This window comes from Pseudomonas sp. GM50 (assembly GCF_000282375.1).
Classification (GTDB): Bacteria; Pseudomonadota; Gammaproteobacteria; order Pseudomonadales; family Pseudomonadaceae; genus Aquipseudomonas.
Map to the genome: position 1 here is coordinate 1 of NZ_AKJK01000141.1, position 41,152 is coordinate 41,152.

General features: G+C 59.8%; 43 protein-coding genes. 28 read left to right on the plus strand and 15 right to left on the minus strand.

Features of this window, described 5'->3' with window-relative positions:
• The 8 genes from PMI30_RS01320 to PMI30_RS01285 all read left to right on the plus strand — a co-directional run.
• Window positions 1-1,597 (plus strand): chemotaxis protein CheA (locus tag PMI30_RS01320; RefSeq protein ID WP_008014922.1); only part of this gene is annotated, 1,597 nt, incomplete at its 5' end.
• 49 nt (window positions 1,598-1,646) lie between these two features.
• The gene (locus PMI30_RS01315) at window positions 1,647-2,780 is read left to right on the plus strand and encodes a protein-glutamate methylesterase/protein-glutamine glutaminase (protein WP_008014923.1); all 1,134 of its coding nucleotides are present in this window, start codon (window positions 1,647-1,649) and stop codon (window positions 2,778-2,780) included.
• On the plus strand, window positions 2,780-3,520 hold the full coding sequence (locus tag PMI30_RS01310; RefSeq protein ID WP_008014925.1) for a flagellar motor protein: 741 nt from the start codon (window positions 2,780-2,782) through the stop codon (window positions 3,518-3,520). Before PMI30_RS01315 ends, PMI30_RS01310 begins: the two co-directional genes overlap by 1 nt.
• Before the next feature lie 12 nt (window positions 3,521-3,532).
• Window positions 3,533-4,426, plus strand: coding sequence for a flagellar motor protein MotD (gene motD, locus PMI30_RS01305; RefSeq protein WP_008014927.1), 894 nt, complete (start codon window positions 3,533-3,535; stop codon window positions 4,424-4,426).
• 43 nt (window positions 4,427-4,469) lie between these two features.
• A complete protein-coding gene (locus PMI30_RS01300; protein WP_008014930.1) occupies window positions 4,470-5,258 on the plus strand; it encodes a ParA family protein in 789 nt (262 codons plus the stop codon).
• Between the two features lie 118 nt (window positions 5,259-5,376).
• On the plus strand, window positions 5,377-6,243 hold the full coding sequence (locus tag PMI30_RS01295) for a CheW domain-containing protein (RefSeq protein WP_008014932.1): 867 nt from the start codon (window positions 5,377-5,379) through the stop codon (window positions 6,241-6,243).
• Window positions 6,244-6,331: 88 nt separating this feature from the next.
• The gene (locus PMI30_RS01290; RefSeq protein WP_007894224.1) at window positions 6,332-6,817 is read left to right on the plus strand and encodes a chemotaxis protein CheW; all 486 of its coding nucleotides are present in this window, start codon (window positions 6,332-6,334) and stop codon (window positions 6,815-6,817) included.
• Window positions 6,818-7,210 (plus strand): DUF2802 domain-containing protein, encoded by a 393-nt coding sequence (locus PMI30_RS01285; RefSeq protein ID WP_008014934.1) that lies wholly within the window; start codon window positions 6,818-6,820, stop codon window positions 7,208-7,210.
• Between the two features lie 133 nt (window positions 7,211-7,343).
• On the opposite strand, the gene PMI30_RS01280 is transcribed toward PMI30_RS01285, so the two are convergent.
• Together PMI30_RS01280 and fliK are read right to left on the minus strand one after the other, a co-directional pair.
• Window positions 7,344-7,673, minus strand: coding sequence for an EscU/YscU/HrcU family type III secretion system export apparatus switch protein (locus tag PMI30_RS01280; RefSeq protein ID WP_008014936.1), 330 nt, complete (start codon window positions 7,671-7,673; stop codon window positions 7,344-7,346).
• On the minus strand, window positions 7,670-9,244 hold the full coding sequence (gene fliK / locus PMI30_RS01275) for a flagellar hook-length control protein FliK (protein WP_008014939.1): 1,575 nt from the start codon (window positions 9,242-9,244) through the stop codon (window positions 7,670-7,672). Before fliK ends, PMI30_RS01280 begins: the two co-directional genes overlap by 4 nt.
• A gap of 197 nt (window positions 9,245-9,441) precedes the next feature.
• On the opposite strand from fliK, the gene ccmA reads away from it, so the two are divergent.
• The 12 genes from ccmA (at window position 9,442) to PMI30_RS01220 (ending at window position 17,783) form a co-directional block, all read left to right on the plus strand.
• Window positions 9,442-10,077, plus strand: a complete 636-nt coding sequence (ccmA, locus tag PMI30_RS01270) for a cytochrome c biogenesis heme-transporting ATPase CcmA (protein WP_008014940.1) — start codon at window positions 9,442-9,444, stop codon at window positions 10,075-10,077.
• Window positions 10,074-10,742 carry a heme exporter protein CcmB gene (gene ccmB, locus PMI30_RS01265; protein ID WP_008014942.1) on the plus strand — a complete coding sequence of 223 codons (669 nt, stop codon included), beginning with the start codon at window positions 10,074-10,076 and terminating at the stop codon, window positions 10,740-10,742. The genes ccmA and ccmB overlap by 4 nt, the downstream gene beginning before the upstream one ends.
• Window positions 10,743-10,822: 80 nt before the next feature.
• On the plus strand, window positions 10,823-11,578 hold the full coding sequence (locus tag PMI30_RS01260) for a heme ABC transporter permease (RefSeq protein WP_008014944.1): 756 nt from the start codon (window positions 10,823-10,825) through the stop codon (window positions 11,576-11,578).
• Window positions 11,575-11,751, plus strand: a complete 177-nt coding sequence (gene ccmD / locus PMI30_RS01255; RefSeq protein ID WP_007894243.1) for a heme exporter protein CcmD — start codon at window positions 11,575-11,577, stop codon at window positions 11,749-11,751. The genes PMI30_RS01260 and ccmD overlap by 4 nt, the downstream gene beginning before the upstream one ends.
• Window positions 11,748-12,203: a cytochrome c maturation protein CcmE gene (gene ccmE / locus PMI30_RS01250; RefSeq protein ID WP_008014947.1), complete on the plus strand. Its 456-nt coding sequence runs from the start codon at window positions 11,748-11,750 to the stop codon at window positions 12,201-12,203. Before ccmD ends, ccmE begins: the two co-directional genes overlap by 4 nt.
• Window positions 12,204-12,206: 3 nt before the next feature.
• Window positions 12,207-14,195 carry a heme lyase CcmF/NrfE family subunit gene (locus tag PMI30_RS01245; protein WP_008014949.1) on the plus strand — a complete coding sequence of 663 codons (1,989 nt, stop codon included), beginning with the start codon at window positions 12,207-12,209 and terminating at the stop codon, window positions 14,193-14,195.
• A complete protein-coding gene (locus tag PMI30_RS01240) occupies window positions 14,192-14,728 on the plus strand; it encodes a DsbE family thiol:disulfide interchange protein (RefSeq protein ID WP_008014951.1) in 537 nt (178 codons plus the stop codon). The genes PMI30_RS01245 and PMI30_RS01240 overlap by 4 nt, the downstream gene beginning before the upstream one ends.
• A complete protein-coding gene (locus PMI30_RS01235; protein ID WP_007894247.1) occupies window positions 14,725-15,198 on the plus strand; it encodes a cytochrome c-type biogenesis protein in 474 nt (157 codons plus the stop codon). The genes PMI30_RS01240 and PMI30_RS01235 overlap by 4 nt, the downstream gene beginning before the upstream one ends.
• Window positions 15,191-16,393 carry a c-type cytochrome biogenesis protein CcmI gene (ccmI, locus tag PMI30_RS01230; RefSeq protein WP_008014955.1) on the plus strand — a complete coding sequence of 401 codons (1,203 nt, stop codon included), beginning with the start codon at window positions 15,191-15,193 and terminating at the stop codon, window positions 16,391-16,393. The genes PMI30_RS01235 and ccmI overlap by 8 nt, the downstream gene beginning before the upstream one ends.
• A 14-nt stretch (window positions 16,394-16,407) precedes the next feature.
• Entirely contained in the window at window positions 16,408-16,809 is a 402-nt protein-coding gene (locus PMI30_RS01225) for a hypothetical protein (RefSeq protein ID WP_008014957.1), read from the plus strand.
• Between the two features lie 357 nt (window positions 16,810-17,166).
• Entirely contained in the window at window positions 17,167-17,379 is a 213-nt protein-coding gene (locus PMI30_RS0130040; RefSeq protein WP_032836301.1) for a type II toxin-antitoxin system HicA family toxin, read from the plus strand.
• The gene (locus PMI30_RS01220) at window positions 17,379-17,783 is read left to right on the plus strand and encodes a type II toxin-antitoxin system HicB family antitoxin (RefSeq protein ID WP_008014960.1); all 405 of its coding nucleotides are present in this window, start codon (window positions 17,379-17,381) and stop codon (window positions 17,781-17,783) included. Before PMI30_RS0130040 ends, PMI30_RS01220 begins: the two co-directional genes overlap by 1 nt.
• Window positions 17,784-17,881: 98 nt before the next feature.
• On the opposite strand, the gene PMI30_RS01215 is transcribed toward PMI30_RS01220, so the two are convergent.
• Window positions 17,882-19,087, minus strand: a complete 1,206-nt coding sequence (locus PMI30_RS01215) for an MFS transporter (RefSeq protein WP_008014962.1) — start codon at window positions 19,085-19,087, stop codon at window positions 17,882-17,884.
• Window positions 19,088-19,310: 223 nt separating this feature from the next.
• On the opposite strand from PMI30_RS01215, the gene PMI30_RS01210 reads away from it, so the two are divergent.
• The gene (locus PMI30_RS01210) at window positions 19,311-19,940 is read left to right on the plus strand and encodes a hypothetical protein (RefSeq protein WP_008014964.1); all 630 of its coding nucleotides are present in this window, start codon (window positions 19,311-19,313) and stop codon (window positions 19,938-19,940) included.
• A gap of 171 nt (window positions 19,941-20,111) precedes the next feature.
• On the opposite strand, the gene PMI30_RS01205 is transcribed toward PMI30_RS01210, so the two are convergent.
• The 8 genes from PMI30_RS01205 to gcl form a co-directional block, all read right to left on the minus strand.
• Entirely contained in the window at window positions 20,112-21,110 is a 999-nt protein-coding gene (locus PMI30_RS01205) for a sulfate ABC transporter substrate-binding protein (protein WP_008014966.1), read from the minus strand.
• A gap of 106 nt (window positions 21,111-21,216) precedes the next feature.
• A complete protein-coding gene (locus PMI30_RS01200; RefSeq protein ID WP_008014967.1) occupies window positions 21,217-22,041 on the minus strand; it encodes an ion transporter in 825 nt (274 codons plus the stop codon).
• Window positions 22,042-22,062: 21 nt separating this feature from the next.
• Window positions 22,063-22,977 carry an urea transporter gene (locus PMI30_RS01195; RefSeq protein ID WP_032836302.1) on the minus strand — a complete coding sequence of 305 codons (915 nt, stop codon included), beginning with the start codon at window positions 22,975-22,977 and terminating at the stop codon, window positions 22,063-22,065.
• A gap of 286 nt (window positions 22,978-23,263) precedes the next feature.
• Window positions 23,264-24,679 carry a pyruvate kinase gene (pyk, locus tag PMI30_RS01190; protein WP_008014973.1) on the minus strand — a complete coding sequence of 472 codons (1,416 nt, stop codon included), beginning with the start codon at window positions 24,677-24,679 and terminating at the stop codon, window positions 23,264-23,266.
• The gene (locus PMI30_RS01185) at window positions 24,669-25,949 is read right to left on the minus strand and encodes a glycerate kinase type-2 family protein (protein ID WP_008014974.1); all 1,281 of its coding nucleotides are present in this window, start codon (window positions 25,947-25,949) and stop codon (window positions 24,669-24,671) included. Before PMI30_RS01185 ends, pyk begins: the two co-directional genes overlap by 11 nt.
• A 201-nt stretch (window positions 25,950-26,150) precedes the next feature.
• Window positions 26,151-27,041 carry a 2-hydroxy-3-oxopropionate reductase gene (locus PMI30_RS01180; RefSeq protein WP_008014976.1) on the minus strand — a complete coding sequence of 297 codons (891 nt, stop codon included), beginning with the start codon at window positions 27,039-27,041 and terminating at the stop codon, window positions 26,151-26,153.
• 151 nt (window positions 27,042-27,192) lie between these two features.
• Window positions 27,193-27,975 (minus strand): hydroxypyruvate isomerase, encoded by a 783-nt coding sequence (gene hyi / locus PMI30_RS01175; RefSeq protein WP_008014978.1) that lies wholly within the window; start codon window positions 27,973-27,975, stop codon window positions 27,193-27,195.
• A 135-nt stretch (window positions 27,976-28,110) separates the two neighbouring features.
• The gene (gene gcl, locus PMI30_RS01170; protein WP_008014981.1) at window positions 28,111-29,886 is read right to left on the minus strand and encodes a glyoxylate carboligase; all 1,776 of its coding nucleotides are present in this window, start codon (window positions 29,884-29,886) and stop codon (window positions 28,111-28,113) included.
• Window positions 29,887-30,152: 266 nt separating this feature from the next.
• Between gcl and PMI30_RS01165 the strand changes: the two genes are divergently transcribed.
• Window positions 30,153-30,593, plus strand: a complete 441-nt coding sequence (locus PMI30_RS01165; protein WP_008014983.1) for a GlcG/HbpS family heme-binding protein — start codon at window positions 30,153-30,155, stop codon at window positions 30,591-30,593.
• 214 nt (window positions 30,594-30,807) lie between these two features.
• The gene (locus PMI30_RS01160; protein WP_008014985.1) at window positions 30,808-31,266 is read left to right on the plus strand and encodes an REP-associated tyrosine transposase; all 459 of its coding nucleotides are present in this window, start codon (window positions 30,808-30,810) and stop codon (window positions 31,264-31,266) included.
• 127 nt (window positions 31,267-31,393) lie between these two features.
• Here the strand turns inward: PMI30_RS01160 and PMI30_RS01155 are convergent, their stop codons facing one another.
• On the minus strand, window positions 31,394-32,002 hold the full coding sequence (locus PMI30_RS01155; protein WP_008014986.1) for a TetR/AcrR family transcriptional regulator: 609 nt from the start codon (window positions 32,000-32,002) through the stop codon (window positions 31,394-31,396).
• A gap of 134 nt (window positions 32,003-32,136) precedes the next feature.
• Between PMI30_RS01155 and PMI30_RS01150 the strand changes: the two genes are divergently transcribed.
• On the plus strand, window positions 32,137-33,051 hold the full coding sequence (locus tag PMI30_RS01150) for a DUF808 domain-containing protein (RefSeq protein WP_008014988.1): 915 nt from the start codon (window positions 32,137-32,139) through the stop codon (window positions 33,049-33,051).
• A 136-nt stretch (window positions 33,052-33,187) separates the two neighbouring features.
• Here PMI30_RS01150 and PMI30_RS01145 read toward each other — a convergent pair whose 3' ends face one another.
• Both PMI30_RS01145 and PMI30_RS01140 read right to left on the minus strand, forming a co-directional pair.
• A complete protein-coding gene (locus PMI30_RS01145; RefSeq protein ID WP_008014990.1) occupies window positions 33,188-33,976 on the minus strand; it encodes an MlaA family lipoprotein in 789 nt (262 codons plus the stop codon).
• Entirely contained in the window at window positions 33,969-35,267 is a 1,299-nt protein-coding gene (locus PMI30_RS01140; RefSeq protein ID WP_008014993.1) for a hypothetical protein, read from the minus strand. Before PMI30_RS01140 ends, PMI30_RS01145 begins: the two co-directional genes overlap by 8 nt.
• A gap of 223 nt (window positions 35,268-35,490) precedes the next feature.
• Here PMI30_RS01140 and PMI30_RS01135 point away from each other — a divergent pair, with 223 nt between their 5' ends.
• Complete coding sequence (locus tag PMI30_RS01135; protein ID WP_008014995.1) at window positions 35,491-35,859, plus strand: hypothetical protein; 369 nt, start codon at window positions 35,491-35,493, stop codon at window positions 35,857-35,859.
• 121 nt (window positions 35,860-35,980) lie between these two features.
• Here the strand turns inward: PMI30_RS01135 and PMI30_RS01130 are convergent, their stop codons facing one another.
• The gene (locus tag PMI30_RS01130; RefSeq protein WP_008014996.1) at window positions 35,981-37,576 is read right to left on the minus strand and encodes a glycoside hydrolase family 17 protein; all 1,596 of its coding nucleotides are present in this window, start codon (window positions 37,574-37,576) and stop codon (window positions 35,981-35,983) included.
• Between the two features lie 287 nt (window positions 37,577-37,863).
• Here PMI30_RS01130 and PMI30_RS01125 point away from each other — a divergent pair, with 287 nt between their 5' ends.
• The 3 genes from PMI30_RS01125 (at window position 37,864) to PMI30_RS01115 (ending at window position 40,888) form a co-directional block, all read left to right on the plus strand.
• Window positions 37,864-38,715, plus strand: coding sequence for a glycine betaine ABC transporter substrate-binding protein (locus tag PMI30_RS01125; RefSeq protein WP_008014997.1), 852 nt, complete (start codon window positions 37,864-37,866; stop codon window positions 38,713-38,715).
• Window positions 38,716-38,921: 206 nt separating this feature from the next.
• Window positions 38,922-39,233 (plus strand): DUF485 domain-containing protein, encoded by a 312-nt coding sequence (locus PMI30_RS01120; RefSeq protein WP_007894282.1) that lies wholly within the window; start codon window positions 38,922-38,924, stop codon window positions 39,231-39,233.
• Window positions 39,230-40,888 carry a cation acetate symporter gene (locus PMI30_RS01115; RefSeq protein ID WP_008014998.1) on the plus strand — a complete coding sequence of 553 codons (1,659 nt, stop codon included), beginning with the start codon at window positions 39,230-39,232 and terminating at the stop codon, window positions 40,886-40,888. Before PMI30_RS01120 ends, PMI30_RS01115 begins: the two co-directional genes overlap by 4 nt.
• The last annotated feature ends 264 nt before the right edge of the window (window positions 40,889-41,152 follow it).

A 41,152-nucleotide genomic window follows, 5' to 3' on the forward strand; every position in this document is an offset into this window, starting at 1 on the left:
GGCGGCCCCCGCCGCACCGACTGCCCCGAAAGCGGCAGGCGACAGCTCCGATATTACCGACGACGAGTTCGAAGCACTGCTCGACCAGTTGCACGGTAAAGGCAACTTTGCCGTCGATGCATTGGAGTCGGCAATTTCCGCCGTACCAGCCCCGGCTGCGCCAACCGCTAAAGCGGCCGGCGGCGATCTGATCTCGGATCATGAGTTCGAATCGCTGCTCGACGAATTGCACGGTAAAGGCAAATTCACCGAGGTCGGCACTGGCGCAGTGGTTTCTGCTCCTGTCGCCAAGGCGCCAGCACCGGCTGCGAAACCTGTGGCCAAAGCACCCGAGCCAAAAGCCGAAGCGCCGAAACCGGCCGCCGCTGCTGCACCGGCCCCGGCCCGTGCCCCGTCTGCGCCACCACCAGAAAAACCGGCCAGCGAAGCCGAGACCACCGTGCGGGTCGATACCGCGCGTCTCGACGAAATCATGAACATGGTCGGCGAGTTGGTACTGGTGCGTAACCGCCTGGTCCGTCTGGGCCTCAACAGCGGCGACGAAGCCATGTCCAAGGCCGTGTCGAACCTCGACGTGGTCACGGCCGACCTGCAGACCGCGGTCATGAAGACCCGTATGCAGCCGATCAAGAAAGTCTTCGGGCGCTTCCCGCGTCTGGTTCGCGACCTGGCTCGCCAGCTCAAGAAAGAGATCAACCTGGAGCTGGTCGGCGAAGAAACCGACCTCGACAAGAACCTCGTCGAGGCCCTGGCCGACCCGCTGGTCCACTTGGTGCGCAACTCGGTCGACCACGGTATTGAAGAACCGGCTGAGCGCGAAGCGATGGGCAAGCCTCGCAGCGGCAAGGTGATCCTGTCCGCGGAACAGGAAGGCGATCACATCCTGCTGTCCATCTCCGATGATGGCAAAGGTATGGACGCCGATGTTCTGCGCGGTATTGCCGTGAAGAAAGGCCTGATGGACAAGGATGCGGCGGACCGTCTCAGCGAGTCGGATTGCTTCAACCTGATCTTCGCGCCGGGCTTCTCGACCAAGACCGAAATTTCCGACGTCTCCGGGCGCGGCGTGGGCATGGACGTGGTGAAAACCAAGATCGCCCAGCTCAACGGCACCATCAATATCTACTCGACCAAGGGCAAGGGCTCGAAGATTGTCATCAAGGTCCCGTTGACCCTGGCGATCATGCCGACGCTGATGGTCATGCTCGGCAACCAGGCGTTCGCGTTCCCGCTGGTGAACGTCAACGAGATCTTCCACCTCGACCTGTCGCGCACCAACGTGGTGGACGGCCAGGAAGTGGTGATCGTGCGGGACAAGGCGTTGCCGCTGTTCTACCTCAAGCGCTGGCTGGTCAGCTCCGCTGCTCACGAAGAGCAGCGCGAAGGCCACGTGGTGATTCTTTCGGTGGGCACTCAGCGGATCGGCTTTGTCGTCGATCAACTGGTGGGCCAGGAAGAAGTGGTCATCAAGCCATTGGGCAAAATGCTCCAGGGAACCCCGGGCATGTCCGGCGCCACCATCACCGGTGACGGCCGCATTGCGCTGATTCTCGATGTTCCGAGCATGCTCAAGCGTTACGCCGCACGGCGTATTTGATTCTGGGGGAGCGGGGCGACTGAGCCTCGCCCCGTCTAACGGAGTGTTTATGGCAGTCAAAGTCCTGGTGGTGGACGATTCGGGGTTTTTCCGCCGCCGCGTCTCGGAAATTCTTTCAGCGGATTCGAATATCCAGGTCGTCGGTACGGCGACCAACGGCAAAGAGGCGATCGATCAGGCACTGGCTCTCAAGCCAGACGTGATCACCATGGACTACGAGATGCCGATGATGGATGGCATCACCGCAGTGCGGCACATCATGCAGCGCTGCCCGACCCCGGTGTTGATGTTCTCCTCGCTGACTCACGAAGGCGCGCGGGTCACCCTCGATGCGCTGGACGCCGGCGCGGTGGACTTCCTGCCGAAGAATTTCGAAGACATCTCGCGTAACCCGGAGAAGGTCAAGCAACTGCTGTGCGAGAAGATTCTCAGCATCTCGCGCAGTAACCGTCGTGTCGGCGCCTACAGTGCCCCGGCTCCAGTGGCCGCACCAGCCCCGACGCCTGCGCCTTCGAGCGTCAGCAGCTACGGCAGCAGCAGTGCGCCTGCGCGTCCGGCCCCGCCACCGATTCCGGCTCGCACCCATGCAGCGACTCCATCGTCGCCTGCGCCGAAACGCAAAGCCTACAAACTGGTCGCCATCGGTACCTCCACCGGTGGCCCGGTTGCCCTGCAACGGGTGCTGACGCAGTTGCCGGCCAACTTCCCGGCGCCGATCGTGCTGATCCAGCACATGCCAGCAGCCTTCACCAAGGCTTTCGCCGAGCGTCTGGACAAACTGTGCCGCATCAGCGTCAAGGAAGCCGAAGATGGCGACATCCTGCGTCCGGGCCTGGCGCTGCTGGCTCCGGGTGGCAAGCAAATGATGATCGACGGCCGTGGCGCGGTGAAAATCCTGCCAGGCGACGAGCGTCTGAACTACAAACCGTGCGTGGACATCACCTTTGGCTCCGCGGCCAAGTCCTACGGCGACAAAGTTCTGGCGGTGGTGCTGACCGGCATGGGCGCCGACGGTCGCGAAGGCGCGCGTCTGCTCAAGCAGGGCGGCAGTGCGATCTGGGCCCAGGATGAAGCCAGCTGCGTGATCTACGGCATGCCGATGGCCATCGTCAAAGCCGACCTGGCAGATGCGATCTACGGTCTGGAAGATATTGGCAAGCACCTGGTCGAGGCGTGTCTCTGATGGATGTACTCAGCCTTATCGGGATCATCATGGCGTTCGTCGCCATCATTGGCGGCAACTACCTTGAAGGCGGTCACCTCGGCGCGCTGGCCAACGGCCCGGCAGCGTTGATCGTACTCGGTGGGACTATCGGTGCGGCGCTGCTGCAATCACCGATGAGCGCCTTCAAGCGCGCGATGCAGATTCTCGCCTGGATCCTGTTTCCACCGCGCGTGGATCTGGCCGGCGGCATCGATCGCGTAGTGAACTGGAGCCTGACCGCCCGCAAGGAAGGTTTGCTCGGTCTGGAAGGGGTGGCCGACGCCGAACCCGATAGCTACTCGCGCAAAGGTCTGCAACTGCTGGTGGACGGCGCCGAGCCGGAAGCAATTCGCAGCATTCTGGAAGTGGATTTCTACACCCAGGAAAGCCGCGACATCGAAGCCGCCAAAGTCTTTGAAAGCATGGGCGGCTACGCGCCGACCATCGGCATCATCGGTGCGGTGATGGGCCTGATCCACGTCATGGGCAACCTGGCCGATCCGTCGCAACTGGGCAGCGGCATTGCCGTCGCCTTTGTCGCCACCATCTATGGCGTGGCCAGTGCCAACCTGATCTTGCTGCCGGTTGCCGCCAAGCTCAAGTCCATCGCGTTGCGGCAGTCGCGTTATCGCGAGATGTTGCTGGAAGGGATTCTGTCGATCGCCGAAGGTGAAAACCCTCGCTCTATTGAGTTGAAGCTTCAGGGCTTCATGGATTAAGGGAATAACCTCATGGCTCGTCGTCGGCAACCTGAAGAACACGTAAACCATGAACGCTGGCTCGTTTCATACGCCGACTTCATTACCTTGCTGTTCGCTTTCTTCGTGGTGATGTACTCGATCTCTTCGATCAACGAAGGCAAGTACAAGATCATTTCCGAGGCGTTGATCGGGGTATTTACCGACTCCGATCGCGCCCTCAAGCCGATTCCTATTGGTGAAGAGCGACCGAAGACCGTGACCCCGGCCAAGCCGCTGGTCAAGGACAGCGAACAGATCGACGCCGGTATCGCCCAGGCTGCCAACGATCCGCTCAAAAGCATTGCCGATGACATCAGCGCGGCGTTCGGCGACTTGATCAGCTCCAAACAGATGACCGTGCGCGGCAATGAGTTGTGGGTCGAGATCGAACTCAATTCCAGTCTGTTGTTCGGCAGTGGCGACGCCATGCCCAGCGACATCGCCTTCAACATTATCGACAAGGTCGCCGCGATCCTCAGGCCGTTCGACAACCCGATCCACGTCGAAGGCTTTACCGACGATCAACCGATTCGCACCGCGCAATACCCGACCAACTGGGAACTGTCCTCGGCCCGTTCGGCGAGCATCGTGCGCATGCTGGCGATACAGGGCGTTAACCCGGGGCGCTTGGCGTCGGTGGGTTACGGTGAGTTCCAGCCTGTGGCCAACAACGCCACCGCCGAAGGCCGGGCGCGTAACCGTCGGGTGGTGCTGGTGGTGTCACGAAATCTCGATGTACGACGCAGCCTCACCGGCACCGGAACGGCTCATGCACAACCGGATGCCGCGTTGAAGCGGGCTGGCACACAAACTGCACCGACCCCGGTCAAGTCGCCGGGACGAGAGAGTGCCGTCAATTCTCCGTCACCCGCATTAACACGTTGAGCTAATTCTCGGTCGACCTTTTCGACCGGGAGGAACAATTCGAATGAGAGTCTGGGCAGTCGCCAATCAAAAAGGTGGTGTCGGTAAAACCACTTCCTCCATCGCTTTAGCCGGTTTGCTGGCTGAGGCGGGCAAGCGCGTGGTTGTGGTCGATCTCGACCCCCATGGCTCCATGACCAGCTACTTCGGTTACGACCCCGACAGCCTGGAACACAGCAGCTACGACTTGTTTCTGCACAAGGGCAGCGTGCCGCAAGGCTTGCCCGGTCAGTTGTTGATGCCCACCAGTGATGAACGCATTTCCCTGTTGCCATCGAGCACCGCGCTGGCAACCCTTGAGCGCCAATCGCCGGGCCAGAGTGGTTTGGGCCTGGTGATCGCCAAGAGCCTGGCGCAGTTGTGGCAGGACTTCGATTACGCGGTGATCGACAGCCCGCCGTTGCTCGGCGTGCTGATGGTCAATGCCTTGGCGGCCAGCCAGCAGTTGGTGATTCCGGTGCAGACCGAACACTTGGCGGTCAAAGGCCTGGAACGCATGGTCAATACCCTGGCGATGATCAACCGCTCGCGCAAACAGGCGTTGCCGTTCAGCATCGTGCCGACCTTGTTCGACCGCCGCACCCAGGCGTCCCTCGGCACCCTTCGCGTGCTGCGCGACAAGTACCCGGAAGAAATCTGGCAAGGCTACATCCCGATCGATACTCGCTTGCGTGACGCGAGCCGGGCAGGGCTGACGCCTTCGCAATTCGACGGCAAAAGCCGTGGCGTTCTCGCTTATCGCGCACTGCTCAAGCATTTGCTGGCGCAGCAACTTGTTCCGGCGGTGGCCTGATGAACACAGTTCCTGTAGGAGCGAGGCTTGCCCGCGAAGAACGATTACGCGATTTAACTGTAGATACCGTGGTGCTGCCTTCGCGGGCAAGCCTCGCTCCTACAGGGGGGGGCTTTTCATGAATCGCCCGGTGAAGATCACCTCGCGTCCGCAACTGGCCCTTCAGTCTTATCTGGACGCCTTGCTGCAGGACGCGACCGAAGAGTTGCCGCCAGAAATCGAGGCGCTGCCCGAGGTTGTCGAAGTTGAAGCCGCGCTGGATGAGTTCCAGGCTGCCGTGCTTGAAGAGCAGGCCCGTGATGCGCAGAAACCGGCCGTGGCCGCTGCACCCATCGTTGCGCCAGTGGTGAAAGCACCGGTGGCCCTGATCGACGCGCCGGCACCGATTCTGGCGCCCGTGTCGACGATTGCCCCGCTGCTGCAAGCGTTGGTGCCGCCGGTGGTTGAAGTTCATCTGCCGCCAAGCAACACGCCGCCACCGGTGGAAACCGACGGTCGTCCGGCATGGGCTGCCGAGCCGTTCGAATGCCTGTTGTTCGACGTCGCCGGGTTGACCCTGGCGGTGCCGCTGGTGTGCCTGGGCTCTATTTATTCCCTGGCCGGTCACGAACTGACGCCGTTGTTCGGTCAGCCGGAATGGTTCCTCGGAATCCTGCCGAGCCAGGCCGGCAACCTGAAAGTTTTGGATACTGCGCGCTGGGTCATGCCGGACCGCTACCGCGATGATTTCCGCCAGGGCCTGCAATACGTTATTTCGGTTCAGGGCTACGAGTGGGGGCTGGCGGTGCATCAGGTCAGCCGCTCGTTGCGCCTGGACCCGAACGAAATCAAATGGCGCAGTCACCGTGGCCAGCGGCCATGGCTCGCCGGAACGGTGATTGAGCACATGTGTGCGCTGCTGGACGTTTCCGCCCTGGCCGAGTTGATCGCCAGCGGCGGGGCAAAGCACATGAGCGGCAGCAAGCCGCTACACAAACCGACATAGCTGCCGACATAACAAGTATGCGACGGCATTGTTGAATGCTGCCTACAGAACACACACCGCCAGAGGCGGTTTTTCGAGGGGTCAGGGTATGAGTAATCAAGCGACGAATGCAAAAGGTTCTGAAGATCCGATCCTGCAATGGGTAACCTTCAAACTGGACAATGAAACCTACGGCATCAACGTGATGCGCGTTCAGGAAGTCCTGCGTTACACCGAAATCGCCCCGGTCCCGGGTGCTCCGAGCTACGTGCTGGGCATCATCAACCTGCGCGGTAACGTGGTCACCGTGATCGACACCCGTCAGCGCTTCGGCCTGATGAATGCCGAGATCAGCGACAACACCCGCATCGTCATCATCGAAGCCGACAAGCAAGTGGTCGGGATCATGGTCGACAGCGTGGCTGAAGTGGTTTACCTGCGTCAGTCGGAAATCGAGACCGCGCCGAATGTCGGTAACGAAGAGTCCGCCAAGTTCATTCAAGGCGTGTGCAACAAGAACAACGAACTGCTGATCCTGGTCGAACTGGACAAGATGATGAGCGAAGAAGAATGGTCGGAACTGGAGAGTATCTGATTGATTCTTGAGGTAGCTGTCATTGTCCTGTTCCTCTTCTGGGCAGGCACGCTGGCGATGTTCCTGGCGTACATCCGCGCTCAGCGGCAGATCGCCGCGCAACAGGCCCAGGGCGATGCGCTGCGCGATCAGCGCATCAAGGACCTGGCCAAACGCGTCGACGACTACCAGAACGGCAACGTGCGCATGGGTGAAGACCTGCACGAACTGCGCGCCGTCGTCGGGCCGTTACCGGACAAACTGGCTCAGCTGGAACAGCGTGATCCGTCGAGTCTTTCATTCGCTCAGGCAGCACGCCTGGTAGGGATGGGGGCCAGTGTCGATGAACTGACTCAGTCTTGCGGGTTGACCCAGGCTGAGGCGGAGTTGATGAGCAAGTTGCACAGAAACTGATAACAACGATTCAGTTGAGATCGCTATCGCGAGCAGGCTCGCTCCCACAAGGGATTGGGGTGGACACAGAATGTGTGAACGCCGCCACTCCCCCTGTGGGAGCGAGCCTGCTCGCGATGGCGTCTTCGAAACCTCAGTAATCATCCCCGCGCTCGGTGACGTCCTTCTCGACCATCACCGCATGCGGATCATGCCCTGCCGGAAACTTGCCCTTCAAATTCCACGCAAACGCAATGATCTCGGCAATCGTGCGGTACAACTCTTCCGGAATACTCTCCCCCAATTCCATCCGCGCCAGCAGTTTCACCAGCTCGGCGTTTTCGTAGATCGGCACTTCGCAGTCGCGGGCAATCTGCAGAATGGCTTCGGCCAGTTCCTCATCACCTTTTGCCGTAAGGGTAGGGGCGTGGCTGCCGTCGTATTTGAGGGCGATGGCCTGGCGCGGTGTAGTGGACTTGTTCATGCGGTTTCGTCGACCCAGCGTTGTTCGAGGAGGGTTTGAGGGCCTTGAGGCGGTGTGCCGAGGTGGCAATCCAGATCGCCGACGTTCAGGCCTGACGCCAACAGGCGTTCGCGCAGCCCGGCCAGATTGCTTTCGATCAGGCTGGCGGTGTACGGCCGCTCGGCCCACAGCTGGCTGGAGAGGCTGCCTTTGATCAGCTGCGCCTGAATCTGCAACGGCCCTAAGGGCTCCATGTCGAACGCCAGCTCGACGCGCCACAACTGTTGCTTGGGTTCGCGTTCGTCGCGGCGCTCTTGCGGTTGTTCTTTCTCGGGTGCTTCTTCGCGCTGGAATTTGACCTGCAACGGCACGATGTCCTGCAGGTTGCGCATGGGGATTTCCAGTTGCCAGGTGTTGAGCAGGCGACCATCGTCGGTGACGCCAGTCTGTTCCAGGCTCGACAGTTGATGGCTTTGCAGGCGTGAAACGGCCGCGGCTGCCAAACGCAGCAAGTGCTCCAGATCGTTTTCACCGTCCTGACTTTGCAGCAGACGCTCCGGGAGCGGGAAACTGGTCGGCAACGGTTTGGCGCTGACTTGCCCAAGCATTCCCAGAGCGCTGCGCACGAAACTCGGCAGCGCTTGCGCCAGTGTATTGGCGGCGATGATCGCGTTGAGATTGGTGTTGGCCGGCAGGCTCGGCGTCAGTTGTGCGATCAACTTGAGCAGGTCGCCCTTCATGTCGGGTGTCAGCGTCGGGTTTTGACCGACGAGGAGTTTCGCTTCGAGGAACAGGCCGCTGTTGGCCAATGCCTGGGCCAGGCCTTTGGGCGTACTCAGTTGCTGAATGTCTGGCAGGCCGGCGAGCAGTTTGTCCACGGCGGCGCGCAGGTCGCTGGAGGTCTGATCCGACGGCGGCAGGTTCTGCAGGACTTTGATCAAGCCATCCAGAGAACCCTGGCGACTTTGCTGGCTGACCAGTTGCTGTGTCACCGCCAACTGTTCCTGGCGGCTGCTCAACGGGACGAATTTCAGGGTCTGGGTGTCTTGCACCAAGGCGCTCAGCAAGGTGCCGATGCGCAGTGGCGTCGGGCTGTCGATGCTCAGCGTGCTGCCACTCAGTGCAGTGTTGAGCAGGCTCACCATCGAGCGATATACCGTCGGCTGGCCCGGCACCTGTGGCATCACCTGAGCGGTCACTACTTTGCCTTGCAGCAACGTACCGACCGGCAGTTGTGCCGTGTCGATGCGGGTGAGGGTAGCGACGTTGGAGGCGATGGCCTGTTGCACCGTGATGGCCAGGTTGCTCGCTGACGGTTGGGTGATCGCCAGGCTAGTGCCTTGGGGCAGCGGCTGGGTGCTGGTGGCCTGAACGGTGGTCTGGCGGCCGCTGTCGAGGGTGACCTTGAGCAACAGTTGAAAAGTCTGATCCGTCTGCTTGAGCGAGAGCACTTCAGCCTTGGCGGTTTGCCCAACGGAGATCAGGCCCTCCATCGGCGTCAGCAGCTTGAGTAGCTCACCACTCACCACCAGCGGCCGCGAAGTCGCGGGCGTGGTCGGCGGCAGCGGGAGGATGTTCATTTCGCCTGTCATACGCGGTCACAACCTGAGGAAAATGCACTCTTTAGAGTAGGGCATGGCATGTATAATGCCGCCCGTCTTTCGGGGAGTGGCGAAAACATTGCATTTGTTTGACGCAGCTCTCTAGAACAAGCCGCCAATGCATCTATGCTGCATCTCTTTAGCGGCCGCTCCGCCGCCGACTTGAACCGCAAAAGGCCCGTGATCTCTTGACCAGTCCTGTCCTGCAAACCGTTGCCCTTGCCTGTGAGCGAGACCTTCGGCTGCTCTTCGAAAATCTCGAATTGAGACTGGCCAGTGGCGAAATGTTGCAAATCAGCGGCCCCAACGGCAGTGGCAAGACCAGTCTTTTACGTCTGTTATGCGGTTTGATGCACCCGACCGCCGGTCAAGTGTTGCTCAATGGCCAGCCGCTGAACGATCAGCGTCTTGAACTGGCGCGCAATCTGCTGTGGATCGGCCATGCGGCCGGGATCAAGGACCTGCTGACACCAGAAGAGAACCTGAGCTGGCTCTGTGCGCTGCATCAACCGGCGTCGCATGACGCCATTTGGCAGGCGCTGGGTGCTGTCGGGCTGCGCGGTTTCGAGGATGTTCCCTGCCACACGCTCTCCGCCGGGCAACAACGCCGCGTCGCGTTGGCGCGCTTGTATCTGGACGGCCCGTCGCTGTGGATCCTCGATGAGCCGTTCACCGCGCTCGACAAACAAGGCGTGGCGCAACTCGAAGAACACCTGGCTGCGCACTGCGAGCGGGGTGGCATGGTGGTTCTCACCACTCACCACACGCTGACCCGGATGCCGGCCGGCTATCGCGATATTGATCTGGGGAACTGGGCCGTATGAGTGTTTTCGGCCTGTTGGTCGCCCGCGAGGCACGTTTGCTGTTCCGCCGTCCTGCCGAATTGGCGAATCCGCTGGTGTTCTTCGCCATCGTTGTCTCTTTGTTCCCGTTGGCGGTCGGTCCTGAGACTCAATTGTTGCAAACCTTGTCCCCGGGGCTGGTCTGGGTGGCAGCACTTTTATCGGTTTTGCTCTCGCTGGACGGGCTTTTCCGCAGTGATTTCGAAGACGGATCGCTTGAACAGTGGGTCCTTTCGTCGCACCCCCTGCCTCTTCTGGTTTTGGCCAAGGTACTGGCACACTGGGCCTTTTCCGGCCTGGCACTGGTTTTGCTCGCACCCCTGCTGGCGTTGATGCTCGGTTTGCCAACCGCCTGTCTGCCGGTGTTGCTGCTTTCTTTATTGCTGGGTACACCGGTGCTGAGCCTGCTCGGTGCGGTGGGCGCAGCGCTGACGGTAGGATTGAAGCGCGGCGGCCTGTTGCTGGCGCTGCTGATTCTTCCGCTGTACATCCCGGTGTTGATTCTCGGCAGTGGCGCCTTACAGGCGGCATTGCAGGGCATGCCGGCGACCGGTTATCTCTTGTGGCTTGGTAGCCTGACCGCCCTGGCGATAACCCTGACACCTTTTGCAATAGCTGCTGGCCTGAAGATCAGCGTCGGCGAATAATGAGGTCTGGTTATTTTTTAACCAGTAAAGACCCTTTGGCTGCTTCGTGATGACGAGCAGCACCCGTGATGGAAACAGCAATGAACTGGACCTGGTTTCATAAGCTCGGCTCACCCAAATGGTTTTACGGCATCAGTGGCAAACTGCTGCCGTGGCTGAGCGTCGCGGCGTTGCTGCTGATTAGCGTCGGCGTGGTCTGGGGCCTGGCCTTCGCGCCGCCGGACTACCAGCAAGGCAACAGCTTTCGCATCATTTACATCCACGTTCCCGCCGCCATGCTGGCGCAGTCCATCTACGTGATGCTGGCCGTGTGCGGCATCGTCGGGCTGGTCTGGAAGATGAAGCTGGCCGACGTCGCCCTGCAATGTGCCGCGCCGATCGGTGCCTGGATGACCGCCGTGGCGCTGGTCACCGGTGCAATCTGGGGCAAACCGACCTGGGGGTCGTGGTGGGTCTGGGATGCGCGACTAACGTCCATGCTGATTCTGCTGTTTCTGTACTTCGGTCTTATTGCGCTGGGCAACGCCATCAGCAATCGTGACAGCGCCGCCAAGGCCTGCGCGGTATTGGCGATTGTCGGCGTGATCAACATCCCGATCATCAAGTACTCGGTGGAGTGGTGGAACACCCTGCACCAGGGCGCGACCTTCACCCTCACCGAAAAACCGGCGATGCCCGCCGAGATGTGGCTGCCACTGCTGCTGACGGCGCTGGGTTTCTACTGTTTCTTCGGCGCGGTGCTGTTGCTGCGCATGCGCCTTGAAGTGCTCAAGCGCGAAGCCCGGGCGAGCTGGGTGAAAGCCGAAGTGCAGAACAGCCTGGAGGTCGCTCGATGAGTTTCGCTTCATTCGGCGATTTTCTCGCCATGGGCCATCACGGCCTGTATGTCTGGTCAGCCTATGGCATTAGCCTGGCGGTGCTGGCCCTCAACGTGGCGGCGCCGATCCTGGCCCGCAAGCGGTATCTGCAACAAGAGGCGCGTCGTCTGCGCCGGGAGAACGGCAAGTGAATCCCCTGCGTAAAAAGCGTCTTATCATCATTTTCGCGATCCTGGTCGGTGTCGGCGCTGCCGTTGGCCTGGCCTTGAGCGCCTTGAAGCAGAACATCAATCTGTTTTACACCCCGACCCAGATCGCCAACGGCGAAGCGCCGCAAGACACACGAATCCGCGCGGGCGGCATGGTCGAGAAAGGTTCGCTGCAACGTTCCGGCGATTCCCTGGACGTGAAATTCATCGTCACCGACTTCAACAAATCCGTGACTATCAGCTATCGCGGCATCCTGCCGGATCTGTTCCGTGAAGGGCAGGGCATCGTCGCCCTGGGCAAGCTCAACGCTGACGGTGTGGTGGTGGCCGATGAAGTACTGGCCAAGCACGACGAGAAGTACATGCCACCAGAAGTGACCAAAGCGCTGAAAGACAGTGGTCAATCCGCCCCAACACCCGTGAAGGAGGGTTGATCCATGACTTCCGGCATCTTTATCCCCGAACTCGGCCACCTGGCCATGATCCTCGCGTTGTGTTTCGCGCTGGTTCAAGCCGTGGTGCCGTTGCTCGGTGCCTGGCGCGGCGATCGCTTGTGGATGAGCCTGGCCCAGCCGGCCGCGTGGGGCCAGTTCGCGTTTCTGTTGTTCGCGTTTGGTTGCCTGACCTACGCCTTCATGGCCGATGACTTCTCCGTCGCTTATGTAGCCAGCAACTCCAACAGCGCCTTGCCTTGGTACTACAAGTTCAGCGCAGTGTGGGGGGCTCACGAAGGTTCGTTGCTGCTGTGGGCGTTGATTCTCGGCGGCTGGACCTTCGCGGTGTCGGTGTTCTCCCGGCAGTTGCCGCAAGTGATGCTGGCTCGCGTATTGGCGGTGATGGGCATGATCAGCACCGGTTTCCTGCTGTTCCTGATCCTGACGTCTAACCCTTTCGCCCGAATCCTGCCGCAGATGCCGACGGATGGCCGCGACCTTAATCCACTGCTGCAAGACATCGGCCTGATCGTTCACCCGCCGATGCTGTACATGGGCTATGTCGGTTTCTCCGTGGCGTTTGCCTTCGCCATCGCCGCGCTGCTGGGCGGTCGCCTCGATGCGGCGTGGGCGCGCTGGTCGCGTCCGTGGACCATCGTCGCCTGGGCCTTCCTCGGTATCGGTATTACGTTGGGCTCCTGGTGGGCCTACTACGAACTCGGCTGGGGCGGCTGGTGGTTCTGGGACCCGGTAGAAAACGCATCCTTCATGCCTTGGCTGGTGGGCACGGCGCTGATTCACTCGTTGGCGGTCACGGAAAAACGTGGCGTGTTCAAGAGCTGGACGGTGTTGCTGGCGATCGCCGCGTTCTCGTTGAGTTTGCTCGGGACCTTCCTCGTGCGTTCCGGCGTGCTGACCTCGGTTCACGCCTTTGCGTCCGATCCTGAACGCGGTGTGTTCATCCTGATCTTCCTGCTGTTTGTGGTCGGTGGTTCGCTGACGTTGTTCGCCTTGCGCGCGCCGGTGGTCAAGAGCCATGTCGGCTTCAACCTCTGGTCTCGGGAAACCCTGCTGCTGGGCAATAACCTGGTGCTGGTGGTGGCCGCTTCGATGATCCTGCTCGGCACTTTGTATCCATTGATCCTCGATGCGATGACCGGCGCCAAATTGTCGGTCGGCCCGCCGTACTTCAACGCGCTGTTCATTCCATTGATGGCGATACTGATGGTGGTGATGGCGGTTGGCATGCTGGTGCGCTGGAAAGACACCCCGGTCAAGTGGCTGATGAGCATGTTGACCCCGGTGTTGCTCGGCAGCGCTGCGCTGGCTGTCGTGGCAGGCGTCGCTTACGGCGATTTCAACTGGGCGGTGCTGGCGACGTTCATGCTCGCCGCCTGGGTGTTGCTGGCCGGTGTGCGGGACATTTTCGACAAGACTCGCCACAAAGGCCTGATCAAAGGCCTGCCGACCCTGACCCGCAGCTATTGGGGCATGCAAGTCGCGCATTTGGGCATTGCCGTGTGCGCGCTGGGTGTCGTGTTGTCGAGCCAGAACAGTGCCGAGCGTGATCTGCGCCTGGCGCCGGGTGAATCCATGAGCCTGGCCGGTTATCAGTTTGTGTTCGAAGGTGCCAAGCACTTCGAAGGGCCGAACTTCACGTCCGACAAGGGCACCGTACGGGTGATCCGCGACGGCAAGGAAGTCAGCGTGCTGCACCCGGAAAAACGCCTCTACACCGTGCAGAACTCGGTGATGACCGAAGCCGGGATCGACGCCGGTTTCACCCGTGACCTTTACGTCGCATTGGGCGAGCCGCTGGGCGAGGGCGCCTGGGCGGTTCGTGTGCACGTCAAGCCGTTTGTGCGCTGGATCTGGTTCGGCGGTCTGCTTACAGGTTTCGGTGGTTTGCTGGCGGCGCTGGATCGCCGTTATCGGGTCAAGGTGAAAAGCCGCGTGCGTGAAGCGCTTGGCATGACGGGAGCCACTGCATGAGACGTTGGTTGATGCTGTTGCCACTGGCGATTTTTCTGGTGGTTGCTGTTTTTCTGTATCGGGGGCTGTACCTGAACCCGGCCGAGCTGCCTTCGGCGATGATCAACAAACCGTTCCCGGAGTTTTCGCTGCCCTCGGTGCAGGGTGACAAAACCCTGACCAAAGCGGACATTCTGGGTAAACCGGCACTGGTCAACGTCTGGGGCACCTGGTGCATTTCCTGCCGGGTCGAGCACCCGGTGCTGAACAAACTGGCCGGGCAAGGCGTGGTGATCTACGGCATCAATTACAAGGACGTCAACACCGATGCCTTGAAATGGCTGGCCGAATTCCACAACCCGTATCAACTGGACATCCGTGACGATGCCGGCACCCTGGGCCTGAACCTCGGCGTATACGGCGCGCCGGAAACCTTCTTCATCGACGCCAAGGGCATCATCCGCGACAAATTCGTCGGCGTGATCGACGAGCAAGTCTGGCGCGAAAAACTGGCGGCCAAGTATCAGGCGCTGGTTGATGAGGCCAAGCCATGAAGCGCTGGATTGCCGCCGCTGTTCTGGGCTTGAGCATGGCCGGTGTGGCCCACGCGGCCATCGACACCTACGAGTTCGCCAAAGAAGGCGACCGTGAGCGTTTTCGCGAGCTGACCAAAGAGCTGCGTTGCCCCAAGTGCCAGAATCAGGACATCGCCGATTCCAACGCACCGATCGCCGCCGACCTGCGCAAAGAGATTTTTCGCATGCTCGGCGAGGGCAAGGACAATCAACAGATCATCGATTTCATGGTCGACCGTTACGGTGATTTCGTCCGCTACAAACCTGCCCTCAACGCCAAAACCGCACTGCTCTGGTTCGGCCCCGCCGGCCTGTTGCTGGGCGGTTTTGTGATCATCGCCGTGATCGTCCGCCGTCGTCGCGTGCAACGCACTGATAGCCCGGACACGCTTTCTGCCGAGGAGCGCGAGCGCCTCGACCACCTGTTGGATAAAACCAAGAATGATTGATTTCTGGCTCACTGCAGGCCTGCTGCTCCTGGTTGCCCTGAGTTTTCTGCTGATCCCCGTTCTGCGTGGTCGTCGCGCCCAGCTTGAAGAGGACCGCACGGCACTGAACGTCGCGCTTTATCAGGAGCGCGTGGCTGAGTTGCAGGCTCAGCAGGAAGAGGGCGTGCTCAACGCCGAACAAATGGACACCGGCCGCGCCGAAGCCGCCCGTGAACTGCTCGCCGACACCGAAGGCGTCGAGGCGCCGCGCGTGTCGCGTCTGGGCAAACCGTTGCCATTGCTGGCGGCAATCCTGGTGCCGGTGCTGGGCCTTGGGCTGTACCTGCATTTCGGCGCCAGCGACAAAGTCGAGCTGACCCGCGAGTTCGCCCAGGCGCCGCAGTCGATGGAAGAGATGACCCGGCGCCTGGAGCGTGCGGTCGCGGCCCAACCGGATTCGGCCGAAGGCCTGTACTTCCTCGGCCGCACCTACATGGCTCAGGACCGTCCGGGCGATGCGGCGAAGATCTTCGAACGCACCGTGAACCTGGCTGGTCGTCAGCCAGAACTGCTCGGGCAGTGGGCCCAGGCGCAATACTTCGCCGACGGCAAGAAGTGGTCGGACAAGGTCCAGGCCCTGACCGACGAAGCGCTGAAAGCTGATCCGAAAGAAGTCACCAGCCTCGGTCTGCTGGGCATCGCGGCCTTTGAAAGTGAGCGTTACCAGGACGCCATCGACTACTGGAATCGCCTGCTGGCGCAACTGCCGCCGGATGATAAATCCCGCGTCGCGCTGCAAGGCGGCATTACTCGGGCTGCCGAGAAGCTTGAAGCCAGCGGTGGCAAGGTTGCCCAAGCGCCTGCAGCTAAAGCTGCAGCACTGCTCAAAGTGCAAGTCGAACTTTCGCCAGAGCTGAAAGCCAAGGTCCTGCCGGGTGACAGCGTGTTCATCTTCGCCCGCGCCATCTCCGGCCCGCCCGCGCCGCTGGCCGCCAAGCGTCTGACTGTCGCCGACTTGCCGGCAACCGTCGAACTGGGCGATGCCGACGCCATGATGCCGCAGTTGAAACTGTCGAACTTCCCTGAAGTCCAACTGGTTGCGCGCATCTCCCGCGCCGGCCAACCGACTGCCGGCGAATGGATCGGTCGCAGCCAACCCTTGGCCACCAGCACCACCGCGCAACAAAAACTGATCATCGACAGCCCGGATAAATAACAGGAAGCGCCACCATGACCGCCATCGCTCGTATCACTCTCCTCAGTATGGTTTTGGGGTTAAGCGCCTGTGCGGTCCAGCAGCCCGAGCCCACACGGCTGCCGTCAATCCCGCCTTCGCAGCCGAGCACCAAACCGGCTCCAACGACACCGAGCAAACCGAGTACCCCGGTCAAACCGTCCAAGCCGATTCCACGCACCTCCGCCAGCTTCGCCCCGCCACCGGGGGGCAATAACCATTGGGACGCGAAACTCGGCGTTTACGTTCTCGATGATCAGACCAACACCTTCTACCGCCAGCGCACCTACTACCGCTGGAACAACGGCTGGAGTCGCTCGATCAGCCCGAACGGGCCATGGGAAGAGACAGACATCCATGGCGTGCCGGGTGGGTTGGGCAGGCAATTCGGGCAGTGAATGGAAACGGCGATCTGAGGATCGCCGTTTTGCTTTTTGGGGGCTGAAAAGATCGCAGGCTTCGTCAGCTCCTACAGGATCGCGTACGACGATGAATGGCGTGTGTACGCAAAGGTAGGAGCTGGCGATCTTCGAATCAAACGAAAATCGCAATAAACGAAACCAGGGCTTGTTTAAGGTTCTTTGCCAGCAAGGTCTGGACGTAATCGACAAACGTCCGAGCCTTCGCACTGGCCAGCTCCGGTCCGATCAAATCAACACCCTGTAAAACAACCGAGCGTCGTGATCCGGATTTTTGTGCTTGAGTAAAAGTAACCCTAGGGTTATTTTTGTCGGGCCGGAGCAAGGAGGCTGGTGGTGCAGAGCAGGTTATTGATCAAGGAACTGATAGAGGCGGGCTGGACACTGGACCGGGTCACCGGCAGTCATCACATCTTCACTCACCGTTACAACCCTTACACGATACCCGTCCCTCATCCGAAGAAGGATTTGCCGATCGGGACGGTCAAAAGCATCAGGAGGCGAGCCGGGCTTTATTGCCCGGGAGCCAGTTTGGCAGGAGATCCATAATGCAATACCCAATCTGTATCGAGTGGGGCGACGAGAACACCGCCATCGGTATTCAGATCCCCGATATTCCTGGTGCCGTTACGGCCGGGGATACGTTTGAAGATGCTTACAACGCGGCGGTCGAAATTGCCCACATCATGCTGCAGGAGATCATGGCAGACGGGGAGTCAATTCCGATGCCGACCTCAGCGGCTGCGCACCGCGAGAATCCGGAATTTGCCGACATGGGTTGGGGAATGCTGGAACTCGACATCTCGCCGTATCTGGGCAAGACCGAGAAGGTCAACGTGACGCTGCCTGGCTACGTGATCCAGCGTATTGACCGCTATGTACGAGAGCACAATGTCAAAAGCCGCTCCTCCTTTCTCGCGGATGCGGCGATGGAGAAGCTGGTTCGGCATTGAGGGGTTTCAGTCGAATCGCCTTCGCGGGCAAGCCTCGCTCCTACAGAAATTACGCTACCCCTGTAGGAGCGAGGCTCGCCCGCGAAGCTTTTAGCGTCCTAAGCCGTCGCCAGTGCAGGTCTCCGCGAAACACTTAAAAACCGCAACAACGCCAACAGCGGAAACGCACTACCCACAATCACGATCCACAACCAGCCGCCATGCTCATACACCGCGCTGGCCACCGAAGAACCAAACGCGCCGCCGATGAAGATGCTGGTCATGTACAGCGCATTCAGACGGCCGCGGCTTTTAGCGTCGAGGGTGTAGACCGCGCGCTGGCCGAGGACCATGTTCATTTGCACGCAGAAATCCAGCAGCACCCCCGTCACCGCCAGGCCGATAACGCTGTAGGCCGGGTGGATGAAGGCGGGCAGGAAGCTCAAGCTGGCGAATAGCAGGGCCAGCAGCGAGGCGATGCGTGTATGGCCGGCATCGGCCAATCGACCGGCGATGGGGGCGGCAATAGCGCCGATGGCGCCGACCAGGGCGAAGATCGCGATCTGGGTTTGCGACAAGCCATGATTGCGCGACAGCTCCAGCGGTACTGCAGTCCAGAACAGGCTGAATGTGGCGAACATGCAGGCTTGGTAAAACGCGCGCTGACGCAATACTGGCTGCCGACGCAACAGCGTCCAGAGCGAACCCAACAACTGGCCATAAGAAGCGCTGTGATCAGGCTGGCGCTTGGGGATGGTCAGGGCCAGCACAATGCTGATTGCTGCCATCAACACCGCTGCGATGATGAACATCGCACGCCAGCCGAAGTGGTCGGCTACTACGCTGGACACTGGTCGAGCCAGCAGAATCCCCAGCAGCAAACCACCCATGATGCCGCCGACCACGCGGCCACGTGATTCTTCCGGCGCCAGGTGGGCGGCCAGTGGAATCAGGATTTGCACCGACACCGAGCTGAACCCCACCAGCAACGAGATCAGCAGAAACACGTTCGGCTGATCGGTGAACGCCGCGCCCAGCAGACTGGCAATCGCCACCACGGTGGTGATGATCATCAAGCGGCGGTTTTCCAGCAGATCTCCCAACGGCACCAGGAAGAACAGACCCAGCGCATAACCAATCTGCGTCAGCGAAACGATCAGGCTGGCCATGGTGTCGGTCAGGCCGATGTCCGGCGCGATCAGGCCGATGATCGGCTGGGCGTAGTAAATGTTGGCTACGATGGCGCCGCAGCAGAAGGCGAAGAGCAGCACCATGCCTCGGGTCATTGTGGCGGCACCGTGGGGTACCTGAGTCGCTGGGTTCATAACGGGGCTCGTTGAACAAGGAGGAATGCGGGGAGGCTAATCGGCTGGCTAGAGCGGCGGAAGAGGGAATAGGGTGATAGTAATCATGCCTCTGAAGAATGATTGAGAGAGGCCGTTCATTTGCACCTTTGAATCGTCGCGTCCGATGATACATTCACTAACATCTTCTTCGATAGCGTGCTTATGTTCTCTCTTAACGCTTCATAAAACGGAAGGCACTTCCATGAATGCGATGTTCCGTCACCTGATCCGCGGCGCTTCAGCAGTCACCTTGATCACTGTGTTCACGATAACTTTTGCTCAGGCCCAGGACGCGCCGGGTATGCGTATCGGTGTACGCGGCGAGATTACCGGTATCAGCGCCGACATCATGAAAGTTCACGTCAACAGCGGCGAAAACGTGGTGATCAACCTGACCAAGGACACCAAAGTCCGCGCCGTCACCGTGGCCAATATCGAAGACATCAAACCCGGCAGCTACATCGGCTCGGCTGCCGTGCCCCAGGAAGATGGCACTCTCAAGGCCCTGGAAGTCCACGTGTTCCCACCGGAACTGGCCGGCAGCGGCGACGGCCATCGGCCTTTTGATTTGGTCAAGGGCAGCAGCATGACCAACGGCAGCGTGGGCGATCTGGTGGTCAGCAACGGTCGGGTGCTGAGCGTCAACTACAAGGGTGGCCAGCAGAAGATTCTGGTGCCGGAGGATGTGCCGATTGTGAATCTGGTGCCGGGGGATCGGAGCTTGTTGAAGGTGGGCGTGAAGATCGTGACGTTCGTCACCCAAAGCGCCGACGGGACCCTGACCGCTCAATCCATCGCGGCCGGCAAGGACGGTATAACCCCGCCGATGTAGCGGCATGACGCAAACCTTGAAAAAAAAAATCAAAAGATCGCAGCCTTCGGCAGCTCCTACAAAGGGTTTTTCATACACCCGTAGGAGCTGCCGAAGGCTGCGATCCTTTGATCTTCAAGCTCCCACAAAAAAGGCGACCTTCATAGGTCGCCTTTTCATGGGCGTCAGGAATTACTGACCGCTGTAAATCTGATCGAAAACCCCACCATCATTGAAGTGGGTCTTCTGCACAGTGCGCCAGTCACCAAAGGTCTTCTCTACCGACAGGAAATCAACCTTCGGGAAGCGATCGGTGTACTTGGCCAATACCGCCGGATCCCGCGGACGCAGGTAGTTTGCCGCAGCAATTTCCTGACCTTCCGGCGACCACAGGTACTTCAAATATTCCTCAGCAGCGGCGCGGGTGCCTTTCTTCTCGACGACTTTATCAACCACCGATACCGGCGGCTCTGCCTCAGCAGAAACACTTGGGTAGATCACTTCGAACTGGTCGCGGCCAAACTCACGCGCAATCATTTCCGCTTCGTTTTCGAAGGTCACCAGCACGTCGCCGATCTGGTTGGTCATGAAGGTAGTCGTGGCCGCACGGCCGCCGGTATCCAGCACCGGTGCCTGTTTGAACAGCTTGCCAACGAAGTCCTTTGCCTTGCCCTCATCACCGCCGTTTTTCAGTACATAACCCCAGGCCGAAAGGTAGGTGTAGCGGCCGTTGCCCGAGGTTTTCGGGTTGGGGACGATCACTTGCACGCCGTCCTTGAGCAGGTCCGGCCAGTCTTTCAGGGCTTTCGGGTTGCCTTTGCGCACGATAAACACCGTGGCCGACGTGAACGGCGCGCTGTTGTTCGGCAGGCGCGTAACCCAGTTGTCCGGGACCAGCTTGCTGTTGTCCGCCAGGGCGTTGATGTCGGTGGCCATGTTCATGGTGATGACGTCTGCCGGCAGGCCATCGATTACCGAGCGCGCCTGTTTGCTGGAACCGCCGAAGGACATCTGCAGCGTGATGTTTTCATTGTGTTCGGCTTGCCAGTGTTTCTGGAAGGCAGCGTTGTAGTCCTTGTAGAAATCTCGCATCACATCGTAGGAAACGTTAAGCAGGGTCGGTGCAGCCTGAGCCACGCTGCCCAAGGCCAGGCCAGCGGCCAGAAGTGAGGCGCCAAAGAGTTTTTTCACTGCGCATTCCTTGTTTTATCAAATATGTTCTATGGAAAGTGTTGGCAATTTGCCAGCGACTATAGCCGGGCTCCCATAGTCCTTTAAAGATTAAAAAGCACTTTACTTATTCCAGTTTCTTGAACAGCGCATTGCCGCAACGGGAGCAGAATGCTGCGCTGTGTTCATGGCTGTTTTTCTTGCAGGTCGGGCAATCGTGTTGCAGTTGTTCACCGCGCATGGCATTGGCCAGTTCCGCGGTAAAAATCCCGGTCGGTACGGCGATGATCGAGTAACCGGTGATCATCACCAGCGACGAAATCACCTGACCCAACGGCGTTTTTGGCACGATATCGCCAAAGCCCACGGTAGTCAGCGTGACGATGGCCCAATAGATGCCTTTGGGGATGCTGGTGAAACCGTGCTCCGGGCCTTCGATCACGTACATCAGAGTGCCGAACACCGTCACCAGGGTACTGACGCTGAGCAGAAACACCACGATCTTCTGTTTACTGCCGCGCAACGCCGTCATCAAATAGTTGGCTTGTTTCAGGTACGGGCTGAGTTTGAGCACGCGGAAAATCCGCAGCATCCGAATGATCCGGATGATCAGCAGGTACTGCGCATCGCTGTAGTACAGCGCGAGGATGCCGGGCACGATCGCCAGCAAATCCACCAGCCCATAGAAGCTGAACGCGTAGCGCAGCGGCTTGGGCGAGCAGTACAGGCGCAGGCCGTATTCGACGGCGAAAACGATTGTGAAGCCCCATTCGATGTACGCCAGCATGTCGGCGTAGTTCTGATGAACGCTGTCGATACTGTCCAGAATCACGATCACCAGGCTGGCGAGGATGATCAACAACAGAATGCTGTCGAAGCGCCGACCGGCCGGGGTATCGGATTGGAAAATGATGACGTAAAGGTCATCACGCCAGTTTTTATTGCTGTCCATGGAAAACGCCTGAACCGAGAATCAGCGAAGCCTAGGGTGATTCTCCCCGGTAGCGCAAGGCGCGCTGTCTATGACGGCCTGGCGCAGCACCCGAATGCCTGCGCGAATCAGCCAGCAGGCGAGGATGAAAGGGGCGGTCAACGTGGCCAGGCCGAGTGCGGCGAAACCCGGTGCGAGCAACACCGCCAGCAGGATTCCCAACAATGGCAGCCAAGGCTGGCGACGATTTTGGCTGAAGGCGAGGGCGGCGAGCACCGCGTTGTAACCGCTCAAACCCTGCAGTGCGGCTGATGTTTCGTGATGCAGAAGGGCGAATCCGAGGGCGGCAACGGAGCCGAGCAGAGCCCACAGGAAGGCACGACGGTCAGCGATCAGCAAACCGACTGCAATCAGAGCACCGGCCAGTGGATGACCGAGAAACAGCACCTGACCGAGCCCTTTCAATGAGGCGGCGAGCAAGTTGAGTGTGGTCATTTCGATCAGCGGCGCGGGTTGCTGGGGTGCGGCAAACGACAGTAACAACCAGCTCATCCCGACGAAGGGCGCGGTGTAGACGGGAAGGCAATGAAGATCGCGCGAATGCTTGAGCCATTGCTGAGTGAGCATCGCGCTCAGGCCCCCAGCGGCAATGATCAGCGGTGGCAACAGCACCGACCATGGGAAATAAAGGCTCAGCAGCAGGCCGAGCAGAATACCGTTGTAACTGAAAAGCCCGGCCTGACGATCAACCTTGGCATACCCGCGACGTTGCGCGGTGAGTAACCCGGCGACCCCTCCCAGCAGCGCACCGCCGAGCAGGGCTGGGGCGGTGAGCAGGATGGCTAAAAGGCACAGCAGACCGCACAGCGGATGGCGCTGGAGGAATACCTGGCTGAAGCCATTGAGCAGGGCAGTGGCCCAGTCGGGGCAGTGGGTGTTGAAGTGGTTGGCAGGCATGATGGGTCTGTGTGTCAGAGGAACCGTGTAATCGTTCTTCGCGGGCAAGCCTCGCTCCTACAGATTTTGCATAGGTCGTGAGAACGACACCGGACCTGTAGGAGCGAGGCTTGCCCGCGAAGAGACTGGTACAGGCGCTAAATCATGTGGCGAGGGGGCTTGCCCCCGTTGGGCTGCGGAGCGGACCCAAATCGGCGAATGCGGTTTTCTATCGAAACCGTCATACCGAATCTACGACTGCTACGCAGCCGAACGGAGGCAAGCCTCCTCGCCACAAAAGCTGTTTTTAAATCAATGTCTCAATGCGCAGTGAGTTGGTCGACCCCGGCTGCCCGAACGGCACGCCCGCAGTAATCAACAACGTATCGCCGCGTTGAGCCATGCCCTGTGCCTGGGCAATTTCCAACGCCGTCGAGCACACTTCATCCACCTGGCGTAGCCGATCGTTGACCACCGAGTGCACGCCCCACGCCACCGTCAATCGGCGAGCGGTCTGCAAATTCGGCGTCAGGTTGAGGATCGGCACCGTCGGCCGTTCCCGCGCCGCCCGCAGGCTCGAAGTGCCGGACTCGCTGTAGTTCACCAGCACCGCCACCGGTAGCACGTTGCTGATGCGGCGGATCGCGCAACTGATCGCGTCCGACACCGTGGCTTCGGCTTTAGGCCGGCTCACGTCCAGTTGGGCCTGATAGTCCGGGCCGTTTTCCACCTGACGGATGATCTTGCTCATCATCTGTACGGCTTCCAGTGGGTACTCACCGGACGCGGTTTCCGCCGACAGCATCACCGCGTCCGCGCCTTCGGCCACCGCGTTGGCCACGTCAGTGACTTCGGCGCGGGTCGGTGCGGGAGAGAAACGCATCGACTCCAGCATCTGCGTTGCTACCACCACTGGTTTGCCGAGTTGGCGGCAAGTGCTGATGATGTTTTTCTGAATCTGCGGCACGCTCTCGGCCGGCACTTCCACGCCCAGGTCACCGCGAGCGACCATGATCGCATCGCTCAATTCGGCGATTTCCCGCAGTTGAGTCACGGCCGATGGCTTCTCGATTTTTGCCATCAAAAACGCCTTTTCACCGATCAGTGCGCGAGCTTCGCGGATGTCTTCCGGGCGTTGCACGAACGACAGCGCAACCCAATCCACACCCAGCTCCAGACCGAAGCTCAAGTCGCGACGATCCTTGGCGGTCAACGGGCTCAGGTCGAGCACCGCTTGCGGCACGTTGACGCCTTTGCGATCCGACAGCTCACCGCCATTGAGCACCGTGGTGTCGATCGCGTCGGCGTACTTGGTCACCACTCGCAGGCGCAGCTTGCCGTCGTCCAGCAGCAGGTCCATGCCTGGCTCCAGCGCGGCGATGATTTCCGGATGAGGCAGGTTGACCCGGCGCTCATCCCCCGGCGTCGCATCCAGATCCAGGCGCAAGGCCTGACCGCGATGCAGCTGCACTTTGCCTTGGGCGAATTTGCCGACCCGCAGTTTCGGGCCTTGCAGGTCCATCAGAATCCCCAGCGGGTAATTCAGCTGACGCTCGACCTCACGAATCCACTGATAGCGCTGTGCGTGGTCGGCGTGATCGCCGTGGCTGAAGTTCAGGCGAAAGATATTGACCCCGGCCTGCACCAGCTCACGGATGTCGTCGATTCCGTTGGTGGCCGGGCCAAGGGTGGCGAGGATTTTGACCTTCTTGTCAGGCGTCATGTTTAGTGCTCTCGAGAATCAGGATGGCGCGGAAGTCGTTGACGTTGGTGCGGGTCGGCTCGGTGACGATCAGCGCATCCAGCGCGGCGAAATAGCCGTAGCCATTGTTGTTGTCCAGTTCATCGCTGGCGCTCAGACCGAGGGCGGCAGCGCGGGCGTAACTGCCCGGGGTCATGATGGCGCCGGCGTTGTCTTCGGAGCCGTCGATGCCGTCGGTGTCGCCGGCCAGCGCGTAGACGCCGGGCAGGCCTTTGAGGCTGTCGGTCAGGCTCAGCAGGAATTCGGCGTTGCGCCCGCCACGGCCATTGCCGCGCACGGTGACGGTGGTTTCGCCGCCGGACAGAATCACACACGGCGCCGCCAACGGCTGGCCGTGCTGGACGATCTGCCGGGCAATGCCGGCATGGACTTTCGCCACGTCCCGGGATTCGCCTTCGAGGTCGCCGAGAATCAACGGACTGAAACCAGCCTGACGGGCTTTCACCGCCGCCGCTTCCAGCGATTGCTGTGGGCGGGCGATCAACTGGAAATGACTGCGGGCCAGGCTCGGATCGCCGGGTTTGACCGTTTCCGATTCCGGGCTTTGCAGCCAGGTGCGCACCGAGGCCGGAACTTCGATGTCGTAACGCTTGAGGATCGCCAACGCTTCGGCCGAGGTGCTTGGGTCGGCCACGGTGGGGCCGGACGCGATGACCGTGGCGAGATCGCCCGGTACATCGGAAATCGCATAGGTATAAACCGTGGCCGGCCAGCAGGCTTTGCCCAGACGACCGCCCTTGATTGCCGAGAGGTGCTTGCGCACGCAATTCATCTCGCCGATGGTCGCGCCGGATTTGAGCAGGGCTTTGTTGATCGACTGTTTGTCGGCGAGGGTGATGCCGGCGGCGGGCAAGGCGAGGAGGGCAGAGCCACCGCCCGAGAGCAGGAAGATCACACGGTCGTCTTCAGTCAAGTCGCTGACCAGTTCCAGTACCCGTTTCGCGACAGCCAAACCCGCCGCATCCGGCACCGGGTGCGCGGCTTCGACCACTTCGATTTTTTCGCACGGTGCGCCGTGGCCGTAACGGGTCACCACTAAACCTGCCACCTCACCCTGCCAGCAGCGCTCGACCACCTGGGCCATGGCGGCTGCGGCTTTACCGGCGCCGATGACGATCACCCGACCGCTGCGATCTTTGGGCAAATGAGCTTCGAGGACTTGCTGCGGATGGGCCGCGTCGATGGCTGTGGCAAACAGCTCGCGCAGCAATTGTTGCGGATCGACCGACATGGCGGGCTCCCGGAATTCTTGTTATTGGAGGGCGACTCGGTTCCCTGTAGGAGCGAATCTGTGGCGAGGGGGCTTGCCCCCGTTGGGTTGCGAAGCAGCCCCAAAATCTCTGATGCACCAAAGATCTTGTGAGTGCTGCGCACTCAAACGGGGGCAAGCCCCCTCGCCACAGCCTCGCTCCTACAGGGGCGGGTGATGGCTTTACTTATCGCGAATCGAGAAATTCGCCATGTGTTCCAGGCCTTTGATCAGCGCCGAGTGGTCCCAGTTGCTGCCACCGATGGCCGCGCAGGTGCTGAACACTTGCTGGGTATTGGCGGTGTTGGGCAGGTTGATGTTCAGCTCCTTGGCACCTTGCAGGGCCAGATTGAGGTCCTTCTGGTGCAGGCTGATGCGGAAGCCTGGGTCGAAGGTGCCCTTGATCATGCGTTCGCCGTGAACTTCAAGGATCTTCGACGACGCGAAACCGCCCATCAGCGCTTCACGCACCTTGGCTGGATCGGCACCGTTTTTCGAGGCGAACAGCAAGGCTTCGGCGACGGCCTGGATGTTCAGCGCAACGATGATCTGGTTCGCCACTTTCGCGGTTTGACCGTCGCCATTACCGCCCACCAAGGTGATGTTCTTGCCCATGGCCTGGAACAGCGGCAGGGCGCGTTCGAAGGCATCGGCATCGCCGCCGACCATGATGCTCAGGGTCGCAGCCTTGGCGCCGACTTCGCCGCCGGAAACCGGGGCGTCGAGGTACTGCGCGCCTTTCTCGTTGATTTTAGCTGCGAAGGCTTTAGTGGCAGTCGGCGAGATCGAGCTCATGTCGATCACGACTTTGCCCTTGCTCACGCCTGCCGCAACGCCATCGGCGCGGAACAGCACGTCATCGACCTGCGGGGTATCCGGGACCATGACGATGATGAACTCGGCTTCCTGGGCCACTTCTTTCGGGTTAGCCAGCGCGACGGCGCCAGCGGCGATCAGGTCGGCAGGTGCTGGGTCGTGGTGTGCCGACAGGAACAGGCTGTGACCGGCTTTCTGCAGGTTCAACGCCATTGGGTGGCCCATGATGCCGGTGCCGATAAATCCGATTTTAGCCATGAGAAAATCCTCTTGTTTTTATTGCTCTGTTCGCAAAATTCGTGGGATGGCAGCGAGGACGCCTTCGCGGGCAAGCCTCGCTCCTACAGACAACCCTGGCCCCCCCTTAGGAGCGAGGCTTGCCCGCGAAGAACGATGACGCGGTGTCAGATCAAATTGCGTTATGGGTTTTCAACCAGCCCAAGCCCGCCTCGGTGGTGGTCAGCGGCTTGTATTCACAGCCAACCCAACCCTGATAACCGATGCGGTCCAGGTGTTCGAACAGGAAGCGGTAGTTGATTTCACCGGTGCCCGGTTCGTTGCGCCCTGGGTTGTCGGCCAACTGGATGTGGTTGATCTCGCCCAGGTGCGCAGCCATGGTCCGGGCCAGGTCGCCCTCCATGATTTGCATGTGATAGATGTCGTATTGCAGGAACAGATTGGCGCTGCCGACTTGTTCGCGAATCGACAGGGCTTGCGCCGTGTTGTTCAGGTAGAAGCCTGGGATGTCACGGGTGTTGATCGCTTCCATCACCAGTTTGATGCCCACCGCTTGCAGCTTGTCGGCCGCGTACTTGAGGTTGGCGACAAAGGTCTTTTCCACGGTGGCATCGTCGACACCTTGTGGACGAATACCGGCCAGGCAATTGATCTGGGTATTGCCCAGCACTTTGGCGTAAGCGATAGCCAGATCGACACCGGCGCGGAATTCTTCGACCCGATCCGGCAAGCACGCAATACCGCGCTCGCCCTTGGCCCAGTCACCGGCCGGCAGGTTGAACAGCACCTGGGTCAAGCCGTTGGCATCGAGCTTGGCCTTGATTTCGGCGGAGCTGAAATCGTAGGGGAACAGGTATTCGACACCACTGAAGCCGGCCTTGGCGGCAGCATCGAAACGGGCAAGAAAATCCTGCTCGGTGAACAGCATGGACAGGTTGGCTGCGAAACGCGGCATGGTGGTCTCCTAAGTGTGTTAGGCCCCTTGTGGGAGCGAGCCTGCTCGCGATTGCGGTGTGCTAGACAACATAGATATTGAATGTGCCGGCCTCATCGCGAGCAGGCTCGCTCCCACAGTGGGAACGATCAGCAGTTAATCGAGCAGCGAAATCGCCGTTGGCGCATCGTTGCCGACCAGTGCCAGGTCTTCGAATTCGTTGACGGCGTTGATCTCGGTGCCCATGGAAATATTGGTCACGCGCTCCAGAATGATTTCGACGATCACCGGCACCTTGAACTCTTCGATCAGTTCCTGAGCCTTGCGCAGGGCAGGCTGGATCTGATCCGGTTCAAATACCCGCAGCGCCTTGCAACCCAGGCCTTCGGCGACAGCGACGTGGTCGACACCGTAACCGTTGAGTTCCGGAGCATTGAGGTTGTCGAAGGACAGCTGCACGCAGTAGTCCATGTCGAAACCGCGCTGGGCCTGACGGATCAGCCCCAGGTACGAGTTGTTCACGACAACGTGGATGTACGGCAGCTTGAACTGCGCGCCCACCGCCAGTTCTTCGATCATGAACTGGAAGTCGTAGTCGCCCGAGAGCGCCACCACCTTGCGGGTCGGATCAGCCTTGACCACGCCGAGTGCGGCCGGAATGGTCCAGCCCAACGGACCGGCTTGACCGCAGTTGATCCAGTGACGCGGTTTGTAGACGTGCAGGAACTGCGCGCCGGCAATCTGCGACAGACCGATGGTGCTGACGTAGCAGGTGTCCTTGCCGAAGACCTGGTTCATCTCTTCGTAAACACGTTGCGGCTTGACCGGTACGTTGTCGAAGTGAGTCTTGCGCTGCAGGCTGGCTTTGCGCTGTTGGCAGTCTTGCAGCCAGGCGCTGCGGTTTTTCAGCTTGCCGGCGGCTTGCCATTCGCGAGCGACTTCGATGAACACGGTCAACGCGGCAGCGGCGTCGGACACGATGCCCAGGTCCGGGGTGAACACGCGGCCGATCTGGGTCGGTTCGATGTCGACGTGAATGAACTTGCGGCCTTCGGTGTAAACGTCGACCGAACCGGTGTGACGGTTGGCCCAACGGTTACCGACGCCCAGTACCACGTCCGACTTCAGCATCGTGGCGTTGCCGTAGCGGTGCGAGGTTTGCAGACCGACCATGCCGACCATCAGCGGGTGATCGTCCGGGATGGTGCCCCAGCCCATCAGGGTCGGGATCACTGGAATGCCGGTCAGCTCGGCGAACTCCACCAGCAACTCGCTGGCGTCGGCATTGATGATGCCGCCACCGGCGACCAGCAATGGACGTTCAGCCTGATCGAGCATGGCCAGGGCCTTCTCGATTTGCACGCGGTTAGCGGTCGGCTTGGCCAGTGGCAGCGGCTCGTAGGCGTCGATGTCGAATTCGATTTCGGCCATCTGCACGTCGAACGGCAGGTCGATCAGCACTGGGCCTGGGCGGCCGGAGCGCATTTCATAGAAGGCTTTCTGGAACGCGTAAGGCACCTGGCCCGGCTCCATAACGGTGGTCGACCACTTGGTGACCGGCTTGACTATGCTGGTGATATCGACGGCCTGGAAGTCTTCCTTGTGCATCCGGGCCCGCGGTGCCTGGCCGGTGATGCACAGGATCGGGATCGAGTCGGCCGAGGCGCTGTAGAGCCCGGTGACCATGTCGGTGCCGGCCGGGCCGGACGTGCCGATGCACACGCCGATGTTGCCGGCCTTGGTGCGGGTGTAGCCCTCGGCCATGTGCGAGGCGCCTTCAACGTGGCGAGCGAGGACGTGATCGATGCCACCGACCTTCTGCAAGGCGGAGTACAGCGGGTTGATCGCGGCGCCCGGGATGCCAAAAGCGGTATCGACCCCTTCACGGCGCATCACCAGAACGGCGGCTTCGATTGCTCTCATTTTGCTCATGGTTTTGTGCCTCTTACGTTTTGTAATTGTATACAAGTGGCTTTGCGCAGAGTGTATTCACGGCGGACGGCGCAGGTCAATCCATTTTCTCAAGCAGCTGTTTCATTCGTCGGAAGCCCAAAGAACTGTGGCTTTTCGTCGCATGTGGCGCTTTTCGAGAATTATTGTATACAAAAAAATAATTCATTGTGTTCTATTTGTTGCATCGGATTGCGCAACAGAAAGCAATCCAACGGCTTTCCCAATAACAAAATGAGGACGGCACCATGAGCGCTTTAACCTTGAACATCGCAGTCAACCTGGCCAACCAGGCCATCTCCGCAGGCCGCGCAATCTCTGCCGCGCCCTTGACCGTTGCCGTGCTGGACGCCGGCGGGCACTTGATAACGCTGCAACGCGAAGACGGCGCCAGCCTGCTGCGCCCGCAGATCGCCATCGGTAAAGCCTGGGGCGCCATCGCCCTGGGCAAGGGCTCACGCCTGCTGGCCCAAGACGCCCAACAACGCCCGGCCTTCTTCGCCGCGCTGAATAGCCTGGGGCAGGGCAGCGTCGTCCCGGTACCGGGCGGCGTGTTGATTCGGGATCAGGATGGGAGTGTGTTGGGGGCGGTGGGGATCAGCGGTGATTTGTCTGATGTGGATGAGCAGTGCGCGATCAGGGCGATCGAGACGCAGGGGTTGAGGGCGGATGCGGGGGTGACGGCTTGATTATTGGGTAACTGATCTACCGCCTTCGCGAGCAAGCCCGCTCCCACACGGAATCGTCGGTGGACACAAATTGTGTGAACACCGCAGATCAACGGTGGGAGCGGGCTTGCTCGCGAAGGCGATGTTCCAGACACATCCGGCTAAAAGTCTACCCTGCTATCCGGTATTCGCTGATCTAGCCTTTTCATGATTTCATCCATGAAGGGGCAAAGGAATGCCTGAACTGTCAGCATCACATCGCCTGCGCATTGGTCGCTATGCAGAGCAAAACCGCATCTATCTACTGACGGCCAATACCCTTGGGCGGGAGCCTGTTTTCAAGGATTACACCTTGGGCAGGATGGTCGTACATCAATTCAAGCAAGCACAGAGCGAGGGTTTTGCCGATTCATTGGCCTGGGTTGTCATGCCCGATCATTTTCATTGGCTTGTTCAATTGCAAAAGGGATCGCTGGGGCAGTTGATGTGTCAGGCGAAATCCTTGAGCACTCGATCAATCAATTTGGCGACTGGACGGACAGGCAGTCTTTGGCAGCAGAGTTTTCATGATCATGCACTGCGGCAAGAGGAGAGTTTGGTGAGAGTGGCACGGTATGTCGTTGCCAACCCATTGCGGGCGGGACTGGTTGAGAAGTTGGGTGACTATCCGTTGTGGGATGCCATTTGGGTTTGATAGGGAACCGAGTTGCCCCATTCGCGAGCAAGCCCGCTCCCACAGTTGATCTCGGTTGTTCACAGATTTTGTGTACGCAGTAGATCCAATGTGGGAGCGGGCTTGCTCGCGAAGGCCGCGCCACGGTCTACCGATCCAGCTCACACCCCTTGAGCACCAACCGGATAATCGTCTGCGCCGCCGCCTCATAGTCGGCCTCATCCAGCTTGGCTTTACCGGTAACCGCAGAGATCTGCCAGTCAAAGTCGGCATAGGTCTGGGTCGCGGCCCAGATGCTGAACATCAAGTGGTTGGGGTCGATCGGGGCGATCTGGCCGCGGTCGATCCAGGTCTGGATGCAGTCGATGTTGTGCCTGGCCTGGCCGTTGAGCTGCTCGACCAGGTCAGGGCTCAGGTGCGGGGCGCCGTGCATGATTTCGCTGGCGAACACTTTGGAGGCGAAGGGCAGGTCACGGGAGATGCGGATTTTCGAGCGAATGTAGCCGCTCAGCACTTCGCCGGGCACGCCATCGGCGTTGAACGGCGTCGAGGCCTGCAGGATCGGCACGATGATACTTTCCAGGACCTCGCGGTAGAGGTTTTCCTTGGATTTGAAGTAGTAGTAGACGTTAGGCTTGGGCAGCCCGGCCTTGGCCGCGATGTCACTGGTTTTGGTCGCAGCGAAGCCCTTGTCGGCAAATTCTTCACTGGCGGCACGCAGGATCAGTTGTTTGTTGCGCTCGCGGATGGTGCTCATAAACCAAGGAGTTCCTTGCCTGTTCTGGCGGTTGCGCATGGTAGCACCGGCCTCGCGCGGCGCTCAAGAATGCCCCGTGTAGCCTCGGGTCGCGCTATGCTGCGCACCATTCATTCAAGAAGGAAACCTGATTCATGGCAGGAAGCAGTTTGCTGGTGCTGATCGACGACATCGCCACCGTACTGGACGATGTGGCGTTGATGACCAAAATGGCCGCGAAGAAGACCGCCGGTGTGCTTGGCGACGATCTGGCGCTCAACGCCCAGCAGGTTTCCGGCGTGCGTGCCGAGCGGGAAATCCCGGTGGTGTGGGCGGTGGCCAAGGGTTCGTTCCTCAACAAATTGATCCTGGTGCCATCGGCGTTGGCCATCAGTGCGTTCATTCCGTGGCTGGTCACGCCGTTGTTGATGGTCGGTGGCGCTTACCTGTGCTTCGAAGGTTTCGAGAAACTCGCCCACAAATTCCTGCACAGCAAAGCTGAAGATCAGGCCGAACACGCAGAACTGGTCGAGGCCGTGGCCAACCCGGCGGTCGATCTGGTGGCGTTCGAGAAGGACAAGATCAAAGGGGCGATCCGTACCGACTTCATCCTCTCGGCGGAAATCATCGCCATCACCTTGGGCACCGTGGCTGCCGCTTCGCTGACCCAGCAAGTGATCGTGCTCTCGGGCATCGCCATCGTCATGACCATCGGCGTCTACGGCCTGGTGGCCGGCATCGTCAAACTCGATGACCTCGGTCTATGGTTGACCCAGAAGCCCGGGCAAATGGCCAAAAGCATCGGCGGCGGGATTCTGCGTGCAGCGCCGTACATGATGAAAAGCCTGTCGGTGATCGGCACCGCAGCGATGTTTTTGGTCGGCGGCGGGATTCTGACCCACGGCGTGCCGGTGGTTCATCACTGGATCGAGAGTGTCAGCGCAGGTGCTGGTGGGGCCGGGTTTATCGTGCCGACGTTGCTGAATGCGGTGGCCGGGATTATTGCCGGTGCGGCGGTGTTGGTGGGAGTGATGGCGGTGAGCAAGACCTGGAAAGCAGTCAAAGGTTGAAGCCTGGCAATACGATCAAGTGTGGGAGCGGGCTTGCTCGCGAAGAGGTAATAACATTCAGCATCAATGTTGACTGTTATACCGCCTTCGCGAGCAAGCCCGCTCCCACATTTGTTTTGTGGTGTTGCCGATGCAATTACTCGGCGACCTGCAGCTTGCGCGACTCGGTGTACACGTAACGCACTTTTTCATACTCGAACGGCGTATTCAGCTGGCCGTAGCGGAAGCTGTTCTGATAGCGCTTGTCGATGATGCGAAGAGCCCAGACTTCCGGATGGTTGGAGCTGACTTCGGCCACGTTCAGGAAGTTGATCGCCGATTCGCCGGTGTAATCCACCACCAGGCCTGCAGTGTCACGCAGGTTTGACGGGCCGAGGATCGGCAGCACGAAGTAGGCGCCGCCCGGTACGCCGTAGAAGCCCAGTGTCTGACCGAAGTCTTCGCTCTGGCGCGGCAGCCCCATGGCGGTGGCCGGGTCCCACAGGCCGGCGACACCGATGGTGGTGTTGAGCAGCAGGCGCGCGGTGGTTTCCATCGAACGCTGCCCCTTGAATTGCAGCAGGCTGTTCACCAGGTTCGGTATATCGCCGACGTTGTTGAAGAAGTTACTGACGCCGGTGCGCAGGAAGCTTGGGGTGATGTAGCGATAGCCGTTGACCACGGGCAGGAACACCCATTGGTCGAAACGGTAGTTGAAGTGGTAGACGCGGCGGTTCCATTCTTCCAGCGGGTCGTAGACGTTCAGCGCGTTCAGCGTCGAACGTTCGAACTCGCGCTGATCCAGCCCCGGGTTGAATTTGAGTTTGCTCAGCGGTTCCTTGAAGCCGTCACTATCGACCACCACAGGTGCATTGGCCTTGCTGTTGTCGGCATTGGCGACGCCTGCACAGAGTAACGCTGCGATCAGCAGGGGGTATTTAGCCACGGAAAAACTCCAGCATGGCGTCGCTGTTGACGCGATAGTTGAGGTTGCCGCAATGGCCGCCCAATGGATAAACAGTCAAACGGTCGCCAAAGGTCCGGCGCAGAAACCCCAGGTCGCCAGGGCCGAGAATCACGTCGTCGGCGTTGTGCATGACGGCGATTTTCGGGCTGTCGTGCAGGTAGTCCTTGAGCGCATACAGACTGACCTGATCGATCAGTTGCAGCAGGCTGCCGCCGTCGGTGCGGGCGCGCCACATCGGAATGACCTGTTCGGTCAGGTAGCAGTCGAAGTCGCATTGCAGGGCGCGTTTGAGAAACGGCGTGAGGGTGGTGCCTTCGGTGATCGGGTATTTCGGTGGCGTGATCAGGCCGCGGCGGTTGATCAGGTCCGAAGTGAAGGCGATGTCCGCTGCCGAGAAACGGAACGAAGTGCCAATCAGCATGGCCATCTGTTCGTTGCTCAAGTGCTGCTTGGACTGCTGGAAGTCGTAGAGCAGGGCATCGTTGAGGTCGATGTAGCCTTTCTGCTGGAAGTAGCGGGTCAGTTTGTCCAGTACCAGTTCATAGAAGGTGGTGCTGTTGGTGATGCCCTTGACCTCTGTCTGTACCAGCTTGTCCAGGTTGGTGACCGAGGTGTAAAGGTTGACCGGCGGGTTTAGCAGCAAGACTTTCTTGAAATTGAAGCTGCGACGGGTTTCATCCAGGTGCGCGACAAATGCCGCATCCAGTGCGCCAAGGCTGTAACCGGTCAGGAAATAATCGGTGACCGGCAGCTTCGGGTTCTGTGCCCGCACGGCCTGCATCACCCGGTACATGTCTTCGGCATCTTCCTTGGTCACGCCGGGGGTGGCGAAACGCGAAGCGGCGGTCATGAAGTCGAAGCTGGTTGGCGACGACAGCTGCACCACGTGATAGCCGGCCTTGTAGTAGAGCTTTTTCAGGTACTCGTTGAGGGTGCTGTCATAGCGTGCACCCGTGCCGGAGATCAGGAAGATCAACGGTGCTGCTTGATCTTGCGTGGCGATGCGGTAGGTGAGTTTCTTTACCGGCCAGAAGTTGTCCGGCAGGCTGAACTCACGCTCGGGGCGCAACGTGACGCTGCGATCCTCCTGATTGATGTCGTCGTCCAGCGGCAAATCCGGGCGTAACTCCGGCGGTGTCGTGGCGATGGTCGCCTCGAACGGGTTGGTCAGGGGGTAGCCGTAACTGGCGGCATCAATGTCGGCCGCCAGTGCGGACGCACTTAAAATCAAGCCGCCAAGCAGGGCGGCGAAGCGCAAGGAACGGAGCATGACTAGATCCCTTAGAGGAAGGTGCCGAATGAAGTTCGCAGGCTATGACCATCGGATTTGCGCCAAAGTGCCATGATCGGCACCAAACAGCCCTGATTTCGGAGCAACGGTAGCGGGACGATACACTTTGCAGCTATTTCATGAACAGTTATCTGTTGATGTCACTTGCTTACCGCGGGCGGGAGATTAAGCTGGCCGCCGATTTCGTTTATTGGAGTGTTGCATGTCCCGCCGTCTGCCCGTGATCCTGTTGCTCGTTCTTCTGCCGTTATGGCTGGCCGTCAGTTATGGCGCGCGTTATGGCTTCATGGAGGATGCTCAATGGGTTGGCATTTGCGTGGATGAGGCCAGTCGCTGGGAATGCCAGATTCGGTCGAACCTGGGCTTTATGATTCATTTCAAGGTGTTGGGCTGGTCGGCAATGGCCGCCGCCGTGATCGGTTTTGTGCTGCCGGGGCGAGCGGGGTGGTGGCTGGCGGTGCTGGCGCTGGTGTTCGGGTTACCGGCGCTGGCGTTGTACAACACCACGTTGGCGGTGTTTGCGGTGGTGATTGCTGCTTTGCGTCTGGTCCGGGCTTCTCGTAGCGCCTGATAGTCAGCCTTCGCGAGCAAGCCTCGCTCCTACAGTTTAGAGTCGTTCGCAATTATCACGGTCGACATAAATCTGTAGGAGCGAGGCTTGCCCGCGAAGAGGCCGGCAGGCGCGCTGAAAATCAGCCCTTGCGAACCCGCAAGCTGCGCCACAACGCCGCCACCATCAACACACTCACCAGCGCCCAACCCCAGGCCTGCTGGTTCTGCAAACCTTCTTGATACAACTGCGGCGCAATGCCGGCGCCGATAATGAAGGTCAGCAGGGCGATTTCCCGACGCGGCACGCTGACCGGACGGCACAGGTACACTAGCGCCGGCAGGATGAACGCAACGCTCGGGAAGCTGCGATAACGCGGGTCGAACACCAGCTCCAGCATCATCACCGCCGCGGCAAAACCTGCCGCTGCCAGCCACCAGCCTGCCCGACGTTCCAGCATATTGAATGCTCGTTCACGCCAGCCAGTGCGAGCGCTCAGCGTCAGCGCGGCATGCGCCAGCACCAACAGGTTCAACCCCGTCAGCAAGGCGACCCATAGCCATTCACTGGTAAACCGGGTGGTGACACGGGCCAGATCGCCCCAGGCGCCAATCGAACAGGCCGCCAACGCGCCGAGCAGTGGCAGCACCAACGCCGCACGAGTACTGCGAACGCGACCGCCGAGAATCAGTGTGCCAATGAAGATCAAGCCACCCAGCGCCAGCCATTGCGACCAGTACGGCACGTTCGAGACCGGTCCGGCCAGCACGCCCTTGTCCTGACGATCGGCGTCGAACAGTCCCCAGTAACCCCCGACCGCACCTTCGCTGGCGCGTTTCCAGGGCTGGTCGAACGCCTCGATCAGGTTGTAATGCCAGCCTTGCTGTTCGGCCATGATCACAAAGCTGCGAATGAACTTGGCTTCATTGACCCGGCTCGGCAGGGCGGTTTCGCGCTGACGGCCTTCGCTCGGCCAGCCGGTTTCGCCAATCATCACGTCCTTGGGCGCAAATTTGTTGCCGAACACCTGACGCACTTCGGCCACATGCTGCAGCGCGGCGTCGATGTTCGACGGATCATCTTCCCAGTACGGCAGCAAATGAATGGTCAGGAAGTCCACCGCGGGGGCGATTTCTGGGTGCTTGAGCCAGAATTCCCAGACGTCGGCGTAGGTCACTGGTTGTTTGACCTGACTTTTGACCTTGTTAATCAGCGTTGCCAGCTGTGCGCCGGTCACTTCCTTGCGCAGCAGGGTTTCGTTACCTACGATCACCGAGGTCACTACATCGGCGTTGGCATTGGCCGAGGCGATCAGCAGATCGACTTCCTTGGCGGTGTCCACCGGGTTGCTGTTGACCCAGGCGCCGATCATCAGCTTCAAGCCGTGCTTGCGTGCCAGATCGGGCAGCGCCTCGAGGCCGGTCATGGAATAGGTGCGGATGCATTCGAAGCGGGTCGCCAGCAGCGCGAGGTCGGCGTCCATGCGCTCGGGGCGCAGCTTGAACGGCACATCGAACGGCGATTGGTCTTTGTCGAACGGGGTGTAGGAGGCGCATTGCAGCTTGTGCGTCGCGCTGGCCACGTCCGGCAGGATCACCGGTTTGCCGAGGCCGTACCAGAAGCCACCGAGGGCAAAAAGCCCCAGCAGGCAGGCAAATAAATAAGCAAAAAAAGGAAAGCGGGATGTCGCGGGCATGGTCAGGCCGTCTGGGAACAAAGCCGCGCATGTTACCTGCATTTGTCCCGCGCTTGGTGGCCTGCATAATTTTGTCATGCAAAGTTTGGGCGGGGTTGGCGCGCATGCTTTCACAGGGCACGATTAATGGCGTTCTGATGTCGTTTCTCGATGTCTTGAGGTCGCTGACAGAGCAGGTCGTCGTTGGCGTCAGGTTGATTATCGTGGCGTCAGTACTCCGCTGATGTTTGAACGAGTTTGCGGTGAGGCGTGATGGGGGCGCTGTGCACCATAACAATACGTTGAGCGGCTCGGCATCCGTCGAGCGCAGCACTTTCGGGGAAGTAACGATGAAGATGCGACGACTCTTGGGCGCAGGTGCCGCTTTGGTGCTGGCGATCAGTTCTACGATGGCCAGCGCTGAAGGCAAGGCAGTGACGATCGGTTATGTAGACGGCTGGTCGGACAGCGTCGCCACGACCAACGTGGCCGCGGAAGTGATCAGGCAGAAACTCGGTTATGACGTAAAGCTGCAAGCGGTTGCCACCGGGATCATGTGGCAAGGTGTGGCCACTGGCAAACTCGACGCCATGCTGTCGGCGTGGCTGCCCGTGACTCACGGTGAATACTGGACGAAGAACAAGGATCAGGTCGTCGATTACGGCCCGAACTTCAAGGATGCGAAAATCGGCCTGATCGTGCCGGAGTACGTCAAGGCCAAGTCTATTGCCGATCTGAAAACCGACGACAGCTTCAAAAATCGTATCGTCGGTATCGATGCCGGTTCAGGCGTGATGCTCAAGTCCGAGCAGGCGATCAAGGACTATGGCCTGGACGGCTACACCCTCAAGGCCAGTTCTGGCGCCGGGATGATTGCCGAGCTGACTCGTGCCGAGAAGAAAAACGAATCCATTGCCGTCACCGGTTGGGTGCCGCACTGGATGTTCGCCAAGTGGAAACTGCGCTTCCTGGAAGACCCGAAAGGCGTTTACGGCGCAGCTGAAACCGTGAACAGCATTGGCAGCAAAGAACTGGCAACCAAAGCGCCTGAAGTTGCGAAGTTCCTGAAGAACTTCCAGTGGGCGTCGAAAGACGAAATCGGCCAAGTCATGTTGGCGATTCAGGACGGTGCCAAGCCTGAAGCAGCAGCGAAAGACTGGGTGGCCAAACACCCGGATCGCGTTGCCGACTGGACCAAATGATTTGACCTGAAGCGTCTGGTCAGCACCTCTAAAGGCCCCTTGGCTTAAATGCCAAGGGGCTTTTTGCTTTTTCATGTGGGAGCGAGCCTGCTGGAAAATGGCGACTCTGTCATGTCGTTCTAATACTAAGGTCGTCTGGAACCTGTCCGGCAGCCGCATAGAGTGGATACCGTTCCAACTAAATCTGTGCTGCGAGGATAAAAACAATGAACGACAGCATTTACCTCTCGATTCAAAACAGCTCGCGCTTCAAGGAGCTGGTCAGCAAGAGAGAACGATTCGCCTGGATTCTTTCAGCGATCATGCTTGGGCTGTACTCCGGATTCATCCTTTTGATTGCTTACGGGCCGCATATCCTGGGCGCGAAAATCAGCCCCGAGTCTTCGATTACCTGGGGTATTCCGATCGGTGTCGGGCTGATTGTTTCGGCCTTTATCCTGACGGGCATCTACGTGCGACGCGCCAATGGCGAATTCGACGACTTGAACAATGCGATTCTCAAGGAGGCTCAGCAATGATCCGGCGTCTAATGGCTCTATTGAGCGTCGCAGCTTTTGCACCTGGCGCCTGGGCGGCTGACGCCTTGACCGGTGCAGTGACCAAGCAACCCCTGAACGTCGCGGCGATCCTGATGTTTGTGGCGTTCGTCGGTGCGACTTTATATATCACTTACTGGGCGTCCAAGAAAAACAACTCGGCCGCCGACTACTATGCGGCGGGCGGCAAGATCACCGGTTTCCAGAACGGTCTGGCGATTGCCGGTGACTACATGTCCGCGGCGTCCTTCCTGGGTATTTCCGCCCTGGTGTTCACCTCTGGCTACGACGGCCTGATCTACTCGATCGGTTTCCTGGTGGGCTGGCCGATCATTCTGTTCCTGATCGCTGAGCGCCTGCGCAACCTGGGCAAGTACACCTTTGCCGACGTGGCGTCCTACCGCCTGGGGCAAACCCAGATTCGCTCGCTGTCCGCTTGCGGTTCGCTGGTGGTGGTAGCGTTCTACCTGATCGCGCAAATGGTCGGTGCCGGCAAGCTGATTCAACTGTTGTTCGGTCTCGACTATCACGTTGCGGTGATCCTGGTCGGTATCCTGATGTGCCTGTACGTGCTGTTCGGCGGCATGCTGGCGACTACCTGGGTGCAGATCATCAAGGCGGTGCTGTTGCTGTCCGGTGCCTCGTTCATGGCACTGATGGTGATGAAGCACGTCAACTTCGACTTCAACGCGCTGTTCTCCGAGGCGATCAAGGTTCACCCTAAAGGTGAAGCGATCATGAGCCCGGGCGGCCTGGTGAAGGATCCGGTCTCGGCGTTCTCCCTCGGCCTGGCGCTGATGTTCGGTACCGCTGGCCTGCCGCACATCCTGATGCGCTTCTTCACCGTGAGTGACGCGAAAGAAGCCCGCAAGAGCGTGCTGTATGCCACCGGTTTCATTGGCTACTTCTACATCCTGACCTTCATCATCGGCTTCGGCGCGATCCTGCTGGTCAGCACCAACCCGGCCTTCAAAGATGCGGCTGGCGCGCTGTTGGGCGGCAACAACATGGCGGCGGTGCACCTGGCCAACGCGGTGGGTGGCAGTATCTTCCTGGGCTTCATCTCGGCGGTAGCGTTCGCGACCATCCTGGCGGTAGTGGCCGGTTTGACCCTGGCCGGTGCCTCGGCGGTGTCCCATGACCTGTATGCCAGCGTGATCAAGAAGGGCAAGGCCAACGAGAAGGACGAGATCCGTGTCTCGAAAATCACCACCATCGCTCTGGCGGTGCTGGCGATCGGCTTGGGTATTCTGTTCGAGAAGCAGAACATCGCGTTCATGGTGGGCCTGGCGTTCTCCATCGCGGCGAGCTGCAACTTCCCGGTGCTGCTGCTTTCCATGTACTGGAAGAAGCTGACGACTCGCGGTGCGATGATCGGCGGCTGGCTGGGTTTGGTCAGTGCTGTTGGCTTGATGGTGCTGGGGCCAACCATCTGGGTGCAGATCATGGGTCACGAGAAGGCGATCTTCCCGTACGAATACCCGGCGCTGTTCTCCATGGCCATTGCGTTTGTCGGGATCTGGTTCTTCTCGATCACCGATAAGTCGGCCGAGGGTGTGAACGAACGTGCGCTGTTCTTCCCGCAGTTTGTTCGTTCGCAGACTGGGTTAGGGGCGAGCGGGGCGGTTTCGCACTAAGGCTTTGAGTTTCTATATATAAGCTGAGCTGCACAAAATGCCCTGGTCGAGAGATTGGGGCATTTTTTATTGGGCGGTTATCGGAGTCTGTATGGTTTTTCCGCGGAGGTGGCCTGCTCTTTGATCGTGTACATATCCGTTTCTGCGGTAGCGACGGCTGGCGGTTATCGCCCGCACTTGTAGGAGCGAGGCTTGCCCGCGAAGGCGGCCTGATAGTCGACTGGGGTCTTTGATCGGGTACATATCCGTTTCTGCGGTCACGGC

What these genes read in the sequence shown, in the direction of transcription:
- PMI30_RS01180 (WP_008014976.1), bottom strand. Translation starts at nt 27,041, where the DNA reads ATGGCTAAAATCGGATTTATCGGCACCGGCATCATGGGCCACCCAATG.
- PMI30_RS01120 (WP_007894282.1), top strand. Translation starts at nt 38,922, where the DNA reads ATGAACGACAGCATTTACCTCTCGATTCAAAACAGCTCGCGCTTCAAG.
- PMI30_RS01210 (WP_008014964.1), top strand. Translation starts at nt 19,311, where the DNA reads ATGAATGCGATGTTCCGTCACCTGATCCGCGGCGCTTCAGCAGTCACC.
- PMI30_RS01225 (WP_008014957.1), top strand. Translation starts at nt 16,408, where the DNA reads ATGACCGCCATCGCTCGTATCACTCTCCTCAGTATGGTTTTGGGGTTA.
- PMI30_RS01220 (WP_008014960.1), top strand. Translation starts at nt 17,379, where the DNA reads ATGCAATACCCAATCTGTATCGAGTGGGGCGACGAGAACACCGCCATC.
- PMI30_RS01165 (WP_008014983.1), top strand. Translation starts at nt 30,153, where the DNA reads ATGAGCGCTTTAACCTTGAACATCGCAGTCAACCTGGCCAACCAGGCC.
- PMI30_RS01150 (WP_008014988.1), top strand. Translation starts at nt 32,137, where the DNA reads ATGGCAGGAAGCAGTTTGCTGGTGCTGATCGACGACATCGCCACCGTA.
- PMI30_RS01235 (WP_007894247.1), top strand. Translation starts at nt 14,725, where the DNA reads ATGAAGCGCTGGATTGCCGCCGCTGTTCTGGGCTTGAGCATGGCCGGT.
- PMI30_RS01195 (WP_032836302.1), bottom strand. Translation starts at nt 22,977, where the DNA reads ATGCCTGCCAACCACTTCAACACCCACTGCCCCGACTGGGCCACTGCC.
- PMI30_RS01185 (WP_008014974.1), bottom strand. Translation starts at nt 25,949, where the DNA reads ATGTCGGTCGATCCGCAACAATTGCTGCGCGAGCTGTTTGCCACAGCC.
- PMI30_RS01155 (WP_008014986.1), bottom strand. Translation starts at nt 32,002, where the DNA reads ATGAGCACCATCCGCGAGCGCAACAAACAACTGATCCTGCGTGCCGCC.
- PMI30_RS01300 (WP_008014930.1), top strand. Translation starts at nt 4,470, where the DNA reads ATGAGAGTCTGGGCAGTCGCCAATCAAAAAGGTGGTGTCGGTAAAACC.
- PMI30_RS01130 (WP_008014996.1), bottom strand. Translation starts at nt 37,576, where the DNA reads ATGCAGGTAACATGCGCGGCTTTGTTCCCAGACGGCCTGACCATGCCC.
- PMI30_RS01315 (WP_008014923.1), top strand. Translation starts at nt 1,647, where the DNA reads ATGGCAGTCAAAGTCCTGGTGGTGGACGATTCGGGGTTTTTCCGCCGC.
- PMI30_RS01200 (WP_008014967.1), bottom strand. Translation starts at nt 22,041, where the DNA reads ATGGACAGCAATAAAAACTGGCGTGATGACCTTTACGTCATCATTTTC.
- PMI30_RS01160 (WP_008014985.1), top strand. Translation starts at nt 30,808, where the DNA reads ATGCCTGAACTGTCAGCATCACATCGCCTGCGCATTGGTCGCTATGCA.
- PMI30_RS01290 (WP_007894224.1), top strand. Translation starts at nt 6,332, where the DNA reads ATGAGTAATCAAGCGACGAATGCAAAAGGTTCTGAAGATCCGATCCTG.
- PMI30_RS01125 (WP_008014997.1), top strand. Translation starts at nt 37,864, where the DNA reads ATGAAGATGCGACGACTCTTGGGCGCAGGTGCCGCTTTGGTGCTGGCG.
- PMI30_RS01295 (WP_008014932.1), top strand. Translation starts at nt 5,377, where the DNA reads ATGAATCGCCCGGTGAAGATCACCTCGCGTCCGCAACTGGCCCTTCAG.
- fliK (WP_008014939.1), bottom strand. Translation starts at nt 9,244, where the DNA reads ATGACAGGCGAAATGAACATCCTCCCGCTGCCGCCGACCACGCCCGCG.
- motD (WP_008014927.1), top strand. Translation starts at nt 3,533, where the DNA reads ATGGCTCGTCGTCGGCAACCTGAAGAACACGTAAACCATGAACGCTGG.
- hyi (WP_008014978.1), bottom strand. Translation starts at nt 27,975, where the DNA reads ATGCCGCGTTTCGCAGCCAACCTGTCCATGCTGTTCACCGAGCAGGAT.
- pyk (WP_008014973.1), bottom strand. Translation starts at nt 24,679, where the DNA reads ATGACGCCTGACAAGAAGGTCAAAATCCTCGCCACCCTTGGCCCGGCC.
- PMI30_RS01215 (WP_008014962.1), bottom strand. Translation starts at nt 19,087, where the DNA reads ATGAACCCAGCGACTCAGGTACCCCACGGTGCCGCCACAATGACCCGA.
- PMI30_RS01245 (WP_008014949.1), top strand. Translation starts at nt 12,207, where the DNA reads ATGACTTCCGGCATCTTTATCCCCGAACTCGGCCACCTGGCCATGATC.
- PMI30_RS01115 (WP_008014998.1), top strand. Translation starts at nt 39,230, where the DNA reads ATGATCCGGCGTCTAATGGCTCTATTGAGCGTCGCAGCTTTTGCACCT.
- PMI30_RS01135 (WP_008014995.1), top strand. Translation starts at nt 35,491, where the DNA reads ATGTCCCGCCGTCTGCCCGTGATCCTGTTGCTCGTTCTTCTGCCGTTA.
- PMI30_RS01310 (WP_008014925.1), top strand. Translation starts at nt 2,780, where the DNA reads ATGGATGTACTCAGCCTTATCGGGATCATCATGGCGTTCGTCGCCATC.
- PMI30_RS01280 (WP_008014936.1), bottom strand. Translation starts at nt 7,673, where the DNA reads ATGAACAAGTCCACTACACCGCGCCAGGCCATCGCCCTCAAATACGAC.
- PMI30_RS01260 (WP_008014944.1), top strand. Translation starts at nt 10,823, where the DNA reads ATGAACTGGACCTGGTTTCATAAGCTCGGCTCACCCAAATGGTTTTAC.
- PMI30_RS01240 (WP_008014951.1), top strand. Translation starts at nt 14,192, where the DNA reads ATGAGACGTTGGTTGATGCTGTTGCCACTGGCGATTTTTCTGGTGGTT.
- PMI30_RS01140 (WP_008014993.1), bottom strand. Translation starts at nt 35,267, where the DNA reads ATGCTCCGTTCCTTGCGCTTCGCCGCCCTGCTTGGCGGCTTGATTTTA.
- ccmD (WP_007894243.1), top strand. Translation starts at nt 11,575, where the DNA reads ATGAGTTTCGCTTCATTCGGCGATTTTCTCGCCATGGGCCATCACGGC.
- gcl (WP_008014981.1), bottom strand. Translation starts at nt 29,886, where the DNA reads ATGAGCAAAATGAGAGCAATCGAAGCCGCCGTTCTGGTGATGCGCCGT.
- ccmI (WP_008014955.1), top strand. Translation starts at nt 15,191, where the DNA reads ATGATTGATTTCTGGCTCACTGCAGGCCTGCTGCTCCTGGTTGCCCTG.
- ccmB (WP_008014942.1), top strand. Translation starts at nt 10,074, where the DNA reads ATGAGTGTTTTCGGCCTGTTGGTCGCCCGCGAGGCACGTTTGCTGTTC.